Genomic DNA, 53,396 nt, shown 5'->3' with positions numbered 1-53,396 from the left:
GGGCGTGACGGTCCGCGGGAAAAAGACGAGAAGGGCGCCACCGTGACTCCCCGGTCGGACGGGTGCCACGGTGGCATTCCCTCCTCGTACCCGTCCGGTACGAGCATGGAGGCGAACCCGCTCCCGGTGGCCGCCGAGGTGGACCGGCCGGTCCGGGCCGGGGTGGGGTGGAACACGCGCCGGAACCGGCCGTTCCCCGCCCCGCGCCCACCCGGTCAGGCCAGGGAGGGTCAGGTCGGTTTGCCCTTCAGCCTGCCCAGCGGACCCGCCTCGGTGCCGAGGGCGGGGCCCTTCGGCTTGCCCATGCTGCCGTCGTAGGTGGCGTAGAGCATGGGGTCGGGCGCCGGCGCGGTGCCGGGACCGCCGAGCGGCTGAGGGTCGAGGAGATAGGAGAACTCGTGCCGCCCGTCCGGCCGCAGAACTGACCCCGCTGATGGATCTGATGGGGATCGTCCAAAATTCCACCAGTTCCATCGGCGGAGGCGGCGGAGGAACACGCCCGTTCACATCATCGGCTTCCTAAATTCGCCCCACACGGGCCCGGTCCCGTCCCGCACGAGGAACGCGTCCCCGTGCTTCTCACACCCGTCGTCGAGGCATCCGGTCGAGGGTGGGGCCGTGCTCCCTGCCCCGTGAACACGAGCTTCGTCACGGGCACGAGCCTCGTCACGGGGGAGGGAGGTGAAGGCGGTGCGGGAGGCGCGCTTCTCACTCCGGCGGGCGGGACGCCTCGCCGGTCCGCCCGGCGCGGGATCGCTGGAGCTCGGCGTTGATGCGCAGCGCCTCGGCCAGCTGGTCCTCCAGGATGATGATGCGGCAGGCGGCCTCCAGGGGGGTGCCCTGGTCGACCAGCTCACGCGCCCGGGAGGCCAGGCGCAACTGGTAGCGCGAGTAGCGGCGGTGCCCGCCCTCGGAGCGCTGCGGCTCGATGAGGCGAGCGGTTCCCAGGCCGCGAAGAAAGGCGGGGGTCACTCCCACGAGCTCCGCGGCCCGGCCCATGCTGTAGGCGGGGTAGTCCTCGTCGTCGAGCCTCTCCCCGGACGCGGTACTCGCCGCGTTGCCGGCCGTGCCGGCCTTTTCCTGCGAACCGGCCCTTGATCGAAGGGCCGGCACTATCGGTACTTGGTCCATGCAACCTTCCAGCACGCGAACAGGGGCCCCGGTGCCATAACGCACCGGGGCCCAAAACGAGGTTCAACACCATCTACCGGCCGACTGGCCGATCTACTGCCTCCACGTGGGCCGCCCGATGAGGCGGCGACGCGGGGATCGCGTGTGCGTGACCGTAGATCACCGTCCAATCCGTGGGACTGCGGTACCCGTGCGGTGAGAGACAACCGGCAACGGGCGATCCTGATGGCGTTCAACACTCCCTTCTCTATCCCTGCATTCCTGACCTCAGGTAACGCCTCGACAGTGCGTCCACGGCCCGGACCCTTCCACTGCGTCGGCCCGGGCACGTCCGACCTTCTGCCGTACAACTAACTACTCGACAGTGCGTCCACGGCCCGGACCCTTCCACTGCGTTGGCCCTGGCACGTCCGACCTTCTGTCGCACAACCACTCGACAGTGCGTCCACGGCCCGGACCCTTCCACCGCATCGGCCCGGGCACATCCGACCTACTGTCGTACAACTACTTCCTGCATCTGCTTCGTCCACATCATCCACTTCGTCCGGGCAGTTCGTCGTGATGCTCGCGTAATGCTCTGCCCTGTGGATCCGTTCCTTGCGATGTCAGAAACCCTACCGCCCACCCTGAGCAATGTCTACTGCGGCCACGATAGGTTTTCGATTCCCGGAAGGGGAGCCTTCGGGGCGGGGCGGGGCGGGGCGCCGGCGCGCAGGCCGGTCGGACTCCGGTGACATGCCTCGCCGGTGCTCAGTCCCGGCCGGGGTCGGCTCCGGGTGAGGGGCAGCCTCAGGTGGGGGTCAGCCCTGGGTGGGGGTCAGCTCCGCCATCCGGGACCACCCGTCGCCGGGCACCTCCACGTTGATGATCTCCGGTGTCTCCGCGATCACCTCGGGCATCCAGGCCATGGCGGTCCTGAAGTGCTCGGAGTTCACGTGTTCCTCGCCCGCGGCGGACGAGGCGAACGCCTCCAGCAGGACGAACCGGTCGGGCGCGTCGACGCTCCTGGACCAGTCGAAGAAGAGGTTGCCGGGCTCCTGCCTGGTGGCGCGGGTGAAGTCGTCGACGAGCGTGAGCCACTCGTCGGCCCGCTCGGGACGCACGGTGAACCTGACCGCGATGAAGATCATGTCTTGCCCTCTTTCGCTCTGCCGGAATCGACGGTCGAGACCGCCCCGCCCGCGTGCCGACGGCGTACGGAACGGGGAGGGACGGTGTCACGGCCATGATGGCCGAGCGAGCACCGGGCCGCTCGATCCCCGCCACGACACCGTCCGTCCCGGCCGCATGCCCGGCCCGCGACGGGGAAGATCGGCATCGACGGACGGCGGCGGTCCGGGCGGCACGCCTGTGCCCGGGGGCCGCCGTCCCGAGACCACCGCAACGGTGTCCGCCGCCCTCCGGGGCCACCGCCCTTCACGGCCGCCGCCTTTCGCGGTCGTCGTCCTTCGCAGTCGTCGTCCTTCGCAAAGGAGCCGATCATGCAGGCCCCGCCGTCCCCGCACGTGACCCGTCCGGTCATGTACCACCGCTGGTCCGAGATGACCTTCATGCACTGGCGGTACCCGCCCGCCGAGATCCAGCGGCTGCTGCCCGCCGGGCTCACCGTCGACACCTTCGACGGCTCGGCCTGGGTCGGTCTGACCACCTTCCTGATGGAGGACGTACGGCCTCCGGTCCTGCCCGCCCTGCCCTGGCTCTCCCGCTTTCCCGAGACCAACGTGCGCACGTACGTGAGGGACGAGCGGGGGCGCGACGGCGTCTGGTTCCTGTCCCTGGACGCCGGTCTCCTGCCGGCCGTGCTCGGCGCGCGGGCCGGTTACCGGCTGCCCTACTTCTGGTCCCGCATGGCCGTCCGGGCCTCGGGCGCCCGGCGCGGCTACCGCTGCCGCCGGCGCTGGCCAGGACCGGCCGGCGCGCGATGCGACGCGGAGGTGGAGGTGGGACCCGCGCTCGCCGAGTCCGAGCGTGACGAGCTGGCGCACTTCCTCACCGCCCGCTACCGGCTGTTCACCACCGTCGCCGGCAGGACGGCCAACGCCCTGATCGAGCACGCCGACTGGCCGCTCCGCCACGCCCGGCTGCTCCGCCTGGACCAGGACCTGCTCCAGGCCGGAGGGCTCGCCGCTCCCGACGAGGCCCCGGTGCTGCACGCCTCGCGCGGGGTGGCGGTACGGATCGGGATGTGGGGCAGGTGACGGCCGTCGCCGTACGGTCGCGGGCACCCGTCGTGCCGACCGCGACACGTTCGCGCCGGGGGTCCGTACGCGGGGAAGCCGTCGCCGTACGGTCGCGGGCACCCGTCGTGCCGGGTGACGGCGCGGGCTCGACCGGATCTCAGCCCGGGGTCTGGACCCCGTCCTGACCGGGGTCGTCGAGCCCGGAGCCCGCCGGGCCGCGTGATCCGCTCCGGGCGGACGGGACGCGCAGGTCCATCCGCAGCCGGACCCGGGACCCCTCGGTGATCTGCTCGACGGTGAACTCGTCGCACAGCTGGGTCATCAGCCACAGGCCGAAACCCCGCACGGTGCCGGTGGGGCGCTGGGCCGGGACGTGTTCGCACGCCAGCAGCCCCATGGTGTCGGTGACGTCGACGGTCAGATGCGTCTCGTTCAGCCAGATGTCCAGCGTGCCCTTGCCGCCACCGTGTTCCAGGACGTTGATGACCGCCTCGTTCGTCGCGAGGAGAAGATCGTCCAGGCGTTCGCCCCGCATGCCGGCTTGGGCGGCGTGATGGTGCAGACGCTCCCGCAGCGCACTGAGATCCTCGTCGATCGGCCAGTGCTGGCCGTGGTCGGCGGTCACGACACCCCCTTGACGTCGCCTTATCTGGCAGTCACCGGGGGGCGAGCCGACTTGCTCCAGAATCAGGGCGTTGCTGACGAGTTACACGATGCTAGACACCTGCCCGCTCGTTGCCAACTTACGACCACCACGGCCATCGGATGTTCGTTCGGCCACATCCGTCACGAATATCCGAAGGCCGGGCGGGGCGGCTACGACGGGGGGCTCGGGCGCAGGGAACTGACGGCGTCGGCGACGGTGGGCTGGACGCCGAACGCCTGCAGGAGCCCGGTGAGGTGAAAGAGCCGCTCCAGGCGGGGATGCAGGTTGACCAGGACGATGTTGCCCCCGCGGTCCTGGACCGCCTTGCGGGCGTTCAGGAAGGTCTGGATCCCGGTGGAGTCGCAGAAGGTCAACTCGGTCAGGTCGATGACGAGGTCGCCACCGGTCTGGCCGACGGCCTGGTGCAGATCATGGTGAAAGCGTTCGGCATTGCTGTAGTCAAGTTCACCGGCCACGGCCAGAAGGAGCATCTCCTTCACGGCGGGGTCGGACACGTCTGTCACGCGGACGGCAGCGCTCACGGATATACCTCTGCAAACGGTCGGGTGGAGGGAGCGGCGACCGGGGTGCCGCCGGGCCGGCCCAGAGCGGAACGGGAGCGTGCCGACCCGATCATGGTCGCCCCGGGCGGGAGCCCGGTGGCGGGGGGCGGGGTCGATCCGGCTGCTCTCAGCTGCGGTCCTCCGAATTCCTCTAGAGAACCCTTACGGTACAACTGAGGAGCAATTTGTAGTTATCCCACCAAAGATATGTTCTCCGGGCCGGTCGTGAGAACCTCCGCCCAGCCGCACAGCTCCATGATCCGCCGTACGTGCGGCGAGAGCCCGTCGACCAGCAGCGCGCGGCCCTCCGCCAGCCCGAACGCCGCCTCCGCCAGAACCCTCAGCCCGCCCACGTCGACGAAATCGACGCCGTGCAGGTCGACGTGAAGGTCACCGGAGGTTCTCTCCAGCGCCAGATCCAGCGCCCGGACGAGGACCTCCCGCGTGGACACGTCGATGTCGCCTTCGCAGCGCACGCCGGGCGGAGGGCCGGTGAAAAGAACGCGCAGTGAGCCGTGGCCGATGTCACCCGTCATTGCGATCACCTTCTAGGTGCGCATGAAGGTCAGTCGATGCCCGCCCTGACGGTGCAGGGGCTGTCGGCTGATCGCCATGGATACCGGCAGTACCGGGACCTGCTCTCATCATCCTTCAATCGGGCGTCCCGCGATACGGCTTACCGCTTTCGAGTTTTCGGTACGCGCGAATTCCGTGGAAGGTGCGGAAACGGGCGGGCCGGAACAGTGCCCGGACCAGAGGTCCGGAACGCGGCACGGCGAGGCGGAACCGGGACGGGACGGGCCTCGAACGGTCCTGGAGCCTGCCTGGAGCAGGGCACTGTGGACGGGAGGCGCCGGAGCGGGAATGAACACCGGGTGAGATCCGCTGAGAGTGACGACACGGCCGGAAGCCTCCGGCGGGGCGTCTCGCCCCGCCCTCCGGCCCGCAGGCCCTCGGAGAACCGCCGCGCAGGCGGTCTGGTGAAGGAGAATCCATGCAGGTGGACGTCAGGCTCTCCCCCGGCGGCGATTCCTACGTGGCGGAGGTCGACGGCAGCCCCGCGGGACGGCTCGATCTCGTCCGGCGTGACGGCGTCATCGTCTACCCCCACACCAGGGTCCAGCCCGAGTACGAGGGCAGGGGGGTGGGGTCCGCGCTCGTCCGCACGGCACTGGACGCGGCCCGCGCGGAGAACGCCAGGATCGTCCCCCAGTGCTGGTTCGTGAAGGAGTGGATCGACTACCACCCCGACTACGCCGACCTCGTCGAGACCGGCTGAGGGGTCCGGGAACGCGGCCTGTCCTGTCCTCTCTCCCGGATGCCACGTCGTCCGGATCTCCTCGGTTCCCCGGAATGTCCTGCCCTGATTGATAACGAGCGGGTCTGTGTCGTCTCCCCTCCGGCCGGATCACGCCGCAGCGACCGGAACCGCCGGTCACGGTGGCACCGGGCCGGACACGGCCGGCCGCCGGCCGACGGCCGCGTCCCGGGGAGGCGAGGGCAGGCTCATACGGGGGTTATCGTGAGAACGAGGACGGTTTCACGGTAAGGATCGCGGCGTACCGTAATCGTTGAAACGCGAAGCGTACGGCATGATGGTGGTAATCACCCGGTTGGCGTAGATCGGCCATTGGCGGCTCGGTCGGGCCGACCGGATCATGGCCCGGTCCCTTGCTAGGCTGCAAGGAACCGTTCGAACCGGGCGTTGTCTCACCCCGGCAGGTGAGACTTCTCAAGAAGATGGGGTCACACCGTGAAGAAGTTGCTCGTTCTGGCACTCGTCGGCCTCGGGGGGCTGCTGGTCTGGCGCAAGGTGCAGGCCGACCGTGCCGAGCTCGACCTGTGGACCGAGGCCACCGGCAGCGAGAACTGACATACGCGGCTACCGATTCGGGTGCTTTCATGATCCTTGCTCACGATGGAGTGACACCCATCAGGCTTGTCTGCCTGGATCTGGCGGGCACCACGATCGGTGACGTCGCCATGGTCGAGCGGGCGTTCGCCGAGGCGATCGCCACGCAGGGCATCGTGCCCGGGACCGGTGCGTACGCTCGCGCCATGGTGCACGTGCACCGGTCCCGGGGATGCTCCAAGATCGACGTCTTCCGCGGCATCTTCCCGGACAACGAGGCCCAGGCCCAGGCGGCCAACCTGACGTTCGAGCGCTCGTACGGGGGAGCCATCGACCGCGCGGGTCTCGTCCCGCTGCCCGGAGTCGTCGAGGCCCTCGACAAGCTCCGTGGCACCGGCATCAAGATCTGTCTCGTCACCGGCTTCAGCCGCGCCATGCTCGGACGGGTGCTGGCCGCCCTGCCCTGGACCGACAAGATCGACCTTGCCCTGTGCCCCGAGGACGCGGGCCGCGGCCGCCCCATGCCCGACCTGGTCCTCACCGCGGTTCTCCGCCTGCGCGTCGAGGACGTCCGCCAGGTCGCGGTCATCGGTGACTCCGAGAGCGACATGCTCTCCGGCCGCCGCGCCGGCGCGTCCGTGGTCGCCGGAGTCCTGACCGGCGTCCACAGCAGGGAACGCCTCCTCAAGGGCGGAGCCACCCACCTCCTCGACTCCGTCGCGGACCTTCCCGAACTCCTCCTGGCGGACGTCCCGGTCGAGCCCCCCGTGGCCGCCGCCGCCCGCTAGACCGCCCCGAGCTCCGGTCCCGTCCTTCACTCGTTCGTTTCCGGCCCATGTGTTCCACTTCGGCCCACCGTCCCGGTCCGTCACTCCCGTTCCGGGCTCGCCGCCTCGACTCCGGGCTTCACCGGCGCCGCCCGCCGCGCCCATTCAAGTGGCGTAGGGGCCGGTCCTGTTGCTACCGTGTACGACTGAAGCAGGCCGTGTGCGAGGGGCATCTCCCCAGGCCACCGGCTTGAATCGCGGGGCCTTAGCTCAGTTGGCAGAGCGCCTGCTTTGCAAGCAGGATGTCAGGAGTTCGAATCTCCTAGGCTCCACTCCCTCTCGGACAGACAAAAGCCCAGGTCAGGCATGTTGCCGCAACCTGGGCTTTGATCTTCATTCGACCTTCTTCCGTTCCTGTGCCCGTTGTGTGCCCGATCCCTTCGCGAATGCCCCACAGGTGAGAGGCCGTCGAGCTTCCGGGCCACCTCCCGCTGCCGCTCGGAAGATCCGGCGGGCGGGGTGTGTGCATCCGCACGGCGTTCTCCCTCGCAGCTTTTGCTCATGAAGCGCCACACTTGCTGATGTGCATTGGATGAGACGAGTGATCAAGGAAGATTTGCCGCGGTTCCGAGCTCTACGGGAGATTGATCACGCCTGTCGAGCAGTCGCATTCCCGTTGCATTACAGGACCGTTCAGACCCGTTCAGGGGTTACCGCGCAGGGCCTCTGGTCTGCGATGAACCGCTCAGAACTGATCGAATCCAAGCTTTTAATCCGCAGGTTTCCAGATTGACATACGCGGAAAGCAGATTATTGCGACAATACCCAAAAGGATCAACAGGATGGGCAATCCCGTCTGCCGCCACGGCCACGCCGGGCCTTCCAGTCGCAGGCCGTCGATCGGCAGTTCCATGGTCTCGGCGGTCCAGCGGGCGGTGGCCACATCCGTTGTCCGGGCCAAGTCCCGTACGACGTCGTTGTAGGCGAAACCCTGTTCGGAGTGGACGTACACCGGCTCCAGGCCGTCGGGGACCTGGCCCAGGCGAACGCCTGCTCCGGGGACGAGCAGGCGATCCAGGTCCGGGGCCGCGCCGGCGAGATCGGCGCGGGGCAGGAACGTCAGGCCATGCCGTGACCGGATCGGGCCGCCGTCCGCGCTCACGGCCAACGTCCGGTCTGCGAGTGACTTGCCGTGCGTTTCGAACACCGACGCCAGGTCGACTTCGCCGACGCCCGGCGTCAGCATCACACCGACGGTCGGCGGCGCCCACGTCCAACCCGCGTTGACGATCGCGGCCGGGGCGGGCATGGCGATGCCGGTCACGACCGGCGGCGTGTTGCCGTAGTACCGCCAGCCCAGGGCCTTGGCCGCGTTCGCCGCCACCGTCGAACCGGCCAAGCGCTCGATCATGTGCAGGGTTCCGTCGATGCCGGACAACACGCCCGCGGTCGTGACGACGGTACCGCTGTCGACGAAACGCTTGCCGTGCACCCAGTTCACCGCGGGATGGTCCGACTCGAGCGAGCCGATCCGCATCCAGTGCGCGGTCGCGGGCCGGCCGTCGAGCAGACCCGCCGAGGCGAGGACAGCGGCGCCGTTGCACACGCTCAGCAACAGCGTGCCGCGGCTCGCCTGATCACGCAGCCACGCCGTGACCGGGCCGGTACTGGGCTCGCCGACGTCCGGCATCGCAGGGATGACCGTGAGCGCCGGCGCGGCACCGCCGGTGAGTTCGGCGAGATCCGCGAAGCTCAGATCCGGTACCAGGTCCAGACCACCGGTCAACGGCAGCGGACGCCTTCGCGACGCGACGGTGTACACGTTGAACCGGCCCGAGGCGGCCAGGAGCTCGTATGGGGCAAGGGCGTCCGACACGACGGCCCCGTTGTCGCCGATCACCACGACCGCGGTCGGTTTGGCGGGGTCGAAAGCCGGGGCAGTGGCGGCGGGAATGGGCCGGTCCGGCCCGGGGGCGTACTCGGCGTCGAACGTGGCGAGGGCGGAGATCGCCCCGCCGGCCACTGGAATCAGGATGACCACGATCACCGCGAGCGCGCGGCGCAGGAAGGTGCGCATCGAAAACCCTCAGTGCCAGTAGTGGTCGCGGCGCCACACCATGGCGGCCAGCATGAGCGGGAACATGATCACGTGCCCGGCCGTCATCAACCCCATGGCGGACAGCGCCCCGAGCCAGAACGGCACCAGCAAGACGAGGAACGGCAGGTACATCGCGGCCGCCATCTCACCGATCCGCGCCCACGAATGCCTGCGCAAGGCCATCGCCACGGTCATCCCGATGGTCATGTTGGTCGCCATGACGAGCGCGTCGACCTCCGGCCGCGCCGACCAGGCGTCCGGCCACAGCGGCGCCAGCACCACCATCCCGGCGAGCATGGCGATCACCATCTCGACGTAGTGCCAGACGAACCGGCCCAGCTTGCGATTCGTACTCCGGGTGATTCCCGCGGTCGTCATGACGTCCCCTCAGATTCGGCATCGACTGACACCGACAAGAATGGCCGCCGGCCTCCGGCCTGCGATGTGCCGGAAGTCATGCCCGAGGTCATGCCGTGGTCATGACCCTGGCGGAAATGGTCAGAGCAAACCGAGGGACCGTGCGCGTAACGCGGCCTGGGTGCGGTCGCGGGCGTTCAGTTTCGACAGGACGTTGGTGACGTGGTTTTTCACGGTGCCCTCGGCCAGGTGAAGCGTCGTGGCGATTTCGCGGTTGCTGTGGCCGGTGGCGAGGAGACGGAGGACTTCGAGTTCGCGGTCGGACAGCGGCACGACCAATGGCTGGGGTTCCGGGGCGCCGGTCGAGGGCAGGCGGGCGAACTGGGCGACCACCTTCGCGGCGACGGAGGGCTGCAACACCGACTCGCCGCGGGCGGCGGCCAGGACGGCCTCGATCAGCCGGGCCGAGGAGACGTCCTTGAGCAGGTAGCCCAAAGCTCCGGCGCGAAGGGCGGCGAACACGTCCTCGTCGTCGTCGAACGTCGTCAGCGCGATGATGCCGATGCCGGGGTGGTCGGTACGCAGGCGGCGGGTCGCGGCGACGCCGTCCAGGACGGGCATGCGCAGATCCATCAGGACGACGTCCGGGGTGACCTCGACGGCCCGGCGGATCGCTTCGTCGCCGTTGCCGGCCTCGCCGACGACCTCGATGGCGTCGTGCGTGGACAGGAGGGTGGCCAGGGCCTCGCGGAACAGAGCCTGGTCGTCGACCAACAGGACGCGGACCGGGCTCATCCGGGAACCTCCATGCTCAATGTGCAGCCCTCCCCCGGTGCCGACTCGACGCTCAACCGTCCGCCCAGGTGCTCGGCGCGTTCCCGGAGCCCGACCAGACCGAAACCCGACGCAGGTGTCGAAGCGAAACCGGCGCCGTCGTCGCGGACGGCCAGCCGGAGGGCGGTGTCAGCGTAGTCCAGGACCACGTCGGCACGGGTTGCCCGGGCGTGCTTGCGGACATTGGTCAGACCCTCTTGCGCCACACGGAACAGGGCCTCGCGCGTCTCGTCGGGCAACGGTCGTTGCTCGCCGGATATCGCGACGCCGGTGGTCACGCCCGCGGCGGATGTCAGTTCGGCCAAGGCCTGCAAGGCGTCGGGCAGGGGAGGGGTTTCGCGTGGTTCGCGCAAGGTGCCGACCGAGCGGCGTACCTCGGCGAGTGCGGCCTCGGCCTGGTCCTGGGCCTTGGCGAGTACCTTGTCGGCCTTGGCGGTGTCGGTCGGCAGGACCGCGCGGGCGGCCTTGACCTGCATCTGGACGATAGTGAGCGAGTGCCCGAGTCCATCGTGGATGTCGCGTGCCACCCGGTTGCGTTCCTGCACGGTCGCGAGCCGCTCCGCTTGGGTGGCGTAGTCACGCAACTGTTCGTGCGCCTCGGCCAGTTCGACACGGGCGCGTTGTTCGCGTTGTAGCAACTCCGTCACGATCGCGGCGAACACCGCGGCGAGGAGGATTCCAAGCCCTTCCCGCAGCCCTTCGCCCCATGACATGCCGAGGTGGACGAACGGGACCAGCCCGACCACGACCGCCGTCGCGGCGATCGGCAACCGTAGCAGCACACACTGGCTGACCAGCACGACGAGCAGAAGCGTCGCGGCGACCCCTGCGTTCAGCGAGAACACGACGAACGCGATCGGCAGCTGCACGGCAACGTACCCGAGCGACCAGGCCGGCTCATTGCGCGCACGTACCCCTGAGAAGCCGGCGGTGGCCAATCCGGTGAACACCGTGCCGAGCACGAGCGACGGCAGGGACTCTCCAGATGCGACGACCCCGATCAGCAACGTGAGCAGCGCACCGAAGGTCAGCACAGCCAGAGCCCTGTTCATACGCTCACTGTGGGTCGTCCGGCGGCGCAAGGTCAACTCATGGCAGAAACGCGCGATGATCTCGCGGGTATGGCTTGTCTCTGCCGTACTGCTGCTCAGGTGGCCGACAGAGCGTTGTGTACAGCAGCGGAATACAGCAACGTCGGCGTACACGATCACACGTTCCCGACCATCTACCGCTTGACCAGGGATGGGTCCCTCCACGAGGAGACTGGCCCCGTTTGCAAGCAGGATGTCAGGAGTTCGAATCTCCTAGGCTCCACCACCCTCACGGACACGAAGAAGCCCAGGTCGGGCATAGTCGCCGCAACCTGGGCTTTGATCTTCATTCGGCCTTCTCCCGTTCTCGTGCCCGTTGCGTGTCCGATCCCTTCGCCAGTGCCCCGCGGGCGAGGCCGTCAAGGGCGGCGGGCCTCAGGGCCGCCCGCCGCATGCGTGCTCCGCCGTACCAAGCGAACTCGCTGACCGAAGGCATCGCCGCCGCCCACCCCGTGAAGACTTCTCAGAACGGTGGTGCGACATAAGGTGTCTGGCATGAACGAGGGTCGGCCGGGGCGGTTGATTTTGCTGTGCGGGCTGCCCGGGGCAGGCAAGACAACCCTGGCGAAGCAACTGGCCGACCAGATTCCGGCTGTCCGTCTGTGCCCTGACGAGTGGTTGACCCGTTTGGGAATCGACCTCCACGAAGCAGAGCCACGTGATCGGCTGGAAGGGCTGTTCCGACAGCAATCGGAAGACCTCGTCCGGCTCGGAGTGACTGTGATCTTGGAGTTCGGTTTCTGGGCTCGTGCCGAACGCGACGAGATGCGACTTCGTGCTCGCGCACTCGGAGCCGCAGTCGAGTTGCGCTACCTGCCGGTCCCGACTGACGAGTTATGGCGCCGACTGAAGGTCCGCAACAGGCAGGAATCGCCGGGCATAGCGGTCATCAGCCGGAGCATGATCGAGCAGTGGGCCGAGATCTTTGAGGCTCCCGATCGTAGCGAACTCGTCCTCTTCGACCAGCCCTGAGAGCAGAAAGACGGGACAGCGGGCCCCTGCGCCTTTGCTGCCTCCGGCGGGGGCACTTCGGCTCCGGGATGATCGACGTCGCACCACGAGGACCCTAGGTGGTTGAGGTGGAAGCCGGATCCTCCCGCCTGCCACATCCCGGGCAAGCCCAACATCTCGACTCCTCCGGATCAAGGCCGTCTGTGACCGTTGGCATCCCATGACCGAGGAACGCCTACCGGTCGGCGTACACGCGAAGACGGCCTTGATCCTCCGTCCTCGAGCTGTTACCCCTCCGGGGTGGGACGAGGCAGACGGGAAGATCCAGCGGGCAGGGTCTGTGCCCGCATGAGGCTCTCAAGCCGTGCCCGTTGCGTGCCCGTCAGGAGGCCCCCAAGGGGGAACCATGGGGATTCACGGGCAAGGCGAAGCTTTCCCTGACCTGGGACACAGCAAGTCAGAGGACCGCTCTTGCCTTGTCGCCCGCTCATCTTCACGGATCCTGGGATGTCGCGATGGAGAAGGTAGGTCCAAGCAGTGCGGTGACATGAGTGAGATGACAACATGGAGGCTCGGGAGGTGTCATGAGCGTTGACTTCACAACCGTCTACGCGCAGCTGGTTGGATTGTGTGAGAAGTACGGTATTGCCGAGCTGGCTGTCTTCGGCTCAGTTGCCCGTGGTGAAGACGAGGAGGGGAGCGACGTCGACCTGCTCTACGTCCTGAAGCCAGGCAGCGACATCGGAATCGAGTTCTTCGGCTTCCAGGAGGAGCTGGAGGACCTTTTGGGTCGCAAGGTCGATGTGGTCTCCAAGGAAGGTCTCCACTGGGTCATCCGCGATCAGGTCCTTGACGACGCCCAGGTGCTGTATGCAGCGTGAGGGCCTGTATCTGGTGGACATCGTGGAAGCCGCCAGGAAGATCACTTCGTATCTCGAAGGCGTCTCACCTGAGGTGTGGGCTACCGACTCGATGCGCCGTGATGCGGTCATCTGGTAGCTGTCCATCATCGGTGAGGCCGTCGGAGGGATCTCGGACGAGACCCGAGCCTCCACCCCTGAGATCCCTTGGAAGCTGATCAGGGGATTGCGTAACAATGTGGTCCACCGATACTTCAGCGTCGACTGGAAGATCGTGCACAGCGCCGCCACGGTGAATGTTCCCGAACTGGAGCGCCAAGTACGAGACCTGCTTCGGCGTGCCTACCCAGATCTCTTCAAGCGCCTGGAGCAAGAGGAGTCACGCGCCCCCACCGTCTCCCCTGACGAGCACATCGGGCCCTCAACGGGTTCACATCTTTAGTCGGCTTCTCTGCGGTGGAAGTACCCACAAGCCTCATCGACGCCCGCTATCCATGGGCGCCCGAACCTGTCCGGAGAGCGGATTTCTGAGTGACCGACTGGGGGCAACGACCGAGGACGAGGCTGGACGTCGATGGATCACCGTGGATCATAAGCCCAGGTGGGAGCGAATACCGTCTATGGTCCCGCCCCCTGTCTGGGTTGCTTTGCAAGCAGGATGTCAGGAATGCGACGTCGTCGCTGACAGAAGTTGCCCTGTCGCGTGTGCCGGACCAGGGTCACTCGCATGGGCTTCTACGAGTATTACCGGGCTGCGGATCGTGAGACGGCGATCATCCAGCCGGAGCATTCCCGTGTGATCGCCGCCCCTGAGTACAGCGTCCCCGAGTTCGACGCCGTGGAGACCAAGTGGCTCGACCCGTGGATAACCCTGAACGAGCTGGCGGGGCTCATCGGCAACGTCACCCTGCCCACAGGGGTGGACACCACAGCGCGCCTGTACCCCGCCTCGTATCCCGACCCGTTCCCGCAGACCGACGAGGAGTGGGATGCCCTGCCCGATGACTCGCCCTACCTCGGCAGCGTGGGTATCGAGGAGTTGTCGACGAATGTGCGTGACCTGCTCGCCGGCGCCGGCGACGCGCACCTGCCGGGGGTGGTGGAGCGCTGGGCGAAGAGCGAGCAGTTCGCATACTTCAGCTCGGATGACCTGGAGTACCTGATGCCCGTGGCCAAGGATCTCATCGGGTTGTCCCGTCGTGCGAAGGAACACGGCCAGCAGCTCTACTGCTGGTCGTGCTCCTGACCGGGACAGTTCACCACCGTGCCGTCCAAGATCTGGACGGCTGTTCCGGCGGGGACATAGGACGTGATATCGATGATTCGTCGATGTCACCGATCGGGCGACGTCGAAGCCGATGTCAAAGGTGATGTCGAAACACTCGGTGATTCCGTCGCCGTCTTCTCCGAAGGCGACCCGTCGCCACCTGCCCGAAGTGAACCGACATCTCCCGAACGGCTGGACCCATGACGCGCGTCTCCCTGGTTGTCCCCTGCTACAACGCGGCCAAGACGCTGCGCCTGTGCCTGGAGTCGGTTCTCGCCCAGACCCGCCTGCCCGACGAGATCGTCGTGGTCGACGACGCCAGCACCGACGACTCGGCCGCGATCGCGGAGCGACTCGGCTGCCGGGTCGTCCGGCTGGACCGCAACCAGGGGGTCTCGGCCGCCCGCAACGCCGGCGTCGACGCCACCACCGGCGAGATCATCTTCTTTCTCGACTCCGACGTGGGGCTGCGACCGGACGCGGTCGCCGGCGCCATCGAGATCCTGGAGCGCGACCCAGGGCTCGGCTGCGTGCACGGCGTCTACGACACCGAACCGCTCATCGACGACGGGCCGGTCGAGTGGTACCGGATCCTTCACGCGGTCCACTGGCGCAGCCGCCACATCGGCGAGGTCAACAGTGTCGTCTTCGCCCTCGCCGCCATCCGCCGCGACGTGCTGCTCGGCGCCGGCAGGTTCGACGAGCGCCTGCGTGACTGCGAGGACGTGGAGTACAGCAGCAGGCTCGCCGTGCGCAGCCGCATCATGCTCACCGACACCGTCGTGGGACGCCACGACGACGGCAGCCGCCTGCTGCCGATCCTCGGCGAGCAGTGGCGCAGGGCCCTGCCCCTGATCCCGCTCGCGCTCGCCACCAGCCGGCGCGGCGCGGCGAAGCCGGAGCACGCCAACAGCCCCCTCGGCATCCTGGCCTGCGCCTTCGCGCTCGCCACGCTGGCGCTGACGCTGGTGAGCGTGCCGTTCGGCCTGTTCGTCCCCGCCCTGCTGCTCGTCCCCGCCGCCCTGGTCGTGGCGTTCGTCCTCGCCGATCCGCAGCTCGTGCGGTTCGTCAACCGGCAGCGCGGCCCGGCGTTCACCGTCTACTTCATGGCGGTCCATCTGGCCGTGCACACGGTGCTCGTCACCGGGCTGGCCGTCGGCTCGCTGCGGGTGCTCCCCGGGTTCAGGAGGAGCGCGCCGGAACCGGCCTGACCGGCGCCCCCGCGAGCACGACGCGGTAGACCGCGAGCGTCTCGTCGGCCGCCCTGCTCCAGCTCAGGCTCTCCCGGACGAACCTCTCCCCCCGGGTGCCGAGCGCGCGGCGCAGCTCCGGGTCCGTCGCGACCTCGATCACGACGCGGGCGATGTCGGCGGGGTCGGAGCTGCGTACGAAGCGGACGGCGGGCCGGTCGGGGTCGTCGAGGAAGATGCGTGAGAACCCGTCGCCGAGGATCGTGGGCCTGGACAGTGCCATCGCCTCGGTGGCGACCAGGCCGAACGGCTCGAAGAGCGAGGGGAAGACGCAGGCGTCGGCCATCTCGTAGAACTCCAGCAGCGCCCGGCCGTCGACGAACCCGCCGGACGTCAGGACACGTCCCTGAAGGCCCGTCTCGGCGACGATCCGCGCGACGCCCGCGTCGTCCCCCTCGCCCACGATCACCAGGCGCAGGCCGGGGACGGCGGGCGCGATCGTCCGCATGGCCTCCAGCAGCGGGTAGACGCCCTTCTGCCGTTCGATGCGGCCGACGAACAGCAGCACCGGGTCCCCGGCGGCGATGCCGAGCCGGGCGCGCAGGGCGACGGCTCCCGCACGAAGCGCGTCGCGGTCGAACGCGGGGTCGGCGAGCACCTTCTCGTACGTCCCGCCCAGGCACACGACGTCGATCGGCGACCGGTCCCAGCCCGCGGCGATCAGCTCCGCGCGCACCTCCGGGGTGGCGACGACGACCCGCCGGGAGATCCGCGCCAGCCACCGTTCGACGGCGGCGAACACGTTCAGCGGGTCGTTGACGGTGCGCTGCGCCGCGACGCCGTACTCGGTGGTGTGCACGTGGAAGACGACCGGCAGGCGCAGCACGTAGTGGCAGAGCAGCCCGCACAGGAAGTTCGTCGAGTCGTGCACGGCGACCAGGTCGGGCCGCTCGCTCCGGGCGGCGCGGCGCAGCCGCAGGAAGTACCGCCAGTTGCTGACCACGACGTTCAGCGCGAGCAGGGCGAACTCGGCGCCCCGGGTGCGGTTGAGCCGCCGCCGGCGGCTGATCGCGCCGAGGACGCGGCCGAGCGGACGGTAGACGGTGACGCCGTCGCTCCGCTCGTGCACGGGCTGGTGGCCGTCGTTGAGCGTGAAGACGGCCACCTGGTGGTCGCGGGACAGGTACGGCGTGATCAGCTCGACGTAGCGGCCGAGCCCGGCGGTGATGTTCGGCGGGTACTGGTTGATGACGCAGGCGATCCTCATCGGTCGGCCTCCTTCGTGGGTGGGGTGACCGCCACCGGGCCGTCCGGCCGGTACGCCCGGCCGGCGGCGACCGCCACGACGGCCACCAGGATGAGATTGCTCAGGGCGAACGCGATCAGCCCTCCGACCAGCCCCCACCAGGCGATGCACAGCGCCTGGCAGGCGAGCGCGGCGGGCGTGCCGGCGGCGAGGCAGGCGATGAACACCTTGGCGCCCCGTACCCCGTCCATCGACAGGGCGACGAAGTAGAGGTTGAAGGCGGTGTGCGCGCCGATGCCCACGGACGCCAGCGCCATCAGCCCGACCGAGTACGGGTACTCCTCGCCCATCACGAGGAAGAACACCAGGCTGGCCGCGAAGGAGAAGACCGTCGTGACCCCCGCGACGGCCGGCGCGAGCCGCGCGACCTTCCGCATCAGGGCGGGCTTGGCCATCGTGGCCATCATGGGCAGCAGCACCAGGCCGATCCCGTCGGTGAACACCACCCCGAGCAACCGCTTGGGGAAGCCGTTGTACAGGGAGTAGACCCCGACGTCGGCCTTCCCGGCCCAGTGGTTGAGGAAGATCACGTCGACGCCGAAGAGCACGGCGGTGAACGTGGCGATGACGGTCACGTACGCGCCGTGCCGGTAGAGCGACCTGGCGAGGGCCGGCGACCAGGAGCGCGGCGCCACCCCTGACCCGGCCACGGCCATGACGGCGAAGACGAGGTTCGTCACGATGAGCGCGCTCAGGTACACCTCGGCGTCCTCGATCCCGAGCACGAGCAGGCAGTACGCCGAACCGCCCAGGTAGGCGACGGCGACCGCCAGCTTGAGCGAGGACACGAGCGTGAACCTCTTCAGCCCGCGCAGGAAGCTCTCGGTGAGCTGGTTCACGGTCATCGACAGCGCCAGCGCCAGGCCGAAGGCGAGCGTACGGGTGTCGACGCCGAGTGCCGGGGTCAGCAGCGGCGCGGCCAGCATCCCGGCGGCGAACAGGACCGTTCCGAGGACCAGCGTCGAGAACAGCGCCGTCGTCACCAGGGCCGGCCGGTCCGCCGGTTCGGCGCGCGGCAGCTCCTGGAACATGACGTAGTTGAGGCTGGTGAGCATGGCGACGGTGACGATCAGCGCGATCGACAGGACGACGGTGAAGTGGCCGAACGCGGCGGCGCCGATCCCCCGGGCGACGACCAGCGTGGTGGCCGCCGCGATGCCGCTGGCCAGGGTGCTCACGAGCGTGGGCCCGGCCGCCCAGCGGTGGCCCTCGACGGCCCGCGCGACGCGGGCGCGCACGTCTCCGCGGGCCATCACGCCTCCCCTCCGGTACGGGACGCGCCGGTGACCCGCGCGACGCGGGCGCGCGTGGTGCCGAGCGGGCCGGTCCACGAGGTCTCGCCGGTGGCCCGCGCGACGCGGCCGCGCGGGTCCCCGGCCGGTCTCCGGCGCGTCACCGGGACGGCTCGGCGTACGCGGCCAGGGTGAGCTCGGCCGTCCGTGCCCACGTGTACCGCTCGCGGACATGGGCGGCGCCGCGCTCGCCGAGCAGGGACGCGGCCCGCGGGTCGTCCAGGTACCGCAGCAGGGTGGCGGCCAGCTCCCGGGGCGAGTCGCTCCCGCACCGGGCCGCGCCGTCGCCCACCACCTCCGGGGAGTAGCCGGGGCCGACGACCACGGGCCTGGCCAGCGCCATCGCCTCGATCGCGACCAGGCCGAACGGCTCGTAGGTGGACGGGAACACGCACACGTCGGCGGCCAGGAAGTGCGCGAACACCTCGGCGGAGTCCAGGAAACGGTACCCGGCGGCCACGTGGCGGCCGACATCCGTCTCGTCGATCAGCCGCGCCACCTCCGCGTTGTCGTCGGTACGCGGGGCCTGCGCGCCGATGAGCACGATCCGCACGTCGTCGCGGTCCCGGGTGATCAGCGGAGCCGCCCGGACCAGCGTGCGGACGCCCTTGTGCGGCGACAGCCGGCCGGCGAACACCACGAGCCGTCCCTCGCCGCCGGGCAGGTGGCGGCGCCGGACCTCATCGCGGAGCCGGTCGCGCTCGTCGCCGGGGAGCGCGGCCAGCCGCAGCAGCTCGGGATCCTCGAAGCCGTGCGGGATGACCCGCAGCCGGTCGGCCGGCCAGCCGCACGCCACGAGATCGTCGCGCATCCCGGCGCTCGGCACCACGATCAGGCGTGCCGTCCGCGCCTGGGCGGTCTCCAGCGCGGCGATGCCGGCCGCCACCGGGGACCGGCGCCGGGAGGGGGCGGCGTTGAGCTCGCGGGTGTGGACGTGGAACACCACCGGGGTGCGGGCGAGCACCCGGCAGAGGATCCCGGCGACGCAGCCCATCCAGTCGTGCACGACGACGACCGACCCCGACCGCCCGGCGCCGGTCCGGATGACGCGGGCCGCGACACGCACGTTGAACACGAGGATCCCGATCATCCGGACAACGTCCAGGACGGCCGTCGGCATCCGGGCGACGCCCCCGCCACCGCCGGGCGCGCGATTCCCGGCCAGGTCACCACCGGGTACGCGTACCCGGTGCAGGGTGACGTCGCCGAGCCGCTCCGTCCGTGGCACCCCGCGCCGCGAGGTGGCCCCGAACACCTCGACGGGCGTGCCGAGGTGCCGCATGGCGGCCATCATCCGCTCGGCGTACCGCCCGAGCCCGCCGACGACGTCCGGCGGTGTCTCGGCGCAGACGACGTAGACGGGGCGCGGCCGGGCCGCCGGCTCGCTCATCGGCCGCCGGCCTCCGCGTCCCGCAGGTACGCCCTGCGGGCGAAGTCGAGGTCGGCCCGGGTGTTGATGCCGCGCGCCTCGTCGGGGTCCTCCACCGGCACCACGGTCAGCGGCCGGCCGGCGACTTGCGACAGGTGCGGGAGGAACGGCAGGAAGTTGACCTCGCCGGTGACGGCGCCGGGTGCGGACTCGCTCAGGTAGCGCGTCCACTCCTTCCGCAGCCCGTCCGTGCCGAGGCAGAACACGCCGACGTCGCTGAGCCCGCCGGGGCGGCACTCGTCGCCCTCGCGCGACTGCCGCACCCGCGTCAGCGCGGAGCCGGCGATCTCGTACTCGACGTAGGGGTCGGCCATCGGCACCAGGGGGATCGTGAGCCCGCCCTCCCGGTGGCCGGTCACGACGCGGTCGACGGTCGCCGGGGACAGGTTCGCCTGGTCGCCCCAGACCACGAGGATCGCGTCGTAGGCCTCCCAGTACGGGGCGGCTCCGAAGATGGCGCCTCCCATGCCGGTCGGCTTCTCCTGGACGCTCACCGAGACGGCGCCGCTCCCGATCTCCTCGGCCGCGAGGTCCCGGAACGGGGCCTCGCCCTCGGGGGAGACGACGACGTGGACGTGCTCGGCCCGGGGCCGCAGCCGCCGGTGGAGCAGGTGCCAGACGGTGACGCCGTCGGCGACCTCGACCATGATCTTCGGGATGTCGGCACCGAGCCGGGCGCCACGCCCGGCCGCCGGGATCACCGCGCAGACGCGCTCGCTCACCGCTGCTCCTGCTGGAAGAGGGACACGACCTCGTCGAGGTCCCGCACGACGATCGCCCCCGCCGCGGGCTCGGCGGCGTGGACCTGGAGCGTCACCAGCCCGGCGCCGACCGCGGACGCCACCCCGTGCGCGGAGTCCTCCACGGCCACGGCGTCGGCCACGTCGACGGCCCAGCGACGGCAGGCGTAGGCGTAGAACTCCGGGTCGGGCTTGCTCACCGGGACGTCGTCGCTGGTCAGCACGTCACGGAAGTAGCCGCCCAGGGAGCCGGCCTTCAGGACCCGCTCGACCGACCCGCGGCTGCCGCTGGTGACCAGGTACACCGTGCGGCCCTCCTCCGCGAGGCGGTCGAGGAGGCGGCGGGCACCGGGCAGCGGGGCGACCATCCCCGCCTCGGCGTGCTCGCGGTAGAGCCCCTGCTTGCGCCGGGCCAGCCGCCCGGCCGCGACGGCGTCGCCCGGGACCAGGCGGGAGGCCACCTCGGGGGTGCTCGCGCCGGCGTGGTCGGCGTACCGGAACGAGGCGAGCGCGGCGGGCGCGATCTCCGCGATCGCCTGGCGGAACGCGGTCTCGTGCGCGGGGCACGAGTCCACGAGCGTGCCGTCGAGGTCGCACAGCCACGTCCGGCGGCCGGCGACCACGCCGGCCTGCCACGGGGTCACTCGGCTCCCGCCAGTGCCGCCTCGCCGCAGATCGCCATCAGGGCGTCGACCGTGCCGCGGCCGCCGTGCACGCCCGGGCGTCCGGGGTCCTCCAGGTCGGCCATGACCCACCGCGCACCGGCCCACTCGCCGCCGTCGATCACGGCTCGCGGCACCGGGACCACGGGCGGCAGGCCGTCCGACGGCGTGGTGGGACGGGGGCACAGGACATGGGTGACGGTGCGCCGCTCATTGCGGGGGTCGCCGAGGTAGGACAGGGTGAGGTCGACCAGGTCGGGCGCGGTCAACCCCTGGATGTCGTGGTCGTCCCGGGTGTTGACGACGAACACCTTCGCCACGGCCCGGCTCGCCGCGATCGCGTCCGCGACGCCCGGCGTCAGGTAGCTCGGCAGGAGCGACGAGTGCGGGGTGCCCGGCCCGTACACGAGGAGGTCGCTGTCCCTGATCGCGTCCAGCGCCTCCGGGTTCGGGGTGACGTCGGCGCGGTGGCGGGCCAGGACCTCCCGTACCCGCGCGGCGGGCAGCGCCTCCAGCTCGGCCAGCAACCGGTGGTCGATCGGCCGGCGGAGCAGGAACAGGTCGGTGATCGCCTCGTCGTCCTGCGGCGCGACGATGTCGGCCTCGTCGGTCAGGAGGCGGCCGTTCCGCTTGAGCGCGGTGAGGAAGGCGTTCTCGCCGCCGGTCACGTTCAGCAGCCGCACCGGGGAGCCGAACGTGCGGGCGCAGGCGCGGACCGCGGCGTTGAAGTCCTCCCCCGTGCGGAGGTACGCGCCGGCGAACACGAGGTTGCCGAGCGCGCAGTCGCCCAGGTCGATCCCGTACGGCTCGGCGCCGAGCCGGCGCGCGAACAGGCGCAGGTCCCGCGTGATCTCCTCGCGCGCCTCCGGCCGCAGCGCGTCGAACGGCGTGCCGGAGAGGGGGCCGGACGGTGTGCCGGAGGCCGGTCCGGGCGGCGTGGCGGACGGTGTGCCGGAGGCCGGGGCCGGCGGTGTGCCGGGCTGTTCGCCGGGGAGCGGGCCGGACGGAGGACGGCCCGCGTGGCCCCCGGAGGAGGCGATCTCGTCGATGAGGTCCCCGAGGCGTTCCGGCGTGATCCCGGCCGGCAGGCGATGTTCGAGGACGGACATCAGCGCGGCCTGCTGGGGGTCGTCGCGGTCGAGGTGGAGCAGGAGGTTCTTGCGGAAGTCGGAGGGACCGAGCATCCCCGGGAGGTACCGTCGCAGCGCGCCGGTGGACAGCCCGTTGTCGTAGCCGTTGATCACCAGGGACAGGTCGAGCCCGGGGATGTCCAGCAGCCGGCGTGCGATGCTGGCCCCGCCGCGCCCTCCGCTGAACATGGTGATCGCGCGAAGAGGGCGTGCAGGGGTGCTCATCGGGTCTCCTCCGCCACGCGGGACGTCCCCGACGACGTCACCGGCCCCGACGACGTCACCGGCACCGGAGGCACCGTCACCGGCACCGGAGGCACCGTCACCGGCGACGGAGGCACCGGCGACGGAGGCGCGGGCGGTGCCCCGGGCGGGCCCGGCGCGCGCAGGACGCCCCGGCGCAGCAGCCAGTTGCGGTATCCCACGTAGCCCACGAACAGCGCCCGGTCCCGCGCCCCCTTCCAGAACCGCCAGCCGCGACTGCCGCCGCCGCGCTGCCGGTGCTCGATGGGAAGCTCCACCCAGGCGTGACCCACCTCGGCGACCTTCGCCGTGATCTCCGTCGAGCAGTTCATCCCGCCGGACTCCAGCGGCAGGGCGCGGAACAGCGGGCCGCTGACCACCTTGAAGATCGAGTTGAAGTCGCGGTAGCGGGTGCGGAGCAGGACGTTGCTGACCGCGCCACTGGCCGCCGATCCCCACCGGTACGCCAGGCCGTCGGCCTTCTTGATCCGGGCACCGGAGAAGGCGAGCGCCTCACCGGCCTGGATGCGCGGGATGAACGTGTCGAGATTGGCGATCGGGAACTGGCCGTCGGAGTCGAGCAGGACGACCCAGTCCAGCCGGGTGTGGGCGATCGCGGCGGCGATGGCGGCGCCGGCGCCCCTGTTGCGCTCGAACGAGACGACGACGAGTTCGGGACAGTCGGCCTGCAGGGCCGCGAGGATGGCTCCGGTCGCGTCGGCGCTCCCGTCGTCGCACACGACGATCTCCCACGTGCCGACCGCCGGGTGCCGCTGAAGGTAGTCGCGCCACTCCGTCACCGCCGCTGCGATGTTGTCCGCCTCGTTGTACGCGGGCGCCGCCACCGAGATGTCGATGCTGCGGGCCCCGACATGCGTGTTCGGCAAATCTCACCTCCCGGGAGGGCTTCAGATGCGGGCGTGACGGCCACGACGAGACGGGCCGCCGGATCCGGCTACCGGACCGGCGTGAGCTCCCCGGCCCCCAGCAGGCGGGTGATCCAGCGATCCAGGGGAAGCAGGTTGACCACGACGACGATCGGGACGTGCGCGAGGGCGAACAGGATGGTCGCGCCGTACGAGATCGGACCGCCGGTGAACACGTTGATGTGGGGCGCGTCGATGACCTCGGGGATCCCCACCGGGTTGGCGGCGAACCACATGAGGTCGAGGAAGCCCGAGAAGAGGATGACGACACCGGTCGCCATGATCTTCAGGCAGCGGCCCGGACTGCCGCCCCCGATCCGGTAGGCGGCGGCGACCGTGAGGACGATCGCCGGGTAGAAGAACATGTAGAGGTGCGTGTAGAAGTTGTCGCCCTGCGCGCGCGCGGCGTCACCGAAGTAGAACCAGCTGATCCGCGGGACCAGGTAGCCGGTGAAGAAGACGAACGGGATGTAGACCAGCCAGTACAGGCGCTGCGACACCCACGGGAAGAACGCGATGGCCGCGCACAGGCAGGCGAACGCGAGCAGCTTGGCCACGAGCTCACCCGCCGTCTGGGTCTCGCGCCCGTGGGGGGTGGTCAGCCAGACGAGGGCGGCGACGGCCGCCCCGGCGACCAGGAACATCCACCACAGGTGCCGGGCCCATCGGTTCCGTCCGCGAAGGACGACGTCGACGGGGTGCCCCGGTACAGTTGGGGTGACATTCCCGTCCAGAAGCGACCGGGATGACGAGCTTTCGTCACGTGCCGTCATGAGAAATCGATACCTTTTTTCCAGACGACTGGCGATTCGGGATGGTTGACGAGCTCCGCCTACGAGCCGCGGGAGCGCTCCCACTCAGTATGGCAGCAGTCTCCGCAAAGGCGCCTAAGTATATGAAAATGGGATCTTTTGGCCTCGTCTTCCCGGGGCGGATTCGCGGTCGCTCGCGAACACGCAGGTCAGGCCATATTTAAAATTCAACTTCTTAACGTATCCCTGGACGAGGAGTCCAATATGTGGGCTTCTCTCGAATGTCGCTTCCGCAACTCGGCTTTCGGACAATACGTCGTGCTTTCCGTAAGGAACGCGCGCTTCTCCGCCCGGGGCGCCGCTCCGACGCTCACCCTGCGTGATCGCCGGGACCCTCTCGCGGGTCCGAGAAGCCCAGACGGTTCGGCTCCGCCATGACCCGGCCGTAGCCGCAGCCGTAGTCCAGGACACGGGCCCCGCGGTCCACGGTCGCCAGCCGGCCGGGGTCGACGGGGTGGGTGAACGTCTTCCCGGCGCCGGCGGTGTCCCAGTAGGTGAGCGGTTCCCCGGCTCCTCCGGCCGGGTTCACGCGGTGCGCGGCAGCGGCGGCAGCGGCAACGGCAGCCCCGGGAGGCCGTCGATGCTGGTCGCGACGTGCTCCTTCTTCTCGAAGTACGCGTCGAGCGACTCGTCGGTCTCGCGCGCGAAGCGCGACGCGTGCAGCGGGCGGTCCTCCTCGTAGGTCATGAACGGGACGGCGTACCCGCAGGTGTCGCGGATCCTCTCGGCGGTCACGACGATGATCGCGCGCAGGCCGTGCGGGACCGGGTCGATGTCCGGGAAGTGGCCCATCAGCCCGGCCCAGCGCGCGTCGTCGCGGAAGACCGGCTCCCCGCGGCCGTGCACGCGCACGATGGTGGGAGGACCGTCGAAGGCGCACCACATCAGGGTGATGCGGCCGTTCTCGCGCAGGTGCGCGATCGTCTCGGCATTGCTTCCGGCGAAATCGAGATAGGCCACGGTACGTTCGTCGACCACGGCGAACGAGCCGTTCAGGCCCTTGGGTGAAAGGTTGACGGTGCCGTCGCCGTCCAGCGGCGCCGTCGCGGTGAAGAAGATGTGCTGAGCCTCGATGAAGGAACGCAGCCTGCCGTCTATCCGCTCGTAGCTCTTTCCCATGCGCCGATTGTGACAGCGCGACCGTCTCTTCCCCGGGGCGGGAGGCGGGAGTCACGCGGGGGTGGAGGCTCGGCCTCCGTCGATTTCCCGCCGGTCGGGGCCTGTTTCGTCACGCGGTCCCGCGATGACCCCATGACGAAAATCGGACCGGCGGCCGGCGGCTGCTCGTCGAGCGCGCGGCCGCGGTGACGGGCGAACCCGTGCCGAGACACCGCGTCCCCGCGCTTCGCGACGTCCCCGAGGGGGTCGTGCCTCCGGGCGCCCCGGTCGTGCTGGGCGACACCCCGGGCAGTAGCTGGGACTCCCGGGAGTTCGGCTTCGTAAGGGGTGACGAGCCGGTCGGCGTCATGGTGCGCCACCTGTCGTGAGGCGCGCAACGCCCCCGCCCGGCGCGGTTCAGGGGCGGGGTGCGGGCCGCTGCCCCGGGCAGGGTGCGCCGATGCCGATGAGAACCTCCCGGGGGGCGCCCCCGTCGACGCCGACCAGGACGGGAAGGCATCCGGCCTCGCGTACGGTGTACCCGCCGACGAAGGCGATCCACTCGTCGTCGGAGTCGCAGCGATCCACCACCACCCGCGTACCGGGCGGATCGGGACGGCCCCACTTCAGCCAGAGACGGCCGGTCATCCCTTCGGGAACGGTCAGCTCGACGTGCCGCCCGCGCCGTACGAGAAGGCCCTGCTTGGCGAACAACCCCGGGCCCCCGTCCGGCAGTCTCACCTCGGACACCTGCAGGGCACGCTCGCGCGTGTCACCCGCCGGCAGGGCCACGGCGTCACCGACGATCCGCAGATCCCCGGAGGGCGCGCGTTCGCCGCCGACCCTGGTGTCGCACCGTACGGTCCCGGGCGGCTCGGGGGTGGCGGAGGCCACGGGGGAGATCGCCGAGGGCGAGGGGGAGCGCGGGGAGGCGGCCGGCGGTCGCGCCCCGGGCTCGCCGGAGGAGCACGCGGCCACGGCCTGGAGGGGGGCGAGGGCGGCGAGCCCGGCGAGGACGGCGGTGCGGATTCGCATGCGTCCAGTGTGCCCGCCACCCGGCCTGTTCGGGCCCCCGTCCGATCGTTCCGCGGGGCCGTCCGCGATGCTTGGGAATGAAGCCGGAGTCCGGCCCGAGGCCGCCGGTGACACGGCCGCGAGACCGGCCGGTCCGAACCACCACACAGGCAAGGAGCGCCTCGTGCGAGACATCACCGTGTTCAGCGGTAGTGCCCACCCCGAGCTGGCGGCGGAGATCTGCGCCCACCTCGGGACCCCGCTGCATCCGGTCCGGGTCAAGCGCTTCGCCAACGACTGCGTGGAGGTGCAGCTGCAGGCCAACTGCCGGGAACGGGACGTGTTCCTGATCCAGCCCCTGGTCCCCCCGGTCCAGGAGAACCTCGTCGAGCTGCTCCTCATGCTCGACGCCGCCAGGGGGGCCTCGGCGGCCAGGACGACCGTGGTGATGCCGCACTACGCCTACGCCCGCTCGGACAAGAAGGACGCCCCCCGCATCTCCATCGGCGCCCGCCTGGTCGCCGACCTCCTGGTGGCGGCGGGTGCGGGCCGGGTGCTCACCATGACCCTGCACTCGCCCCAGGTACACGGTTTCTTCAGCATCCCGGTCGACCACCTGCACGCCCTGCGCGAGCTGGCCGCCCACTTCCGCCGGTACGACCTCTCCAACACCGTCATCGTCTCCCCCGACCTGGGCAACGCCAAGGAGGCGGCGACGTTCGCGCGGATGCTCGGCGTGGGGGTCGCGATGGGGGCCAAGCAGCGGCTGAGCGACGACCGCGTCGTCATCAGCTCGGTGATCGGCGACGTCGAGGGCAAGGACGTCGTCATCCTGGACGACGAGATCGCCCGCGGCACGACGGTGATCGAGTTGCTCGACCGGCTGCGCGAGCGAGGGGTCCGTTCCGTACGCGTCGCCTGCACGCACGGTCTCTTCGCCGGCGGGGCCGTCGACCGCCTCGCCGAACGGGCCGAGGTCGAGGAGGTCGTCTGCACCAACACTGTGCCCGTCCCCGACGTCAAGCCCGATTCCGTGCTGAAGGTCCTGTCGATCGCCCCGGCGCTCGCCGAGGCCATGCGCCGGATCCACGACGGCGAGTCCGTCAGCGCCCTGTTCGACGCCTGACCCGCCCCGGGGCCGCCCTCCGCGCCGGGAGGTCGCCGTCGATCGGGAGACCGCCGCCGGCGCGAAGGGACTACCCGACCGGCGCGTTCCGGGGGACATCCGGGCCGGGCGTCGCGTCCCGCAGGGGATCCCGGCCGGACGCCGCGTTCCGGGGGACATTCCGGCCGGGCGTCGCGTTCCGGCCGGGAGCGGGGCGGAGGGCGGGCCCGGTGTCGCGTGAGGTGTCGCGTGAGGCGTCGCGTCGTCCGTCGGGAGTGCGCGGGTTCCGCTCCCGGCCGGTCGCCGGGCGGTGCTCGTCGTGGAGGGGCGAGCGCCGGACGTGGACGGGGTGGCCGGGCCGGAGCAGCCGGTAGAGCGCGACGGCGTTGTGCAGCGGGACCCGGACGCAGCCGTGGGAGGCGGGATAGCGGGGGACGAGGGTGGAGCCGTGGACGGCGATGCCGCCGTTGAAGTAGACCGGGTGGAACATCGACCCCAGGATGCCGGTGGACCAGCCCGGTGCCCGCTGCCCGGCCCGGAAGTCGCCGACCGGGGTCTCGGCGAAGCCGCAGTGCCCCCTCACGCAGTACGACCGGCCCGCGCCGGTGGAGATGTGACTGACCAGCACGGGCCGGCCGCCGCTCCAGACCGTGAGGAGCTGGCGCCGCAGGTCGATCTCGGTCCGCTCGGACTCGCCGTTCCTGACCAGCGGCCTGATGGGCCGGGGGTGCAGCAGGGCCCGCCAGGTCGGCGGGTCGATCCTGTTGACCGGTCTCAGCCCGTTGGCCTTCTGAAAGGCCCAGACGGTCATGCGGAGGGCGGGGTCGTATGTGACGGAGAGGTCTCCCGAAGGAAAGCCAAGTCTCATAAGCCTTTTTCTCACGTTATATACCTCGATTCCCCTGCTTCCTTCCCTGAGGGCGGTGAACTGATCCGGCATGGGAATTCTCCGGAAGTTCGGGGACGGGTCGACCATGGCTCCCGCGGTGCCGCAGGACAGGGCCGTGAACAGGGCGAAGGCGGAGATCGCGACCAGGCGGCGGTGGATGATGCTTCGCATATGTGACGTCTATCCGCTGGCAGGATTGATTAACCCTGTAATGCCGCTTGCCAGGAAGTAAGAGTTATACCGCCGCGTGCGACCGCATGATCGTCGTAGGGGAATTGTCATCACAAAAAAGACATGTTCGCATTGATATCGATGCAGTGATGTCAGGGGGAGAGGACGGGCCACGCTCAGGGACGAGGCGCCTCGACGGGTCGCGTGTAGCGGACCGTCCGGTCGACGACCCGGAAGCCGAGCGCCTGGTACAGCCGGGCGGGCACCGGGTACCCCGCGTCCCCCCGGGGCTGGACGATCGCGCTCGCCGCTCCCGTCCGCCCGAGCCGGTGCAGCGCGTACAGGCAGACCGCGCGGGCCAGCCCCCGCCGGCGGAAGTCCCGGTGCGTGCCGACCGGCTCCAGCTCCCCGACACCGTTCACGTCGTCCGGCCAGATCAGGCAGTACGCGGCCAGGCGTCCGTCTGGTGCCTCGACGACGCAGTCCAGCTCCGGCAGGTACGGCCACGCGCGCATGACGGCGCGATAGCTCTCCTCGGTGACCGAGGAGGGGGCGAACGCCGACCGGTGGACGGCCACCCGCCCGGCCACGTCCTCCTCGCCGCGCACGTGGCGCGCGGTGAAACCGTCCGGAATCTCCGGCTCAGGCAGGTCGCGCAGGTCACGCCACATGCGTACCTGGAAGGGGGCGTCCGCGGGTCCCGGCCGGTAACCGTGCCGGACCAGGGTCGCGGCGAGCCGCTCCTCGCCCGACAGGATCGTCACGGCCGTCTCGCCCCCGAGACCGCTCCCGAAACCGCCCCCGGAACTCATCCCGTGGAACCAGCCGAGCACCTCGTCGGCCAGCTCGGGGTGCCCGGGATGCACGAACAGCTCCAGCTCGCCCGGGGGCGACGCCCATCCCCAGGCCAGCGTCTCGCCGTCGCGTTCCCAGAGCACGGTCGGCCACTCGGCCTCCCGGCCCACGTGCTGGAACCTGCTCCAGGCCAGACCGCCGACGTGCGGCCGGGCGGCCGCGTGCCAGGCGGCCCGTACGAGATCCTGCATCCTCCGCAGGTCGGCGGGGCCCGCGTAGGGGCGCGCGACGACGTTCCGCACCGTGTCCGATGTCCTTCCCGTGGGAGGGCCTCCCGGCGAACGGCGGTGCGCCGCACCGCCGCCCCCGCATTCTTCCGCCCACCGCCCCGGGGTGCACCCGGGTATCCCCGGCCCGGGCATGCCCGCTCGCGTGCGCGGGAGCACGGCGTCACTCCGGGCCTTCCCACCTCGCGAGCCGGTCGGCCCGGCGTGAACCGTACAAGATCATGTCTTGTACGGCTCACATGCGTGTGGCTATAGTGCAACTTGCCATAAAGAAGTGCGCACTATTCGATGCCGATGAGGAGGATCATGGCGCGGGGGGAGGATCTGGCCGGGTTGACCGTGCTCGCGCTGCTCTCGGTCAGGCCGAGCCATCCCTACGAGATGCACCGGTTCGTGGTGGACACGCACAAGGACTACCTGACCGGCCTGCCGCGCAGCCTCTACCACGCGGTCGACCGGCTGGTCAGGGACGAGCTGATCGTGCCCGCCCACACCGGCAGGGAGGGGCGGCGGCCCGAGCGCACGGTCTACGAGCTGACCGGCGAGGGCAGGGCTGAGCTCGCCACCCGCCTGCGCCGGCTGCTGGAGGAGGTGGGGCCCGGCGCCCTCGCCTTCACCGCGGCGCTCTCCATGGCGGGGTGCCTGCCCCCCGCCGAGGTGGAGCGGGCGCTGCGCGGCCGGGCCGCCGTCCTGGAGGGGAGGGTCGTCACGGCCACCGAGACCCTGCGCGGGCTGATCGAGGGCGGCCTTCCGCCGATCCTGCTGCTGGAGGTCGAGTACGAGCACGCCCTGCGCTCGGCCGAGCTCGGCTGGGTGCGAGGACTCCTGGCCCGGCTGGAGTCGGGCGAGGTCATCTGGGACGGCGCCGGCAACCGCGAGCTGCTCGGCGGACCCCCGTGAACGAAAGGGCCGCCGGCAGGCGGCCGTGAACGCCGGCCGGGTGCGCCAACACCCGGCCGGCGGAGAAAGCACCGAACCGACCGCGAGGCGGCCGTCCCGGACTCCCGAACCCCCAGGATAGGCCCCTCGCCCATCGCGAGGAGAAGACCCATGTCCACACCCGTACCCGCAGACGCCGGGATCCGCGACCTGCTCGACCGCCTGACCGCGGCCTGGAACGCGGGCGACGCCGACGCCTACGGCGAGCTGTTCACCGAGGACGCCGACTACATCACCTTCTTCGGGCTCCGCCTGACCGGCCGCCAGGCCGTCACCGAGGCGCACCGTGCCCTGTTCGAGGGACCGCTCAGGGGCTCGCGCCTGACGGGCGCCTCCTCGGGGCCGGACGGGGCCGACATCAGGCCGGTACGGCCCGACGTCGCCGTGGTGATCTTCGCCGGTTCCGTGGCGGGGGCCGACGCCCCGCCCGACCCCGCCCGGGACTCGATCGTCACCCTGGTCGCCGTACACGACGACGCCTGGAGGTTCACCTCCTTCCAGAACACCCGCCGGACCTCGCCGTGAGGTCCGCCCCGCTGTTCGAGGCGGCCGGGGTCGTCGGGGCCCCGCCCGGCCGGGTGGGACGGCTGGTGCTGACCGTGCGTCCCGGGCCGGTCGGCCCGGACAACCTCTGGCTGCTCACCGCGCACGGCGGCGTCGTCTCGGGCGGGCCGGAGCGGTTCACCCTCGCCACGCCGGCACACTCCACGACCGTCGAGCTGGGCGGGAACGGCGGGGACACCATCGCCTTCCAGGGCGGGTGGTGGTACCGCGGCGAGTACACCGTCGCGCCGCATCCCGAGGGAACCCTCCTCACCCACCGGGTACGCAACGTGGCGACCTGGATGCGGTGGGGCGTCCCGCTCGCCAACCGCTTCTTCGTCGGATTCCGGCGCGACACCCGCGAGGGGTTCGCCGAGGGGCTCCGGCGGATCGGCGACGAGCTGGGGTGTCCCGCGCGCCTGCTCTGAGCACGCAGGGGTCCCGCCGGAAGCGCGGGGTGTCCCGCCGCCTGCTCTGAGCACGCAGGAGGCCCGCCGCGAGTGCGGGGACGGCCCGCGTCAACGGGACAGGCCCGGTTCCACCGCGGGGAACCGGGCCTGGAGCCACGCGCCGGGGGACTCCGCGACCACGCGCAGGCCGCCGCCGTGCCCTGCCGCGATGTCCCTGGCGATGGCCAGCCCGAGCCCCGACCCGCCCGCGTCCCTGTCCCTGGCCTCGTCCAGGCGGGTGAACCGGTCGAAGACCGCCTCGTGGTGCTCGGCGGGGATGCCCGGCCCGTCGTCGCGCACGTCGAGCACCACCTCGCCCGCGTCGACGGCCAGCCGGACGACGACCGTCGCGTCGGCGTGGCGCACGGCGTTGTCCACCAGGTTGGCGACCACGCGGCGCAACCGCCCGGCCGAGCCGAGCACGACCGCGTCGGCCGCCACCTCCAGCCTGACCTCGACCTCCGGCCTGGGCCGCGCCCGCGCCGCCTCCTCGGCGGTGACCTGGCCGACGTCCACCTCCTCGGCGGGGACGGGCTCACCGGCGTCCAGCCGGGCGAGCAGCAGGAGGTCGGAGGTGAGCGCCTGGATCCGGTCCACGTCGGTCAGCGCCTCGGCCGCCGCCGGTCCCGGCGGGGCCAGCTCCAGGCGGGTCCGCAGGACGGCCAGCGGGCTGCGGAGTTCGTGGGCGGCGTCGGCGACGAAGCGCCTGTGCCGCTCGACCGCGACCTCCAGGCGGTCGAGCGTACGGTTCATGGTCTCGGCGAGGCGGGCGATCTCGTCGCGTGCCGGTGGCACCGGGACCCGCCGGTGCAGGTCGCTGGCGGTGATGTCGGCCATCTCGGCGCGGATGGCCGAGACCGGCGCGAGTGCCCGGCCGACGGCCAGCCAGGTGAGGACGGCCACCAGCAGGAGCAGCGCGGGAACGCCGGGGATCAGCAGGCCGCGCAGGGCCCCCAGGGCGTCGTCGGCGGCCTCCAGCGAGGCGCGGGCCTGCACGACCATCACGCCCCCGGCGGTGTCCACCGGCATCGTGACGAGGGCGAAGGACTCGCCGGGCGCCCATCGCGTCACCTCGTCCGCCCTGGCCGGGCGCGCGCTCTCGACGAAGACCTTGACGTCGGGGTCGAGGACGGGAGGCTCGCCGGACCCGGTGGTGCCGCTCACCACGAGGTCGTCCCGCACGACGCCGGTGGCGAGCACGTCGGCGGTGGCGTCGGCGCGGCGGGCGGCCTCACCGGCGGCGCTGCGGGTCAGGCTCCCGTTCAGCACCCCGACGAGCACCGCCGCGGCCACACCGAGCGCGACCGCGACGATGGCCGTGGCGGCGAGCGTCGCGCGGAGCCGTACCGACAGGTGCGAGGCCATCTCAGGCCTCCAGCCGGTAGCCGGCGCCGCGTACCGTCACCAGCGAGGAACGGCCGAACGGCGAGTCGATCTTGCGGCGGAGCGCGCTGACGTAGACCTCCACGATGTTCGGATCGCCGTCGTAGGAGAAGTCCCACGCCTGGGCCAGCAGTTCCCTCTTGGAGACCACCTCGCCCTGCCTGCGCGCCAGGCCGTGCAGGACCGCGAACTCCTTGGGGGTGAGCGGGATGTCCACCGTCCCCCGGCGGCAGCGCAGCCCGGCCGGGTCCACGGTCAGGTCGCCGACCGTGATGGACACCGGCCTGGCCGTGCCGCCCCGCCGTACCAGGGCGCGCAGCCTGGCCAGCAGCACCACGTAGGCGAAGGGCTTGGACAGGAAGTCGTCCGCCCCGGTGTCCAGTGCCTCGGCCTCGTCGTGCACCCCGTCCTTGGCGGTGAGCATGAGGATCGGCGTCCAGTTCTCCGCGTCGCGGAGCCTGGCGCAGACGGTGTAGCCGTTCATCCGGGGCAGCATGACGTCGAGCACGATCACGTCGTACGGGTTCTCGGTCGCCATCCACAGCCCGTCACGGCCGTCGTGGGCGACGTCGACGGCGAAGCCCTCACCCGCCAGCCCCTCCTTGAGCAGATGGGCCAGGCGTTTCTCGTCTTCGACCAGCAGCACGCGCATACCGCTCAGCGTGCCGCACGACGCCTAAAGCCAACCTGAAGACGCTTTCTGCGACCTTCAGCCTGGACTCAGGCGACGGGAGGGAGTCTGTGTCCCCGGAACGGCTCGACCACCCGAGAAGGAGAAACCATGCGTATCCGCATGCTCGCCACCGCCCTGGTGACGACGGGAGCCCTCATGGGCACGCTCACCGGGGCCGCGAGCGCCGACGGCACGCCGGCTCCCGAGGACGACGCCGTCGTCTTCGCCTGCGAGGGAGGCGGTCAGGTGGCCGTGAGGGTACGGACGTTCACGAGGGCCGAGATCGAGAAGCTGGAGAAGGAGGGGAAGACGCCCGCCGTCCCCGCCCTTCCGTCCGGGACCGGGGTGGGCGGGACCCGCGAAAGCCATGGGGACCGGGCCGTCCGGGGGTGGGCGGAGGCGGGTCCGAGCGAGGTGGTGAGGCCGGAGGAGGTGAGACCCGGAGAGACGAGAGCGGGAAGGGCGGAGCCCGGGGCCTGGCACACCGATGTCACGATCACGGCCCGTCCCGAGGAGGGCGGGAAGGCCGCGGGACCGGAGAGCGTGCGCCTGGCCCTGCCCGAGCCGGGTGGGACCGGAACGCCGGGGAAGGGGGGACGCCTCGTGATCACCGGAGCGGTGCCCGTTCCCGGCGGCAAGGACGCCGGTGCGACGGGGAGGACCGAGACGAAGGTCACCCTCGAAGGCGGCGAGCCCGTCATCACCTGCGCCATGAGGAAGTGATCCCGTGAGAACGTCCGGAGGGCCACGGGGGCTGACTCCGGAAGAGACTCCGCGGGCCGGCCGGTGAGATCCGTGCGGGAGTGACCCGGCCGGCCCGCGGTCCGCGTTCCCGGCCCCGGGGGTCAGTCCCCGGGAAAGCTCGGGTGCGGGCCCAGGGCCCAGTACTCGTAGAGGCCGTGGCCGACGTGGCCGTCGTACTCGAAGCGGCCGACGGCGTCGACCAGTCCCCACATGACGGCGGCGTCCCCGGGGAGCGTGTGGGTGACGCCCTGGACCACCGGGCCGGGGCCCTGGTACATGCCGTGCCTCCAGTCGGCCTCCAGGCCGTACCCGGTGCCCACCATCAGGTGCACCGGCAGGAGCGGGACGCAGCGCATGTCGAAGGGCCTCCCGCCCGGTGGCGCGAAGGAGATCACCGCCTCGCGCACGTCCCGGGTGCCGTCCCGGTAGACCGGGCGGTACTCGGGACGCCCGAGGTACTCCTCCTCACCCTCGCGCGCGGACCCGAAACCCCACACCCGCACCGCCTCCTCCAGCACCCGGCGGCCCTTCTCGTCCTCCTGGACGATGCACAGGATGGCGTGGTCGTCGAAGCGCACCGGGGTGTAGAGCCAGTAGAAGGTGCCCGCGTTGCGCGCCTGGATGCCGGGAGGCTCGGGCTCGCCGACCGGGCGGATGCCCCAGGAACGGTCGCGGCTGCCCTGCCAGCGGTCCGGGGTGACCTCGACGCGCTCGTCGCCGATCGTGATGTGCCCCGTCCACCGGCCGGTCTGGGCCAGCCGGGAGGAGTCGAAGACCACGCGCTCCTGCCATCGTACGAAGTGCCGGGGCTCCAGCGTGGCCGGGATCGTGCCCTCCCAGAGGAGGTCGAAGGACAGACCGTGCTCGGTGGGGTCGAGCACCACCCGCAGCCGCCGGAGCCCTTCGATCACCTCGACCCTGAACGGACCGACCCGCGTGTCCATCCGGTCGTCGCCCAGTTCCCGCGAGGCCCGGACCACCCGGTGCAGGTCCCGGTACCGCACGCAGGCGAACGCGTCGGTGACCCCCAGGTTGGGGTACTGGCCCAGACCGACGATGAGCATCAACTCGCCGGAGCCGGCGTGGCAGTTGAAGTAGTAGCGGTCGTAGAAGTTGCGGTCCGAGGTCGCGACGTGCCGCATCACCTCGGGCGACTGGTGGACGGGGTGATCGTCGAGGGGCGACAGGGTCATCGGGGCTCCTTTACCTCGGGAACCCGATCTAACAAGCGCTTGGTCAATCGGTCAACGGCCGGACGGGCCGCCGTGCCGAAGGGCCGCCACACAGAAGTACGGCCCGCACCATCGTCGTGATGGTGCGGGCCGTACCTCCGGCAGGTGCCGTACGCCGCGTTCGTCCTCGGCGTACGCCGACCGTCAGGGCTGTGTCTTGGAGATGTGCTCCGCCCTGGAGTCGGCCGTGCCGTCGGTCTCGCCGGTCTTCGAGGTGAGGTCGTTCTTCACCTCGGTGACCGCGCCGGCCGCGGCCTCCGTCTTCTGTCCCACCCACTGGGACGCGTCGGAGGCGCTGTCCTTGAGCGTGTCCGCCCACTGGTCGGCGTTGCGCCGGTACAGCGCGTAGCCCGCCGCTCCGATCGCGACGCCCGCGACCAGCAGGACCACCGGCCACTTCCTGGACTTCGCGGGAGCGGGATCGATCCTCGCGGCGGCCTGGGACAGCGCGGCGCTGATCCTCGGCGCGAGCTGCTCCTCGAACGAGTGCGCGGCGGCGTCGAGTCTGGGCGCCGCCCATCCACGGGCGACGATCATCTTCTCGCCGGCCACGTCACGGGCATGACCAGCCGCTTCACGAGCCTGGTCGGCCATCGGGCCGACCCGGTCCGCCGCGCGGGCGGCCTGAGCCTTGACGTGGCGCAGCGACCTCTCCGGTGCCACGATCTTCATCTGACGCTTTCCAAACACTGCTAGAGGCACAATCAACCTCCCCATTCGTTGGGGCCCCGCCGCCACCCCTTCCCGCTCGAAGGCGGCTCAATCATGACTGCCCATGGGAGGATGGTTGCGGGCCTGCGGTTGCGGCCGAAATCGTCAAAGCGCCACAAAAGCAATACGTTACATAGGCATTACCAACGATCTGAACGACCTGAAGGGGGCAGTCCGATCATGGCTGAGAAGTTGATCGCGAACCTCAATACCAACCGCGGCAGCGTGAAGGTCCAGCTCTTCCCGGACCACGCGCCCAAGACCGTGCGCAACTTCGTCGAGCTCGCCGAGGGCACCCGCGAGTGGGTGCACCCGGAGACCGGCGAGAAGTCCACCGCCAAGCTGTACGACGGCACGGTCTTCCACCGTGTCATCTCCGGCTTCATGATCCAGGGCGGCGACCCGCTGGGCCAGGGCGTCGGCGGCCCCGGCTACCAGTTCGACGACGAGATCCACCCGGACCTCTTCTTCAACCGCCCGTACCTGCTCGCCATGGCCAACGCCGGCATCCAGTTCAACCGCGGCACCAACGGCTCGCAGTTCTTCGTCACCGTGGTGCCCACGCCGCACCTGAACGGCAAGCACACCATCTTCGGCGAGGTGGTCGAGGGCCAGGAGGTCATCGACGCCATCGCCAAGACCGAGACCGACGCCCGTGACCGTCCCACCGAGCCGGTGGTGCTGGAGTCGGTGACCATCGAGCGCGTACAGGGCTGATCCTCCCGTCCGCGCGCGACGGGGGCCGGTCCCCCGTCCGCGAGCACGTGCGGGGCAGATCTCCCGTCCGGCGGCCTCCTCGGAGGCCGCCGTCCGCTTTTCCGGGAACGCCCGGCCTCGGCCCACGGGTGCGCCCGGCCTCGGCCCACGGGTGCGCCCGGCCTCGGCCCACGGGAACGCCCCGGCCCACGGGAACGCCCCGGCCCCGGCTCGCGTGTACGCTCCGGCCCCGGCTCGCGAGGACTCGCCGACGGCGTGCGGGCCGCCGGCCGTCACCATGCCTCGGGCCAAGGGTGCGCGAGGGCCCGGGATCGTGAATAGGCTGGCAGTCTGTGGAGGACAGAACGCTCGAAGGGGCCAGCCACACATCATGACCACCCAGCCGTCCGAAGAGCCAGGCACCGTCGTCCCGACCTGTTACCGCCACCCGGGACGCGAGACCTACGTCCGCTGCCAGCGCTGTGACCGTCCCATCTGTCCCGACTGCATGCGTGACGCCTCGGTGGGCTTCCAGTGCCCCGAGTGCGTGGCCGAGGGCGGCAAGGGCATGCGCCGGGCGCAGGCGGTCTTCGGCGGCAGGGCGGTCACCACCCCCAGGGTCACCTGGACACTGCTGATCATCAACGTCCTGGCGTACGCCGGCGAGATCGTGGGCGGCAACCCGGTGGTGAACGCCTTCGCGATGAGCGCCTACGACGTCGCCTACGGGGGCGAGTGGTGGAGGCTGGTCACGGGTGCCTTCCTGCACCAGCCGATGACGTCGGGAGGGCTGGGGCTGACCCACATCCTGTTCAACATGTGGGCCCTGTACGTCATCGGCCCGGAGCTGGAGCGGCGCCTGGGAGCGGCCAGGTTCCTGACCCTCTACCTGCTCTCCGCGCTCGGCGGGTCCGTCGCGATCTACCTGTTCGGCCTGGCCGCGGTCGGGGCGTCCGGCGCCATCTACGGCCTGTTCGGCGCGATGTTCGTGCTCGGCCGGAGGCTCGGCTACGACGTGCGCGGCGTGCTCTGGCTGATCGGCATCAACGCCGTCCTCACCTTCGTCATCCCCGGCATCAGCTGGCAGGGCCACCTCGGCGGCCTGGTCACCGGCGCCGTGGTGGCGGCCGTCCTCGCCTTCGCCCCGCGCGGGAACCGCGACGCGGTCCAGTGGGGAGGCTGCGTGGCGATCCTGGTCGTCCTGGTGGCGCTGGTGCTGGTGCTGCCGCCGTTCGCCGTGAACGCCAGGTTCGGGCTCCTGGGATGATCATCCACACCCTGATGCTTCCCCAGGGTGTGGACGGCGCCTGTGGAAAACGTCAACGCCAGCGGGTCGAAAGGATCACGCCGAAGATGATGAAGGCGAACCCGACCAGCAGGTTCCAGTTCTGCAGGGTGCCGAACAGGGGTGCGGTGGGAACCACGTAGTAGATGGCGATCCACAGGATGCCGATGATCCAGCAGGCCACCATGACCGGTGCCAGCCAGCGCGGACTGATCTTGACCTGCTGGGAGGCCTGCGGCGGGGTGTAGACCGGCTTCTTGCGCGTCTTGGGCTTGGGCACTGGGGTTCTTCTCCTGCGTCAATCCCGCGCGATCCGCGTCGGGTGCGGGCCGTGTCGGTCAGCGTGGTCGCTGGTGGGTGAAGTTCCGTGTAAGGATAGTCCGCGCGCACGGGCGATGGCGATTCCGCAGGGCACCATCCTGTGGCAAATGTTGCGCCGAGGCCGTGATCAGGCGCGGCCGGCGCGGTGCCGCCGTGCATACCCTGCCCCCATGAGAGCCATGCTGAGGGCCGCGAGCGACCTGAGCGTCACCGCGGGCCTGATCGTCCTGCTCTTCTGCGCCTACCTGCTCTGGGGCACGGGCTCCTACACCGCCGGGCAGCAGATGCTGCTGCAACGCGAGTTCACCCAGAAGGAGAAGGCCGAGCTCGGCCCGATCAGGCTGGGCGGGGCGGTGGCGATGCTGAGGATCCCCCGGCTCGGCGGCGACTACCGGTACGCCGTCGTGGAGGGCGTCGACGCCGACCGGCTGCGGATGGGACCGGGCCACTACCCCGGAACCGCAATGCCCGGAAAAATTGGAAATTTCGTTCTTTCTGGCCATCGAACGACCTATGCCGCGCCGTTCAACCGCATCGACGAGCTCCAGCCGGGGGACCCCCTGGTGGTCGACACCCGCGAGGCCCGCTACACCTACCGCGTCACCGGCACGCGGATCGTCGACCCCACCGAGCTGGGCGTGGTCGCGCCCGTTCCCGGACGACCGGACCGCAAGCCGGCCAAGGCGATGATCACGTTCGTCACCTGCCATCCGGAGTACTCCGCGGCCCAGCGCCTCATCGTCTTCGGCGAGCTGGACGAACGTCAGGGCCGCCGTGAACGCCCCGAGTGACCCGGGCGCCCCGGCCCGCCCGGCCGGCCCCCGCGGGATCGAAGGACGGCACGCCCGTAAGGAACGGCGTGCCTCGAAGGACCGGACGAGGAGTCTCATGTACGGATGGATCTGGCGGCTGCTCCCCGGAAGCCTCGCGACCAAGGTCTTCACCGCCGTGGTGCTGGTCGGCCTGGCCACGGTCGTACTCTGGTACGTCGTGTTCCCCTGGATCGAACCCCGCATCTCCCTCGACCCCACCGTCGTGGGCCGATGAGCCGTGTCCTCGTCGTCGACAACCACGACAGCTTCGTCCACACGATCGTCCAGTACCTGCGGGCGCTCGGCGCGGCCTGCGACGTGCGCCCGCGCGACCGGGTCTCGGTCGAGGACGCCTCCGGTTTCGACGGGGTCCTGATCAGCCCCGGCCCCGGCACGCCGGAGGACGCCGGGGTGAGCGTCCCGCTGGTCGGTCACTGCGAGGCCCACGGCATCCCGCTGCTCGGCGTCTGCCTGGGACACCAGGCCATCGCCGTCGCCCACGGCGCGACCGTCGGGCGGGCTCCCGAGCCCATGCACGGCCGTACCAGCGCGATCACGCACGACGGGCGGGGCGTCTTCGCCGGGCTGCCCTCACCGGCGACCATGACGCGCTACCACTCGCTGACCGTGCTCGCCGGGACGGTCCCGGAGGCGCTGGAGGTCACCGCCGTCACCGGGGACGGCGTGATCATGGGGTTGCGCCATCGCACCGCGCCCGTCGAGGGCGTGCAGTTCCACCCCGAATCGGTGATCTCCGAACACGGTCACCGGCTGCTCGGGAACTGGCTCGAAAGATTGGTGTAACACCGGCCCCCTGCTGGGCGATTGACCAGTGAGAGTCCTTCCGCCATCGCCCCCGAGTGGCGGAAGGACTCTTTCTCGTCCGGCCGGGACGTCAGGTCCCGTCGGCCGGCGACTCGTCGAAGATCGTGCCGTCGTCGGTCTCCGTGGGCCCCGGGTCCGGGTCCGGCTGCTCCTCGGGATAGGTCGGATCCTGCGTCGGCTGCTCGGTCGGCTCGGGCGCCTTACCGCTGGAGACCACCAGCGTGATCGTCGTGCCGGGCTGGTACTTGCCGCCGGGCTCGGGGGACTGGCTGATCACGGTGTCCTTGGGCAGGTCGCTCGGCTGCTCCACGACCCTCGACTTGAAGCCGAGCTGCTTGAGCGTCTCCTTGGCGTCCTTGACCGTGAGGTTCACCACCCCCGGCACCTCCACGGCCTCCTTGGGCACGTAGATCCGGACGCTGTCGCCCTTGTTGTACTTCTTGCCCGCCTCGGGCACGGTCTCGAAGACGATCCCCTGCTTGCGGCTGGAGGCCTTGCTCTGCAGGCTCACCTCGAAGCCGGCCTCCTCCAGGATGGTCCTGGCCTCCTCGGCGGTCTTGCCGACCACGTCGGGCACCTCGACCTTCTCGACGCCCTTGGAGACCTTGAGCGTCACCTCGGCGCCCTTGGCGACCTCGATGTCGGCGGCCGGATCGGTCTCGATCACGAGGCCCTTGGGCACCTCGTCGTCGAACTCCTCGACCGTCTTCACCTTCAGGTCCATGCCGGTGAGCGTCTTGGCCGCCACCTTCGCGTTCTGCGAGGCCAGCGGGGGGATCTTCACCTTGGTGCTGACGGCGGGGGGATCCGGCGAGAGGAAGATGTACCCCACGCCGATGAACGCGCCGATGACCAGCAGCGGGATGAGGATCCACGCGGCGGTCCTGACCGCGGTGTTGCCGCCGCCCTGCTGGCGGCGCCGTCCGCGCTCGCCGGGGGGCCGGCCCGCCTCGGTGCCGTACTCGTACGCCGGGACGGCCGTGGTGCGCTGGGTGGCGGGGCCGCCGGGGGGCGGGGCCTGCATGGTCCGGGTGGCCGGGTTGTAGGCGGCGGCGTTCCCGGCGGCCATGTTCATCGTCTGGGCGTCCGTGGGGATGCCGGACATCGCCCGCTGGATGTCGGCCCGCATCTCCCCGGCGCTCTGGTAGCGGTGCGCCGGGTCCTTGGCCATCGCCTTGAGCACGATGGCGTCGGCCCACGGGGGAATGTCGTGGTCGATCTGCGACGGCGGGATCGGGTCCTCGCGCACGTGCTGGTAGGCGATCGCGACCGGCGAGTCACCGGTGAACGGCGGCTGCCCGGTCAGCAGCTCGTACAGCACGCAGCCGGTGGAGTAGAGGTCGCTGCGGGCGTCGACCCGCTCGCCCCTGGCCTGCTCCGGCGAGAGGTACTGGGCGGTCCCGATCACCTGGGCGGTCTGCGTCATGGTCGCGGCCGAGTCGGCCATCGCGCGGGCGATGCCGAAGTCCATCACCTTCACGTCGCCGTTACGCGTGATCATGATGTTCGCCGGCTTGATGTCGCGGTGGACGATACCGCCGCGGTGGCTGTAGTCCAGCGCCCGCAGGATGCCGTCGACCAGCTCCGCGGCGCGCTCGGGCATCAGCCGGCGATCGGCCCGCAACAGGTCGCGCAGGGTGCGGCCGTCCACGTACTCCATCACGATGTAGGGCACCGGCGCGCCCTCGGAGACGTCCTCGCCGGTGTCGTAGACCGCGACGATGGACGGGTGGTTCAGCGACGCGGCGGACTGGGCCTCCCGGCGGAAACGCGCCTGGAAGATGTGGTCTCTGGCCAGGTCCGCGCGGAGGGTCTTGATGGCGACGATCCGATCCAGCCGGATGTCTCGGGCGCGATACACCTCGGCCATGCCGCCACGCCCGACGACGCCGTCAAGCTCGTAGCGATCGCCGAGGCGTCGGGGCTGAGTCATTTCCTGCACTGTCCCTTACCGTTCATCTTGGGTGCCGGTGAGCTCTTGGGCCACCGGTGTCCATCATCGACCCGTCGCCGCATCACGTCTCCCCATTCGGCGGGTCCGTGTCGCCGGGGTCGGGAGTCGCACTGGGCTCTGCACTCGGTGTCGCCGTCGGAGCGGTGGGCGTGGCGGTGGGAGTCGTCGGGCTCGGGCTGGACGGTGGTGACGTACTCGGCCGTGCGGTGGGCGTGGCCGATGTGCTTACCGTAGCCGACGGCGTGACCGTCGGACGGCTCGGCTTCGTCGGCGAGAGCGGCGGTCTGCTCGCCGGGGGGCTGCTCCTGCCCGGCCGCGCGGTGGGTGTCACGACGGCCGGACTCGACCGCACGACGGGCCTGCCCGGCTCACCGTCACCGGGCCGGTCCCCCAGCTCGCGGGCGGCCAGGGTGCCCAGGCCGACCGCGGCGGCGCATCCCGCCACGGCGGCGACGATCATCGTGGTCCTGCGCCGGCCGCGACGTCCGTTCCGCGCCGGCACGGCGGGGGGAACGGTGGGCGGCATCACGGGCGGTACGGTCTCGGGCGCCGGGCCCGGCCGCCACGCGCCCGGCTGCACCCCACCGGAACGTTCCCGCTCCCCGCCGGGACCCGCGGACGAACCGCCGGGACCCGCGAACGGGCCGCCGGGACCCGTGGGCGGGCCGCCGAAACCGGTGGACGGGGTCCGGCCGGTGGCCGGCGACGAGGCGACGTCCCGCGGCCATTCGGCGGCGGGTTCGGCGCGCCAGCCCGCCGGGTCGGTGAGCATGCCCAGGCCGGTGGTGCCCGAGGCGGTCAGCGCGTCGAGCAGCACGTCCGCCCGCTCCGACAGCTCCCTGGCGCCGGCCGGGCGCCGCCGCGGGTCCTTGGACAGGCACGCCGTCACCAGGTCGCGGACCATCGGCGGCACGTCGCCGGGAAGCGGGGGCGGAGGCTCGCCGATGTGCATGAGGGCGACCGCCACCTGCGTGTCGGCGACGAACGGCGCCCGCCCGGCCAGGCACTCGTAGGCGACCACGCCGAGCGAGTAGATGTCGGTGGCGGGTGTCAGCGGGTCGCCGGAGACCTGTTCCGGGCTGACGTACTGAACGGTGCCCATCAGCATGCCGGTCTGGGTGACCGGCGCGGCCTCCAGCACCCTGGCGATGCCGAAATCTGTGATCTTTATCACACCGGCCTCGGTCACCAGGATGTTCCCCGGCTTGATGTCCCGGTGGATGATCCCCCCGCTGTGCGCCGCGTGCAGCGCCCGGGCGGTCTGGTGGACCACGTCGAGGGTGATCTCCGGGGTCAGCCTGCCGTCCCTGGTCAGGATGCCCGCCAGCGACTGGCCGGGCACCAGCTCCATGACCAGGTACGCGACACCGTCGGCCTCGCCGTAGTCGAAGACCTGCGCGATGCCCGGGTCGTTGAGCCCGGCCGCGATCCGCGCCTCGGAACGGAAGCGCCTGCGGAACTCCGGATCCTCGGCCACGTGCGCGCGCAGCAGCTTCACCGCGACCTCGCGGCCGAGGAGCTCGTCCTGGGCCCGCCACACCTCACCCATGCCGCCCGACGCGATACGCCCCAGCGGGCGGTACCGGCCCCCGAGCAACGCGGTCATCTCCCCAGCACCGCTTCCATCACGCTCTTGGCGATCGGAGCGGCCGTCTGGCCGCCGGAGGCGTCGCTGCCGGCGCTCCCGGACTCCACGATCAGCGCGACGGCGACCTGGGGGTCCTCGGCCGGCGCGAAGGAGATGAACCAGGCGTGCGGGTCACGGCCCTGGGAGGTCTCGGCCGTGCCGGTCTTGCCGCCGACCTTCACCCCGGGGATCTGCGCGGCGCTCGCGGTGCCCTTGTCGACGACGTTGACCATCATCTCCTGGAGCTTGCGCGCGTTGTCCTCGCTCATCGCGGTGGAGAGCTCGTCCTGGTCGGCGCTCTCGACCTGACCGCCCTCGGCATCCGCGATCTTCTCCACCAGGTACGGCTTCATGACCACGCCGTTGTTGGCGATCCCGGCGGCGATCATGGCCATCTGCAGCGGGGTCATCTGGTTGCTGCGCTGGCCGATCGCGGCCTGGGCCAGGGCCGCCTTGTCCTCCTCGGGACCGATGTTGCTCGGCGCGACCGCCATGGGGATCTGCAGCGCGTCACCGTCGATGCCGAACTTGAGCGCCTGCTCCTGCAGCGCGCCGTAGCCCAGCTCCATGGCGATCTTGCCGAACGGGGTGTTGCAGGACTTCTCCAGCGCGAACGAGAGCGTCACGCGCCCGGCGCCGCACGCCGCCCCGCCGTAGTTGGGCAGGTCGGCGGTGGTGCCGGGCAGGTCGAGCACCTGCGGGGCCTCGACCTGGCTGTCGGGACCCAGCGTGTCGTCGCTCTCCAGGTACGCCGCCATGGTGACCACCTTGAAGGTCGACCCCGGCGGGTAGGTGCGGCTGATGGCCCGGTTCTCCAGCGGCCTGTCGTCGTTCTCGGCCAGCTTGTTGTAGGCGGCGTTGACCGCGGCCTTGTCGGGCTTGGAGAGCGGGTTCGGGTCGTAGGTGGGGATCGAGACCATCGCGAGGATCGCCCCGGTCTTCGGCTCGATCGCGACCAGCGCGCCCTTCTTGCCGCTGTCGCCCAGCGCCTTGTAGGCCGCCTCCTGCGCCCTGGGGTTGATCGTCAGCTCGACGTTGGCGCCCTTGGACTTCTGGGCGGTGAACAGGTCGATGCTGCGCCGGATCAGCAGGCTGGCGCTGGTGCCGTCGAGCAGGCTGTCCTTCGCCCGCTCGATGTCGCTCGCGCTCTCGGGGGCGAAGAACCCGGTGACGGGCGCGTAGACCTTGCCCTCGGGGTAGCGCCGGCTGAAGGGGAACTTGTTGTCGCCGGTCTTGACGGACTCGGCGAGCACCTTGTCGCCCGCGGTGATCCGGCCGCGCTCGACCTCGTAGCGCGCGTAGAAGTTGCGGGTGTTGCGCGAGTCGTCACGCAGATCCTCCGCCCGCACGGCCTGCAGGTAGTTCACGTTGATCATCAGCAGGCCGAACATGAGCATGCAGGCGAGGGCGGCGCGCTTGAGGGGTCCGTTCATCGCTGGAACACCTGCGTCATTCCTTCGTCCTGGATGGCCTGGGGCGGGGGTTTCCTCGCCGTGTCGGACATGCGTACCAGCAGCGCGATGAGGATCCAGTTGGCCAGCAGCGCCGAGCCGCCCTGCGACATGAACGGCGTGACCAGGCCGGTCAGCGGGATCAGGTTGGTCACGCCGCCGACGATGATGAAGACCTGCCAGGCCAGGATGAACGACAGGCCACCGGCCAGCAGCTTGGAGAACGGCTCGCGGGCCGCGATCGAGGTGCGCAGGCCGCGCTCCACCAGCAGCGCGTAGACCATCAGCAGGGCCATCAGCCCGGTCAGGCCGAGCTCCTCGCCGGCGGCGGTGAAGATGAAGTCGGAGAAGGCCAGCGGGATCTCGTTGGGGTGGCCCTGGCCGAGGCCGGTGCCGAGCACGCCGCCCTGCCCCATCGCGAACAGGCCCTGCATGAGCTGGTAGCTGCCGCCGAGCTCGCGGTCGTACAGCACCTGGTTCTCCGGATCGAGGAAGACCTCGAAGCGGGCCGCGACGTGGTCGAAGATCAGCCCCGCCAGGACCGCGCCGCCCACGAAGAGCAGGATGCCGATCAGCACCCACGAGGTGCGCTGGGTGGCGATGTAGAGCATCGCGATGAACGTGCCGAAGATCAGCAGCGAGGAGCCCAGGTCCTTCTGCAGGATCAGCACGCCCAGGCTGAGACCCCAGGTGATGAGGACCGGGCCCAGGTCGCGGGCCCGGGGCAGGTCGATGAAGAGCAGCCGCCGCCCGGCCAGGGCCAGCACGTCGCGCTTGGCGACCAGGTAGCCGGCGAAGAAGATGACCAGGGCGAGCTTGGTGAACTCCGCCGGCTGGAGGGTGAACCCGAGGATCTTGAGCCAGATCCTCGCGCCGTTCTCCGAATGGCCGATGAGGGGCAGCAGCGGAGAGATCAGCAGGACCAGGCCGACCGCGCCCATGGTGTACGTCAGGCGCTGCAGCATCCGGTGGTCGCGCACCACGATCAGCGTCACCGAGAACATGACGACCCCGACGGCCGTCCACAGCAGCTGGGTGGAGGCCGAGGCGCCCGGCATGCGGGCCGCCTCCAGCCGGTAGATGACCACCAGCCCGATGCCGTTGACCAGGGTCACCAGCGGCAAAATCAGTGGGTCGGCCCAGGGCGCGAACTTCGCCAGCACCAGGTAGGCGACCAGCATCAGGCCGCCCAGCCCCAGGCCGTAGGTGAGCATCCCCGAGGGGATCTGGTTGTCGAGCGCCAGCCCCACGTTGGCGTACGCCAGCATCACGATGACGACCGCGAACGCCAGCATGGCCAGCTGGGCCACTCGCCGCTTGGCGGGGAGCAGGACGGGCTCGGCGCTAGGGGTGCTCATGTCTCTACTGTGACCTCGTGGGTTCGGGGGTTCTCGAAGGTGCGGAGGACGCGGAGGCGCTCGGGGTCGCGCTCGGCTTCTTCCCGCCCGCTCCGGCCGCGGTCGTCTTGAGCTCCTCGATCTTCCTCAGGCCCGCCTCGACCGTGGCCACCGGGATGCCGTCGCGGACCTGGCCCTGCTGGAACGCGCCAAGGGTGGTGACCGACTCGGTGGTGCTTTTGGCCACGTCGAAGAGCTCGAAGGGGCCGAGGTTGGTCTTCACGCCCTGAAAAACCACGATCTCGTTACCCCTGGCTCCCACGAAGTACTGGTCGTCCAGCCACTGGCTGCCGAAATACCAGCCTAGGCCGCTCCCGAGCACGACGACGCCGCCGGCCGCGGCCAGCAGGGGCCACATCCGGCGGCGCCTGACCGGCCGGGCCGCCGACCTGACGACCGGTTCGTCGTCGTCGTCGGAGATCACCGGCTGCGGCATGGTGACCGCCTCGACGGCACGACCGGCCGGGGTGTCCGGCGGCTCGGACCGCGGCATGGCCGAACCGGCCGCACCGACCACGGCGGCGTCGGTACGCGGCGCGAAGCCCTCGTCCACCTCCAGCACGTCGGCGACCACGCAGGTGATGTTGTCGGGACCGCCGCCCCGGTTGGCCAGGTCGATCAGGGTCCGCACCACCCCCTCGGGATCCTCGATCGTGGAGAGCGTGTGGTGCAGGGTCTCCGCGCTGACCACCCCGGACAGGCCGTCGGAGCAGAGCAGGTAGCGGTCGCCGAGCTGGGCCTCGCGCAGGGACAGGTCGGGATCGACCTCGCCGCTGCCGTCGAGCGCCCGCAGCAGGATCGACCTCTGCGGGTGGGTGGCGGCCTCGTCCTGGGTGATCCGGCCGTCGTCCACCAGCGACTGCACCAGGGTGTGGTCGTGGGTGATCTGGTAGAGCTCACCCGCGCGCAGCAGGTAGGCCCGGGAGTCCCCGACGTGGACCAGGGCGACCCTCGTACCGGACCAGAGCATGGCGGTGAGGGTGGTGCCCATGCCCTTGAGGCTGGGATCCCTGCCCACCATCTCGTGCAGTCTGCGGTTCGCGTCGCGTACCGCCGCCTCGATGGCGCCGAGCAGGTCACCTCCCTGCGCGTCCGCGTCGAGCGAGGACATCGCGGCGATGGCGACCGAGCTGGCCACCTCGCCGTGTGCGTGGCCGCCCATGCCGTCCGCGACGGCGAGCAGGCGGCCGCTGGCGTAGGCGGAGTCCTCGTTGCCTTCACGGAGGAGGCCGACGTCTGAGCGGGCGGCGTAACGGAGTGCGATGGTCATTTGCGCAATTCGATGACGGTCTTACCGATGCGGATCGGAACACCGAGCGGCACCGGAGTCGGACGGGTGACTTTGGAGCGGTCGAGATACGTGCCGTTGGTGGAGCCGAGATCTTCCACGATCCACTGACCGTCCTGGGGGAAGAGCCGGGCGTGCCGGCTGGAGGCGTAGTCGTCACTGACTATCAGTGTCGCGTCGTTCGCCCGGCCGATGGTGATGGGCGTCTCCGTGAGATCGATGGTGGTGCCTTGCAGGGGGCCACCGATGACGACCATCTGCCGTGGTTCCCCCTTCTTGGATTTGGCCGCGGGTTTCGCCGGCTTGGGAACCTTGCGCGCGGGGACGGCGGCGGCCGTGCGGGACCCGAACAAGTCTGTCCGGATCACACCGACCGCGGCAATCACGAAGAACCACAGCAGCGCGAGGAAGGCGAGCCGGATCAGCAGCAGCGTGAGCTCGGACATGGACCGTCTGTTTACCTTTAATCGCGCCGGAAAACCAGAGTCGTGCGTCCCAGGGTGACACGAGTGCCGTTCTGGAGCTCGACCCGGCGCACCGGCTGGCCGTTGACGAAGGTGCCGTTCGTGGAGCCGAGGTCGACGAGCGCGACCTGGGGGCCCTCCACTCGCAGCTCGGCGTGGTGCCGGGACACGCCCGGGTCGACCAGCCGCAGATCGCAGTCGGTGCCCCTGCCCAGCAGGGTCACCGGTGTCGTCAGGTCGAAGGAGCGCTGGCCCTGCGGGTCGTCCTGGGTGGAGACCAGCAGGCGGGGGCGCCCCTGGAACGCCTGCCGGTTGCCGGTGGGCACGTCGCTCACCGGGGTGCGGATCTCGTCCTGTTCGACCGTCGCGCCGCGGATCACGCCCGAGCGGATGCGGAACAGGCCGACCGCGAGGTCGTCGGCCATCTCGAAACGGACCCTGACCGGCCCCACGAAGGAGTAGCCCTGTTCCTTGGCGTACTCCCTGGCGAGGTTGGCCAGCTCCAGGCTGATGCTGTCGGCGTAGACCTCCAGGCGCTCGCTGTCGGTCGTGGACAGCTCGACCACGAAGTCGTTGGGCACCAGAGTGCGCCCCTGGGCGACGATCGCCGCCCGTTCGTCCATCTCGCGCTGGACCGCACTGGCGACCTCTACCGGCTGAAGGTCAGATTTGAACGCCCGTGCAAAGGCACCTTCAACCAAGCCTTCGAGCCTCCGCTCGAAACGCTGAAGGACTCCCACCGGGTACCTCCCCTCCTCCGTCTGTGTGGTCGCGGTCGCTTGGGGGCTTGTCGCTCGGTCCTCGCTCTCTCGCACCCAGCTGCTCCGCTCCGGCATCTAGGAGGATCGTATCCGGGTTCATGGGTAACGGCCGATCCGTGCTAATGTTTCGACCGCACCCAACAAGGGCGGGTGGCGGAACGGCAGACGCGCACGGTTCAGGTCCGTGTGTCCGAAAGGACGTGAGGGTTCAAATCCCTCCTCGCCCACCAGATCCACCGTTGAGAAACGGGTGGGTCCACAGTGACGAAAGACGGCCCCGGTTCGCAAGAGCCGGGGCTTCTTCGATTTCGCGGGTTTCCAGGACGTTCGGACACGCGGAGATGTCTATCCCCGATCTCTTGCAAGCTGCTTTCGGGTGACTTGCGGCCTTTATTACGCTGACGGCTGAGAGCTTCCGGGGGCGGCGGGGGGCGGGGCGTCGCCCGGGTCGCCGAGATCGCCGGGGCGTCGGGGCGGTGGAGGCCGCAGGGGCGTCGGTGTCCTGTGATCCGATTCGCGCCGTCGGCGGTCCCGGCCCGGAATGCGGGCCGGGACCGCCGCGTGTCACGGCAAGCCGACGCGTACGGGTCCGCCGGAGCTCTCCGGCGCCGTACGCCGGCGGCTAGCGAACCCCGCGCCTGCCGTACATGCCGGCGACGATGGCGACACCGACGGCGGCGAGGGCGACCTGAATGATGATCTCGATCCAGTCGATGCCCGACGTGTTGGAGACCCCGAGGGCCCTGGCGATCGCGGTACCGATGAGGGCGGCGACGATACCGACCACGATGGTCAGCCAGATCGGGATGTTCTGCTTGCCGGGTACGACGAGTCGTCCCAGAAGACCGATGATGGCTCCAATAACGATGGCGGTGATGATGCCGGTAACTGTCATGTCCACACTTCCTCATTGATTGACTGCAAGCCGTATGCCCCTGGCGAGGGGCATGATGCATAACGAAACGACCATGCTGGGTGAACATCCGGTTGCGCCCGGCCGTCCCGGGCGCCGCGCCCTGCTCGGGAGGGGTGTCAGGCGACGGAGTGGGTGACGGTGGCGGTGTAGATCCCGGTGGTCACCCCCACCGGCAGCGTCACGGTGACGGTCGGATTCCAGGTCGCGGAGTTGCTCCCGGTGCCCTCGGAGGCGGAGAAGGCGATACGCGCGGAGCCCAGGTCGCCGGCGGCTCCGGGGGTGAAGGTCGCATCCCCGGTCGTCCGGGTGACCGGTCCCGGCGAGTAGCCGACGAGTCCCCTGGAGATGGTCCCGGCCCCGGCGCCTCCGCCGGTGGTGAAGTTCGTCGAGCTGACGGTCACCACCCAGGCGGCGGGTGAGGTGCCGCGGTCGTCGGTCACGGTCACCTCGCCGAGGTTTTCTTGAAGGCCGGCCGCGCCGGCCCTCACGGACCCCAGATCGGCGGTCGCGGGCACGCTGATGGACAGGGGGCCGGGGACCCCGGGAACGGCCACGGTGTTGGTGTCGAGGGTGACGGCGCCGTTGCGGGCCAGCAGGCGGCCGTCGACGGTCACGCCGGTGGTGGCGGTGATCGAGGTCAGGGCGAGGACGTTGCCCGCGAAGTCGGAGCCGGTGCCCAGCGTGGCCGAGCTTCCCACCTGCCAGAACACGTTACGCGACGCGGCACCGCCGGTGAGGGTGACGGTGCTGGCGGAAGCGGTGACGAGGGTGGAGGCGGCCCTGAAGATGAAGACCGCGTCGGGGTCGCCCTGGGCGTCGAGGGTGACTCCTCCGGTGATGCCGAAGGTTCCGGCGGCGGAGGTGTAGGTGCCGGGGGTGACGGTGGTGCCGCCCAGCTCGGTGGGCAGGACGGCGTCGGAGGGCTGCGCGGCGGCGGCGTCGTAGGCGGCGGTGAGGTCGGTCTGGGCCTGGGCGGCGGCGGTGTCACCCGCGTGGAGCGTGCCGGCCAGGGTGCCGGGCGGGAAGCCGGTGACGGCCGTTCCCGGGCTCACCCCGAGATCACCGGTGAGCACACTCGGTCCGGTGTTGGTGACCGTGCTCGCGCCCAGTACCGCGAACGCCCCGGCCCTCCCCAGCTCCACCGGCTCCGCCGCGCTCACGGGAGTGGGCCGCGCGGTGACGAGCGTGGCCAGTACGGGGACGAGCAGCATGATCATCGCCAACGGTGACGCCCTCCGGGGGGAGCGGAACCGGGCCGGTCTCGAAACGCCGGTACGTCGCGGCGGCACCGAGACAGAAATCCTCATACGTCCCTCACCCGCGGGTGGCGTCACCGGAAAGAAGGTTTCGCTGACCCTCGCTGACCTTCGACGAACCTCGACGACCTTCGACGACCTTCGACGACCTTCGATGGCCGCGTGGCCCGGCGGCCCGGTGGCCGGTCCGCGATCGAACAGTGATCTTGTTCTAGCATCCGATCGCGCGGTCACGGCGACGACGTGCCGACCGGTGGATCGGCCTGTCCGAGCGCTTTACCCGGGGGCCGGTCACCGGCGGCCGGTCGTGCCGGCAGGCAGAGCGGCCCGGAGAGCCTCCCCGGGCCGCTCCGCCTGCCGCTCCGTCATATCGCCGCGACCGTCTTACGCGTCCCGAGGAACTCGAAGTCGTAGACGGTGTTGTTCACCTGGAGCCCGTCGATCGCCCCGATGAAGGGACCGTCCGTGCTGGCGAACCCCAGGCTGAAAGTGATCACCGCGTCCGGCAGCCTGGTCTTGAGCTCGTCGAACGTGCACGGGTCGGCCACCGTGCAGCCGATCAGGGTGCCCGTCGTCCCGGTGGCGTACCAGGCACTGCCGGCGCCACCGGCGTCGTACTGCTGCCAGGTGTTGGCCGTCGGGGTCGCGGGGGCCGACGGGGCGGTGGACGCCTCGGGCAGGTAGATCAGCGTGGTGACGTCCGTCGTCCCCACGTTGGGATCGGCCTCTATGTTGAGGGAGGGCAGCGATACGTCCGCCATGGAATCGGTGCCCGCGAACACCCAGTAACTCAGGGTGGTGATGTCCCCGACCGGCAGCTCCGCGAAGTCGGTCTCGTTCCCGAAGGTGATCTTGTCGGGTTGGTCGTCGACGATGATGCCGATGCTGCCGCTGCCGTAGGGCGGCGGTACGTCCGCGGCGGAAACGGTGGGATCCGTGCGGGCGTACGGGCCGGCACGGTAGACCGCGCTCGGGTCTCCCGATGTCTCGCGTCCGATGACGCCCCACACGTCGTCGGCGCACACCGTCTCTCCCACCGGACCGGTGGCACCCGTCGGCCCTGCCGGGCCCGCAGGTCCTGTCAGTCCGGTGGCTCCCGCGGGTCCTGTCGGTCCCTCGGGTCCCGAGGGTCCGGTCAGGCCGGTCGCTCCTTGAAGACCGGTGGCGCCCTCGGGTCCCGCGGGCCCGCTGAGGCCGGTGGCTCCCGCCGGTCCTTGGGGTCCGGTCGGTCCTTCGGGTCCTGCGGGTCCGGTCAGGCCGGTCGCTCCCTGGAGGCCGGTGGCGCCCTCGGGTCCCGCGGGCCCTGTCAGTCCGGTGGCTCCGGTTTCTCCTGTCGGTCCTGCGGGTCCGGTGAGTCCGATCGGTCCTTCGGCGCCGGTGGCGCCTTCGGGTCCCGTGGGTCCGATCGGTCCCGCCGGTCCGGTGGCTCCGGTCTCTCCTGCGGGTCCTGCGGGTCCGGTCAGGCCGATGGGTCCTTGGGCGCCGGTGGCTCCCGTCGGTCCTTCGCTTCCGGTGAGTCCGATCGGTCCCGCCGGTCCGGTGGCTCCGGTCTCTCCTGCGGGTCCTGCGGGTCCGGTCAGGCCGATGGGTCCTTGGGCGCCGGTGGCTCCCGTCGGTCCTTCGCTTCCGGTGAGTCCGATCGGTCCCGCCGGTCCGGTGGCTCCGGTTTCTCCTGCAGGTCCTGTCGGTCCTTCGGGTCCGGTCAGGCCGGTGGCTCCGGTTTCTCCTGCGGGTCCGGTGGCTCCCGTGGGTCCGGTGAGTCCGATCGGTCCTTGGGCGCCGGTGGCGCCTTCGGGGCCTGCAGTTCCTATTGGTCCTGCGGGTCCTTCAGGTCCTGCGGGTCCGGTGAGTCCGATCGCTCCCGTTGGTCCTGCGGGTCCGGTCGCTCCTGTGGGTCCGGTCAGGCCGGTGGCTCCGGTTTCTCCTGCAGGTCCTGTCGGTCCTTCGGGTCCGGTCAGGCCGGTGGCTCCGGTTTCTCCTGCG

At 70.6% G+C, this 53,396-nt stretch carries 58 protein-coding genes and 2 tRNA genes; 22 read left to right on the top strand and 38 right to left on the bottom strand.

All coding sequences use genetic code 11. The annotated features are described in order from the left end of the window. Window positions 1-708 precede the first annotated feature (708 nt). Window positions 709-999 (bottom strand): MerR family transcriptional regulator, encoded by a 291-nt coding sequence (locus tag ACLQ2R_RS04115; protein ID WP_425958163.1) that lies wholly within the window; start codon window positions 997-999, stop codon window positions 709-711. Window positions 1,000-1,931: 932 nt separating this feature from the next. After that, on the bottom strand, window positions 1,932-2,261 hold the full coding sequence (locus ACLQ2R_RS04110; RefSeq protein ID WP_425957915.1) for a putative quinol monooxygenase: 330 nt from the start codon (window positions 2,259-2,261) through the stop codon (window positions 1,932-1,934). A 351-nt stretch (window positions 2,262-2,612) separates the two neighbouring features. Here ACLQ2R_RS04110 and ACLQ2R_RS04105 point away from each other — a divergent pair, with 351 nt between their 5' ends. Continuing rightward, window positions 2,613-3,329 carry a YqjF family protein gene (locus tag ACLQ2R_RS04105; protein ID WP_425957914.1) on the top strand — a complete coding sequence of 239 codons (717 nt, stop codon included), beginning with the start codon at window positions 2,613-2,615 and terminating at the stop codon, window positions 3,327-3,329. 139 nt (window positions 3,330-3,468) lie between these two features. On the opposite strand, the gene ACLQ2R_RS04100 is transcribed toward ACLQ2R_RS04105, so the two are convergent. The 3 genes from ACLQ2R_RS04100 to ACLQ2R_RS04090 all read right to left on the bottom strand — a co-directional run bounded on the left by ACLQ2R_RS04100 (window position 3,469) and on the right by ACLQ2R_RS04090 (window position 5,056). Beyond that, the gene (locus ACLQ2R_RS04100) at window positions 3,469-3,936 is read right to left on the bottom strand and encodes an ATP-binding protein (RefSeq protein WP_425957913.1); all 468 of its coding nucleotides are present in this window, start codon (window positions 3,934-3,936) and stop codon (window positions 3,469-3,471) included. Between the two features lie 191 nt (window positions 3,937-4,127). After that, entirely contained in the window at window positions 4,128-4,499 is a 372-nt protein-coding gene (locus ACLQ2R_RS04095; RefSeq protein ID WP_425957912.1) for an STAS domain-containing protein, read from the bottom strand. Window positions 4,500-4,711: 212 nt separating this feature from the next. Beyond that, window positions 4,712-5,056, bottom strand: a complete 345-nt coding sequence (locus ACLQ2R_RS04090) for an STAS domain-containing protein (protein ID WP_425957911.1) — start codon at window positions 5,054-5,056, stop codon at window positions 4,712-4,714. Window positions 5,057-5,514: 458 nt separating this feature from the next. Here ACLQ2R_RS04090 and ACLQ2R_RS04085 point away from each other — a divergent pair, with 458 nt between their 5' ends. The 4 genes from ACLQ2R_RS04085 to ACLQ2R_RS04070 all read left to right on the top strand — a co-directional run bounded on the left by ACLQ2R_RS04085 (window position 5,515) and on the right by ACLQ2R_RS04070 (window position 7,471). Next, the gene (locus ACLQ2R_RS04085; protein WP_425957910.1) at window positions 5,515-5,799 is read left to right on the top strand and encodes a GNAT family N-acetyltransferase; all 285 of its coding nucleotides are present in this window, start codon (window positions 5,515-5,517) and stop codon (window positions 5,797-5,799) included. A 474-nt stretch (window positions 5,800-6,273) separates the two neighbouring features. Then, a complete protein-coding gene (locus tag ACLQ2R_RS04080) occupies window positions 6,274-6,393 on the top strand; it encodes a DLW-39 family protein (protein ID WP_425957909.1) in 120 nt (39 codons plus the stop codon). 29 nt (window positions 6,394-6,422) lie between these two features. Continuing rightward, a complete protein-coding gene (locus ACLQ2R_RS04075) occupies window positions 6,423-7,160 on the top strand; it encodes an HAD family hydrolase (protein ID WP_425957908.1) in 738 nt (245 codons plus the stop codon). Window positions 7,161-7,398: 238 nt separating this feature from the next. Beyond that, window positions 7,399-7,471: transfer RNA gene (locus tag ACLQ2R_RS04070), tRNA-Ala, on the top strand. A gap of 437 nt (window positions 7,472-7,908) precedes the next feature. Here the strand turns inward: ACLQ2R_RS04070 and ACLQ2R_RS04065 are convergent. The 4 genes from ACLQ2R_RS04065 to ACLQ2R_RS04050 form a co-directional block, all read right to left on the bottom strand. Then, window positions 7,909-9,216: a DJ-1/PfpI family protein gene (locus tag ACLQ2R_RS04065; protein ID WP_425957907.1), complete on the bottom strand. Its 1,308-nt coding sequence runs from the start codon at window positions 9,214-9,216 to the stop codon at window positions 7,909-7,911. A gap of 9 nt (window positions 9,217-9,225) precedes the next feature. After that, entirely contained in the window at window positions 9,226-9,615 is a 390-nt protein-coding gene (locus ACLQ2R_RS04060; RefSeq protein ID WP_425957906.1) for a hypothetical protein, read from the bottom strand. A gap of 120 nt (window positions 9,616-9,735) precedes the next feature. Then, window positions 9,736-10,389, bottom strand: coding sequence for a response regulator (locus ACLQ2R_RS04055; protein WP_425957905.1), 654 nt, complete (start codon window positions 10,387-10,389; stop codon window positions 9,736-9,738). After that, window positions 10,386-11,480: a sensor histidine kinase gene (locus ACLQ2R_RS04050; protein WP_425957904.1), complete on the bottom strand. Its 1,095-nt coding sequence runs from the start codon at window positions 11,478-11,480 to the stop codon at window positions 10,386-10,388. Before ACLQ2R_RS04050 ends, ACLQ2R_RS04055 begins: the two co-directional genes overlap by 4 nt. Before the next feature lie 534 nt (window positions 11,481-12,014). On the opposite strand from ACLQ2R_RS04050, the gene ACLQ2R_RS04045 reads away from it, so the two are divergent. From ACLQ2R_RS04045 to ACLQ2R_RS04025, 5 genes are all read left to right on the top strand, one after another. Next, window positions 12,015-12,491, top strand: a complete 477-nt coding sequence (locus ACLQ2R_RS04045) for an AAA family ATPase (protein ID WP_425957903.1) — start codon at window positions 12,015-12,017, stop codon at window positions 12,489-12,491. A gap of 563 nt (window positions 12,492-13,054) precedes the next feature. Further along, complete coding sequence (locus tag ACLQ2R_RS04040; protein ID WP_425957902.1) at window positions 13,055-13,351, top strand: nucleotidyltransferase family protein; 297 nt, start codon at window positions 13,055-13,057, stop codon at window positions 13,349-13,351. A 118-nt stretch (window positions 13,352-13,469) separates the two neighbouring features. Continuing rightward, window positions 13,470-13,772: a DUF86 domain-containing protein gene (locus ACLQ2R_RS04035; RefSeq protein WP_425958162.1), complete on the top strand. Its 303-nt coding sequence runs from the start codon at window positions 13,470-13,472 to the stop codon at window positions 13,770-13,772. A 285-nt stretch (window positions 13,773-14,057) separates the two neighbouring features. Then, complete coding sequence (locus ACLQ2R_RS04030) at window positions 14,058-14,576, top strand: hypothetical protein (RefSeq protein WP_425957901.1); 519 nt, start codon at window positions 14,058-14,060, stop codon at window positions 14,574-14,576. 221 nt (window positions 14,577-14,797) lie between these two features. Next, complete coding sequence (locus tag ACLQ2R_RS04025) at window positions 14,798-15,808, top strand: glycosyltransferase family 2 protein (RefSeq protein ID WP_425957900.1); 1,011 nt, start codon at window positions 14,798-14,800, stop codon at window positions 15,806-15,808. On the opposite strand, the gene ACLQ2R_RS04020 is transcribed toward ACLQ2R_RS04025, so the two are convergent. The 11 genes from ACLQ2R_RS04020 to ACLQ2R_RS03970 all read right to left on the bottom strand — a co-directional run bounded on the left by ACLQ2R_RS04020 (window position 15,780) and on the right by ACLQ2R_RS03970 (window position 25,446). Next, a complete protein-coding gene (locus tag ACLQ2R_RS04020) occupies window positions 15,780-17,054 on the bottom strand; it encodes a glycosyltransferase family 4 protein (RefSeq protein WP_425957899.1) in 1,275 nt (424 codons plus the stop codon). The genes ACLQ2R_RS04025 and ACLQ2R_RS04020 overlap by 29 nt on opposite strands. Continuing rightward, entirely contained in the window at window positions 17,051-18,346 is a 1,296-nt protein-coding gene (locus ACLQ2R_RS04015; protein WP_425957898.1) for a lipopolysaccharide biosynthesis protein, read from the bottom strand. The genes ACLQ2R_RS04020 and ACLQ2R_RS04015 overlap by 4 nt, the downstream gene beginning before the upstream one ends. Beyond that, on the bottom strand, window positions 18,346-18,489 hold the full coding sequence (locus ACLQ2R_RS04010; protein WP_425957897.1) for a hypothetical protein: 144 nt from the start codon (window positions 18,487-18,489) through the stop codon (window positions 18,346-18,348). The genes ACLQ2R_RS04015 and ACLQ2R_RS04010 overlap by 1 nt, the downstream gene beginning before the upstream one ends. After that, on the bottom strand, window positions 18,486-19,775 hold the full coding sequence (locus ACLQ2R_RS04005; RefSeq protein ID WP_425957896.1) for a glycosyltransferase family 4 protein: 1,290 nt from the start codon (window positions 19,773-19,775) through the stop codon (window positions 18,486-18,488). The genes ACLQ2R_RS04010 and ACLQ2R_RS04005 overlap by 4 nt, the downstream gene beginning before the upstream one ends. Beyond that, window positions 19,772-20,536, bottom strand: coding sequence for an NTP transferase domain-containing protein (locus ACLQ2R_RS04000; RefSeq protein WP_425957895.1), 765 nt, complete (start codon window positions 20,534-20,536; stop codon window positions 19,772-19,774). The genes ACLQ2R_RS04005 and ACLQ2R_RS04000 overlap by 4 nt, the downstream gene beginning before the upstream one ends. Then, on the bottom strand, window positions 20,533-21,198 hold the full coding sequence (locus ACLQ2R_RS03995) for an HAD family hydrolase (RefSeq protein WP_425957894.1): 666 nt from the start codon (window positions 21,196-21,198) through the stop codon (window positions 20,533-20,535). Before ACLQ2R_RS03995 ends, ACLQ2R_RS04000 begins: the two co-directional genes overlap by 4 nt. Next, a complete protein-coding gene (locus ACLQ2R_RS03990) occupies window positions 21,195-22,571 on the bottom strand; it encodes a 2-phospho-L-lactate transferase CofD family protein (protein WP_425957893.1) in 1,377 nt (458 codons plus the stop codon). Before ACLQ2R_RS03990 ends, ACLQ2R_RS03995 begins: the two co-directional genes overlap by 4 nt. Continuing rightward, complete coding sequence (locus ACLQ2R_RS03985) at window positions 22,568-23,476, bottom strand: glycosyltransferase family 2 protein (protein WP_425957892.1); 909 nt, start codon at window positions 23,474-23,476, stop codon at window positions 22,568-22,570. Before ACLQ2R_RS03985 ends, ACLQ2R_RS03990 begins: the two co-directional genes overlap by 4 nt. A gap of 68 nt (window positions 23,477-23,544) precedes the next feature. Then, on the bottom strand, window positions 23,545-24,159 hold the full coding sequence (locus ACLQ2R_RS03980; RefSeq protein WP_425957891.1) for a hypothetical protein: 615 nt from the start codon (window positions 24,157-24,159) through the stop codon (window positions 23,545-23,547). Between the two features lie 478 nt (window positions 24,160-24,637). Beyond that, complete coding sequence (locus tag ACLQ2R_RS03975) at window positions 24,638-24,856, bottom strand: hypothetical protein (RefSeq protein WP_425957890.1); 219 nt, start codon at window positions 24,854-24,856, stop codon at window positions 24,638-24,640. Next, window positions 24,853-25,446 carry a pyridoxamine 5'-phosphate oxidase family protein gene (locus ACLQ2R_RS03970; RefSeq protein ID WP_425957889.1) on the bottom strand — a complete coding sequence of 198 codons (594 nt, stop codon included), beginning with the start codon at window positions 25,444-25,446 and terminating at the stop codon, window positions 24,853-24,855. Before ACLQ2R_RS03970 ends, ACLQ2R_RS03975 begins: the two co-directional genes overlap by 4 nt. A 200-nt stretch (window positions 25,447-25,646) precedes the next feature. Here ACLQ2R_RS03970 and ACLQ2R_RS03965 point away from each other — a divergent pair, with 200 nt between their 5' ends. Next, window positions 25,647-25,814 (top strand): S26 family signal peptidase, encoded by a 168-nt coding sequence (locus tag ACLQ2R_RS03965; protein WP_425957888.1) that lies wholly within the window; start codon window positions 25,647-25,649, stop codon window positions 25,812-25,814. A 28-nt stretch (window positions 25,815-25,842) separates the two neighbouring features. Here ACLQ2R_RS03965 and ACLQ2R_RS03960 read toward each other — a convergent pair whose 3' ends face one another. Further along, window positions 25,843-26,460: a hypothetical protein gene (locus ACLQ2R_RS03960; RefSeq protein WP_425957887.1), complete on the bottom strand. Its 618-nt coding sequence runs from the start codon at window positions 26,458-26,460 to the stop codon at window positions 25,843-25,845. 163 nt (window positions 26,461-26,623) lie between these two features. Between ACLQ2R_RS03960 and ACLQ2R_RS03955 the strand changes: the two genes are divergently transcribed. Next, window positions 26,624-27,565, top strand: coding sequence for a ribose-phosphate diphosphokinase (locus ACLQ2R_RS03955; RefSeq protein ID WP_425957886.1), 942 nt, complete (start codon window positions 26,624-26,626; stop codon window positions 27,563-27,565). 70 nt (window positions 27,566-27,635) lie between these two features. Here ACLQ2R_RS03955 and ACLQ2R_RS03950 read toward each other — a convergent pair whose 3' ends face one another. Together ACLQ2R_RS03950 and ACLQ2R_RS03945 are read right to left on the bottom strand one after the other, a co-directional pair. Next, complete coding sequence (locus tag ACLQ2R_RS03950) at window positions 27,636-28,604, bottom strand: L,D-transpeptidase family protein (RefSeq protein WP_425957884.1); 969 nt, start codon at window positions 28,602-28,604, stop codon at window positions 27,636-27,638. Window positions 28,605-28,780: 176 nt separating this feature from the next. After that, a complete protein-coding gene (locus ACLQ2R_RS03945; RefSeq protein ID WP_425957883.1) occupies window positions 28,781-29,701 on the bottom strand; it encodes a GNAT family N-acetyltransferase in 921 nt (306 codons plus the stop codon). A 291-nt stretch (window positions 29,702-29,992) separates the two neighbouring features. Between ACLQ2R_RS03945 and ACLQ2R_RS03940 the strand changes: the two genes are divergently transcribed. The 3 genes from ACLQ2R_RS03940 (at window position 29,993) to ACLQ2R_RS03930 (ending at window position 31,596) form a co-directional block, all read left to right on the top strand. Continuing rightward, complete coding sequence (locus ACLQ2R_RS03940; protein ID WP_425957882.1) at window positions 29,993-30,586, top strand: PadR family transcriptional regulator; 594 nt, start codon at window positions 29,993-29,995, stop codon at window positions 30,584-30,586. 150 nt (window positions 30,587-30,736) lie between these two features. Further along, window positions 30,737-31,150: an SgcJ/EcaC family oxidoreductase gene (locus tag ACLQ2R_RS03935; protein ID WP_425957881.1), complete on the top strand. Its 414-nt coding sequence runs from the start codon at window positions 30,737-30,739 to the stop codon at window positions 31,148-31,150. After that, window positions 31,147-31,596 carry a hypothetical protein gene (locus ACLQ2R_RS03930; protein ID WP_425957880.1) on the top strand — a complete coding sequence of 150 codons (450 nt, stop codon included), beginning with the start codon at window positions 31,147-31,149 and terminating at the stop codon, window positions 31,594-31,596. Before ACLQ2R_RS03935 ends, ACLQ2R_RS03930 begins: the two co-directional genes overlap by 4 nt. Window positions 31,597-31,686: 90 nt before the next feature. Here the strand turns inward: ACLQ2R_RS03930 and ACLQ2R_RS03925 are convergent, their stop codons facing one another. Together ACLQ2R_RS03925 and ACLQ2R_RS03920 are read right to left on the bottom strand one after the other, a co-directional pair. Continuing rightward, the gene (locus ACLQ2R_RS03925; protein WP_425957879.1) at window positions 31,687-32,982 is read right to left on the bottom strand and encodes a sensor histidine kinase; all 1,296 of its coding nucleotides are present in this window, start codon (window positions 32,980-32,982) and stop codon (window positions 31,687-31,689) included. 1 nt (window position 32,983) lies between these two features. Then, entirely contained in the window at window positions 32,984-33,652 is a 669-nt protein-coding gene (locus tag ACLQ2R_RS03920; protein ID WP_425957878.1) for a response regulator transcription factor, read from the bottom strand. A 129-nt stretch (window positions 33,653-33,781) separates the two neighbouring features. Between ACLQ2R_RS03920 and ACLQ2R_RS03915 the strand changes: the two genes are divergently transcribed. Then, the gene (locus tag ACLQ2R_RS03915; protein ID WP_425957877.1) at window positions 33,782-34,396 is read left to right on the top strand and encodes a hypothetical protein; all 615 of its coding nucleotides are present in this window, start codon (window positions 33,782-33,784) and stop codon (window positions 34,394-34,396) included. Window positions 34,397-34,518: 122 nt separating this feature from the next. Here the strand turns inward: ACLQ2R_RS03915 and ACLQ2R_RS03910 are convergent, their stop codons facing one another. Both ACLQ2R_RS03910 and ACLQ2R_RS03905 read right to left on the bottom strand, forming a co-directional pair. Further along, window positions 34,519-35,610, bottom strand: a complete 1,092-nt coding sequence (locus ACLQ2R_RS03910) for a hypothetical protein (RefSeq protein ID WP_425957876.1) — start codon at window positions 35,608-35,610, stop codon at window positions 34,519-34,521. A 183-nt stretch (window positions 35,611-35,793) separates the two neighbouring features. Further along, window positions 35,794-36,321 carry a hypothetical protein gene (locus ACLQ2R_RS03905; protein WP_425957875.1) on the bottom strand — a complete coding sequence of 176 codons (528 nt, stop codon included), beginning with the start codon at window positions 36,319-36,321 and terminating at the stop codon, window positions 35,794-35,796. A 219-nt stretch (window positions 36,322-36,540) separates the two neighbouring features. Between ACLQ2R_RS03905 and ACLQ2R_RS03900 the strand changes: the two genes are divergently transcribed. Continuing rightward, complete coding sequence (locus ACLQ2R_RS03900) at window positions 36,541-37,077, top strand: peptidylprolyl isomerase (protein ID WP_425957873.1); 537 nt, start codon at window positions 36,541-36,543, stop codon at window positions 37,075-37,077. 370 nt (window positions 37,078-37,447) lie between these two features. Beyond that, window positions 37,448-38,323, top strand: coding sequence for a rhomboid family intramembrane serine protease (locus ACLQ2R_RS03895; RefSeq protein WP_425957872.1), 876 nt, complete (start codon window positions 37,448-37,450; stop codon window positions 38,321-38,323). A 52-nt stretch (window positions 38,324-38,375) separates the two neighbouring features. Here the strand turns inward: ACLQ2R_RS03895 and ACLQ2R_RS03890 are convergent, their stop codons facing one another. Further along, on the bottom strand, window positions 38,376-38,621 hold the full coding sequence (locus ACLQ2R_RS03890; RefSeq protein ID WP_425957871.1) for a cell division protein CrgA: 246 nt from the start codon (window positions 38,619-38,621) through the stop codon (window positions 38,376-38,378). 211 nt (window positions 38,622-38,832) lie between these two features. Here ACLQ2R_RS03890 and ACLQ2R_RS03885 point away from each other — a divergent pair, with 211 nt between their 5' ends. The 3 genes from ACLQ2R_RS03885 (at window position 38,833) to ACLQ2R_RS03875 (ending at window position 40,278) form a co-directional block, all read left to right on the top strand. Then, entirely contained in the window at window positions 38,833-39,453 is a 621-nt protein-coding gene (locus tag ACLQ2R_RS03885; RefSeq protein ID WP_425957870.1) for a class E sortase, read from the top strand. Window positions 39,454-39,550: 97 nt separating this feature from the next. Further along, window positions 39,551-39,709, top strand: coding sequence for a hypothetical protein (locus ACLQ2R_RS03880; RefSeq protein ID WP_425957869.1), 159 nt, complete (start codon window positions 39,551-39,553; stop codon window positions 39,707-39,709). Beyond that, entirely contained in the window at window positions 39,706-40,278 is a 573-nt protein-coding gene (locus tag ACLQ2R_RS03875; RefSeq protein ID WP_425957868.1) for an anthranilate synthase component II, read from the top strand. Before ACLQ2R_RS03880 ends, ACLQ2R_RS03875 begins: the two co-directional genes overlap by 4 nt. Window positions 40,279-40,369: 91 nt before the next feature. Here ACLQ2R_RS03875 and pknB read toward each other — a convergent pair whose 3' ends face one another. The 7 genes from pknB to ACLQ2R_RS03840 all read right to left on the bottom strand — a co-directional run bounded on the left by pknB (window position 40,370) and on the right by ACLQ2R_RS03840 (window position 49,220). Continuing rightward, window positions 40,370-42,232 (bottom strand): Stk1 family PASTA domain-containing Ser/Thr kinase, encoded by a 1,863-nt coding sequence (pknB, locus tag ACLQ2R_RS03870; protein ID WP_425957867.1) that lies wholly within the window; start codon window positions 42,230-42,232, stop codon window positions 40,370-40,372. 82 nt (window positions 42,233-42,314) lie between these two features. After that, window positions 42,315-43,859: a serine/threonine-protein kinase gene (locus tag ACLQ2R_RS03865; protein ID WP_425957866.1), complete on the bottom strand. Its 1,545-nt coding sequence runs from the start codon at window positions 43,857-43,859 to the stop codon at window positions 42,315-42,317. Continuing rightward, window positions 43,856-45,313, bottom strand: a complete 1,458-nt coding sequence (locus ACLQ2R_RS03860; RefSeq protein WP_425957865.1) for a peptidoglycan D,D-transpeptidase FtsI family protein — start codon at window positions 45,311-45,313, stop codon at window positions 43,856-43,858. The genes ACLQ2R_RS03865 and ACLQ2R_RS03860 overlap by 4 nt, the downstream gene beginning before the upstream one ends. Next, window positions 45,310-46,689 (bottom strand): FtsW/RodA/SpoVE family cell cycle protein, encoded by a 1,380-nt coding sequence (locus ACLQ2R_RS03855; RefSeq protein ID WP_425957864.1) that lies wholly within the window; start codon window positions 46,687-46,689, stop codon window positions 45,310-45,312. Before ACLQ2R_RS03855 ends, ACLQ2R_RS03860 begins: the two co-directional genes overlap by 4 nt. 4 nt (window positions 46,690-46,693) lie before the next feature. Beyond that, the gene (locus ACLQ2R_RS03850; RefSeq protein WP_425957863.1) at window positions 46,694-47,998 is read right to left on the bottom strand and encodes a PP2C family protein-serine/threonine phosphatase; all 1,305 of its coding nucleotides are present in this window, start codon (window positions 47,996-47,998) and stop codon (window positions 46,694-46,696) included. After that, window positions 47,995-48,462: an FHA domain-containing protein FhaB/FipA gene (locus tag ACLQ2R_RS03845; protein ID WP_386239229.1), complete on the bottom strand. Its 468-nt coding sequence runs from the start codon at window positions 48,460-48,462 to the stop codon at window positions 47,995-47,997. Before ACLQ2R_RS03845 ends, ACLQ2R_RS03850 begins: the two co-directional genes overlap by 4 nt. Window positions 48,463-48,479: 17 nt before the next feature. Further along, window positions 48,480-49,220 (bottom strand): DUF3662 and FHA domain-containing protein, encoded by a 741-nt coding sequence (locus ACLQ2R_RS03840; RefSeq protein ID WP_362798309.1) that lies wholly within the window; start codon window positions 49,218-49,220, stop codon window positions 48,480-48,482. 165 nt (window positions 49,221-49,385) lie between these two features. On the opposite strand from ACLQ2R_RS03840, the gene ACLQ2R_RS03835 reads away from it, so the two are divergent. Further along, window positions 49,386-49,471: transfer RNA gene (locus tag ACLQ2R_RS03835), tRNA-Leu, on the top strand. A 392-nt stretch (window positions 49,472-49,863) separates the two neighbouring features. Here the strand turns inward: ACLQ2R_RS03835 and ACLQ2R_RS03830 are convergent. The 3 genes from ACLQ2R_RS03830 to ACLQ2R_RS03820 all read right to left on the bottom strand — a co-directional run bounded on the left by ACLQ2R_RS03830 (window position 49,864) and on the right by ACLQ2R_RS03820 (window position 52,438). Beyond that, window positions 49,864-50,136: a GlsB/YeaQ/YmgE family stress response membrane protein gene (locus ACLQ2R_RS03830; RefSeq protein WP_425957862.1), complete on the bottom strand. Its 273-nt coding sequence runs from the start codon at window positions 50,134-50,136 to the stop codon at window positions 49,864-49,866. 137 nt (window positions 50,137-50,273) lie between these two features. Next, complete coding sequence (locus tag ACLQ2R_RS03825) at window positions 50,274-51,374, bottom strand: ice-binding family protein (RefSeq protein ID WP_425958161.1); 1,101 nt, start codon at window positions 51,372-51,374, stop codon at window positions 50,274-50,276. Window positions 51,375-51,778: 404 nt separating this feature from the next. After that, complete coding sequence (locus tag ACLQ2R_RS03820; RefSeq protein ID WP_425957861.1) at window positions 51,779-52,438, bottom strand: hypothetical protein; 660 nt, start codon at window positions 52,436-52,438, stop codon at window positions 51,779-51,781. Window positions 52,439-53,396 lie beyond the last annotated feature (958 nt).

Source organism: Streptosporangium sp. DT93 (assembly GCF_049844535.1).
GTDB lineage: Bacteria > Actinomycetota > Actinomycetes > Streptosporangiales > Streptosporangiaceae > Streptosporangium.
The sequence above is the reverse complement of the archived record's forward strand: the minus strand, read 5'-3'. Positions and strand labels throughout refer to the sequence as shown.

What these genes read in the sequence shown, in the direction of transcription:
- ACLQ2R_RS04115 (WP_425958163.1), bottom strand. Translation starts at nt 999, where the DNA reads ATGGGCCGGGCCGCGGAGCTCGTGGGAGTGACCCCCGCCTTTCTTCGC.
- ACLQ2R_RS04110 (WP_425957915.1), bottom strand. Translation starts at nt 2,261, where the DNA reads ATGATCTTCATCGCGGTCAGGTTCACCGTGCGTCCCGAGCGGGCCGAC.
- ACLQ2R_RS04105 (WP_425957914.1), top strand. Translation starts at nt 2,613, where the DNA reads ATGCAGGCCCCGCCGTCCCCGCACGTGACCCGTCCGGTCATGTACCAC.
- ACLQ2R_RS04090 (WP_425957911.1), bottom strand. Translation starts at nt 5,056, where the DNA reads ATGACGGGTGACATCGGCCACGGCTCACTGCGCGTTCTTTTCACCGGC.
- ACLQ2R_RS04085 (WP_425957910.1), top strand. Translation starts at nt 5,515, where the DNA reads ATGCAGGTGGACGTCAGGCTCTCCCCCGGCGGCGATTCCTACGTGGCG.
- ACLQ2R_RS04075 (WP_425957908.1), top strand. Translation starts at nt 6,423, where the DNA reads ATGATCCTTGCTCACGATGGAGTGACACCCATCAGGCTTGTCTGCCTG.
- ACLQ2R_RS04065 (WP_425957907.1), bottom strand. Translation starts at nt 9,216, where the DNA reads ATGCGCACCTTCCTGCGCCGCGCGCTCGCGGTGATCGTGGTCATCCTG.
- ACLQ2R_RS04060 (WP_425957906.1), bottom strand. Translation starts at nt 9,615, where the DNA reads ATGACGACCGCGGGAATCACCCGGAGTACGAATCGCAAGCTGGGCCGG.
- ACLQ2R_RS04055 (WP_425957905.1), bottom strand. Translation starts at nt 10,389, where the DNA reads ATGAGCCCGGTCCGCGTCCTGTTGGTCGACGACCAGGCTCTGTTCCGC.
- ACLQ2R_RS04050 (WP_425957904.1), bottom strand. Translation starts at nt 11,480, where the DNA reads ATGAACAGGGCTCTGGCTGTGCTGACCTTCGGTGCGCTGCTCACGTTG.
- ACLQ2R_RS04045 (WP_425957903.1), top strand. Translation starts at nt 12,015, where the DNA reads ATGAACGAGGGTCGGCCGGGGCGGTTGATTTTGCTGTGCGGGCTGCCC.
- ACLQ2R_RS04040 (WP_425957902.1), top strand. Translation starts at nt 13,055, where the DNA reads ATGAGCGTTGACTTCACAACCGTCTACGCGCAGCTGGTTGGATTGTGT.
- ACLQ2R_RS04030 (WP_425957901.1), top strand. Translation starts at nt 14,058, where the DNA reads ATGGGCTTCTACGAGTATTACCGGGCTGCGGATCGTGAGACGGCGATC.
- ACLQ2R_RS04025 (WP_425957900.1), top strand. Translation starts at nt 14,798, where the DNA reads ATGACGCGCGTCTCCCTGGTTGTCCCCTGCTACAACGCGGCCAAGACG.
- ACLQ2R_RS04020 (WP_425957899.1), bottom strand. Translation starts at nt 17,054, where the DNA reads ATGAGGATCGCCTGCGTCATCAACCAGTACCCGCCGAACATCACCGCC.
- ACLQ2R_RS04015 (WP_425957898.1), bottom strand. Translation starts at nt 18,346, where the DNA reads ATGGCCCGCGGAGACGTGCGCGCCCGCGTCGCGCGGGCCGTCGAGGGC.
- ACLQ2R_RS04005 (WP_425957896.1), bottom strand. Translation starts at nt 19,775, where the DNA reads ATGAGCGAGCCGGCGGCCCGGCCGCGCCCCGTCTACGTCGTCTGCGCC.
- ACLQ2R_RS03990 (WP_425957893.1), bottom strand. Translation starts at nt 22,571, where the DNA reads ATGAGCACCCCTGCACGCCCTCTTCGCGCGATCACCATGTTCAGCGGA.
- ACLQ2R_RS03980 (WP_425957891.1), bottom strand. Translation starts at nt 24,159, where the DNA reads ATGTTCCTGGTCGCCGGGGCGGCCGTCGCCGCCCTCGTCTGGCTGACC.
- ACLQ2R_RS03970 (WP_425957889.1), bottom strand. Translation starts at nt 25,446, where the DNA reads ATGGGAAAGAGCTACGAGCGGATAGACGGCAGGCTGCGTTCCTTCATC.
- ACLQ2R_RS03960 (WP_425957887.1), bottom strand. Translation starts at nt 26,460, where the DNA reads ATGCGAATCCGCACCGCCGTCCTCGCCGGGCTCGCCGCCCTCGCCCCC.
- ACLQ2R_RS03950 (WP_425957884.1), bottom strand. Translation starts at nt 28,604, where the DNA reads ATGCGAAGCATCATCCACCGCCGCCTGGTCGCGATCTCCGCCTTCGCC.
- ACLQ2R_RS03940 (WP_425957882.1), top strand. Translation starts at nt 29,993, where the DNA reads ATGGCGCGGGGGGAGGATCTGGCCGGGTTGACCGTGCTCGCGCTGCTC.
- ACLQ2R_RS03935 (WP_425957881.1), top strand. Translation starts at nt 30,737, where the DNA reads ATGTCCACACCCGTACCCGCAGACGCCGGGATCCGCGACCTGCTCGAC.
- ACLQ2R_RS03925 (WP_425957879.1), bottom strand. Translation starts at nt 32,982, where the DNA reads ATGGCCTCGCACCTGTCGGTACGGCTCCGCGCGACGCTCGCCGCCACG.
- ACLQ2R_RS03920 (WP_425957878.1), bottom strand. Translation starts at nt 33,652, where the DNA reads ATGCGCGTGCTGCTGGTCGAAGACGAGAAACGCCTGGCCCATCTGCTC.
- ACLQ2R_RS03915 (WP_425957877.1), top strand. Translation starts at nt 33,782, where the DNA reads ATGCGTATCCGCATGCTCGCCACCGCCCTGGTGACGACGGGAGCCCTC.
- ACLQ2R_RS03910 (WP_425957876.1), bottom strand. Translation starts at nt 35,610, where the DNA reads ATGACCCTGTCGCCCCTCGACGATCACCCCGTCCACCAGTCGCCCGAG.
- ACLQ2R_RS03905 (WP_425957875.1), bottom strand. Translation starts at nt 36,321, where the DNA reads ATGAAGATCGTGGCACCGGAGAGGTCGCTGCGCCACGTCAAGGCTCAG.
- ACLQ2R_RS03900 (WP_425957873.1), top strand. Translation starts at nt 36,541, where the DNA reads ATGGCTGAGAAGTTGATCGCGAACCTCAATACCAACCGCGGCAGCGTG.
- ACLQ2R_RS03895 (WP_425957872.1), top strand. Translation starts at nt 37,448, where the DNA reads ATGACCACCCAGCCGTCCGAAGAGCCAGGCACCGTCGTCCCGACCTGT.
- ACLQ2R_RS03885 (WP_425957870.1), top strand. Translation starts at nt 38,833, where the DNA reads ATGAGAGCCATGCTGAGGGCCGCGAGCGACCTGAGCGTCACCGCGGGC.
- ACLQ2R_RS03880 (WP_425957869.1), top strand. Translation starts at nt 39,551, where the DNA reads ATGTACGGATGGATCTGGCGGCTGCTCCCCGGAAGCCTCGCGACCAAG.
- ACLQ2R_RS03875 (WP_425957868.1), top strand. Translation starts at nt 39,706, where the DNA reads ATGAGCCGTGTCCTCGTCGTCGACAACCACGACAGCTTCGTCCACACG.
- pknB (WP_425957867.1), bottom strand. Translation starts at nt 42,232, where the DNA reads ATGACTCAGCCCCGACGCCTCGGCGATCGCTACGAGCTTGACGGCGTC.
- ACLQ2R_RS03865 (WP_425957866.1), bottom strand. Translation starts at nt 43,859, where the DNA reads ATGACCGCGTTGCTCGGGGGCCGGTACCGCCCGCTGGGGCGTATCGCG.
- ACLQ2R_RS03860 (WP_425957865.1), bottom strand. Translation starts at nt 45,313, where the DNA reads ATGAACGGACCCCTCAAGCGCGCCGCCCTCGCCTGCATGCTCATGTTC.
- ACLQ2R_RS03855 (WP_425957864.1), bottom strand. Translation starts at nt 46,689, where the DNA reads ATGAGCACCCCTAGCGCCGAGCCCGTCCTGCTCCCCGCCAAGCGGCGA.
- ACLQ2R_RS03850 (WP_425957863.1), bottom strand. Translation starts at nt 47,998, where the DNA reads ATGACCATCGCACTCCGTTACGCCGCCCGCTCAGACGTCGGCCTCCTC.
- ACLQ2R_RS03845 (WP_386239229.1), bottom strand. Translation starts at nt 48,462, where the DNA reads ATGTCCGAGCTCACGCTGCTGCTGATCCGGCTCGCCTTCCTCGCGCTG.
- ACLQ2R_RS03830 (WP_425957862.1), bottom strand. Translation starts at nt 50,136, where the DNA reads ATGACAGTTACCGGCATCATCACCGCCATCGTTATTGGAGCCATCATC.
- ACLQ2R_RS03825 (WP_425958161.1), bottom strand. Translation starts at nt 51,374, where the DNA reads ATGATCATGCTGCTCGTCCCCGTACTGGCCACGCTCGTCACCGCGCGG.